Raw genomic sequence first — 53,852 nt, forward strand, 5'->3', positions numbered from 1 at the left:
AAATTGTCATTCCAACCATAAATATTCAAATCAATCATAGCTCTACCTTTTTCGCGATAAAAAATACATAGCCGTAGAATTCTTTATACTTGCGGTACAATTCTTCTTCACGAGGTTGAAGTGCCATGAATTCTTCGGCAGCTTTATTCCCTGCATATTTATCAAGGAATATCTCCCGGGCTGCTTCTTTTCGAGCGAAATAATGCTCTGTCCAGCAATTTTCCGGTAGAATAAAAGTAGCAACGGGAATATATCCCGCTTTCTGTATCCGGGCGACTTGATTGGGGATTGTATCTATTTCGGGATACGCGTCCATCCAGTAATCGTTGATTTCCGCGGGGCGTTCGTCCGTAAACCACGAACTTTCAGAAATGGCAATATACCCGCCTGTTTTCAAATACTTGCGCCACTCGTTCAGTCCCCGTTCAAAACCGATATTATAAATAGCCCCTTCCGACCAGATCAGGTCTAATTCCTCATCCTGAAAAGGAAGATTATCCATCGAACCGACAATACCTTTCATCCTGTCCTGCAAGCCTAGCCGTCCTGCATTACGGTTGAAAATATCGACAAAGCTGGGGAACAAGTCAATGCCCGTAATACTTCCCGGAGCGTGCTGAGCCAATACCATTGTTTGCCCGCCTGTCCCGCAACCGATGTCAGCGATAAGGGATTTGTCGATAAGGTTATCTATAAAACTCAATGCCCGGATTGTCACTTCGGGACTACCGGGTCCCTGACGTTCCATGTTGGAAAAAAACTCGCATATTAAATTAAAATCGAATTCGTGAATTGTTTTATTTTTATCACTCATGATCTATACATATAGGACATACACGTGAAAGTATAACACTTGCTTTCATCGCTGTATGCGGATTAAAAACTAAAAATTATAACAATATAGAAATTACTCCCGGTAAGAATCATCCGAGAGCGAGCGAAGGTACCATCCATACAAGAAATACAAATGGTTTACTACACCAAATCCGATTTAAGTGTTGTTTTTAACATACGGCAAAGATACACAATAATTTATTAGACAGAAAATATATCGCCCAATAAAATAATCATTATAAGAATCAATCGTCAACTTATTTAGCCCTAACTTAGTATAAACTACAAATTTATTATTACCTTTACACCATGAACAGCGTGAGCTTATTCTGATCTTTATCGAAATGTATTTTGTTCGGACACACGACGTCCGATTGGTGTTCATCGTTGAAACAGACCAGTATAGCTTTCTTTTGTTTTAGTAAATAATAGTCCCGGAAGTTTGGTTGACAAACTAAAAAGGACACATGTTAAATATCAACGATGTGTGAAATGAAATCATTTTTTATCGGTAAGTACGAGATCAAATTACCTATTATACAAGGTGGTATGGGTGTCGGTGTATCATTGAACGGACTGGCTTCCGCCGTGGCTAATGAAGGCGGAGTCGGTGTTATCTCGGCAGCGGGATTAGGACTCCTTTACCCTCAATTCAAAGGGAATTATTTGGAAAAATGCATCTTCGGACTCCGGGAAGAACTCCGGAAAGCCCGGGAAAAAACATATGGTGTTATCGGCGTGAATATCATGGTCGCGTTATCGAATTTCTCGGATATGGTGAAAACGGCTATTGCCGAGAAAGCTGACGTGATCTTCGCGGGCGCCGGACTTCCGCTGAACCTGCCCTCTTTCCTCACGAAAGATAGCAAGACGATGCTGGTACCTATCGTATCCTCGTCACGCGCGGCGAAGCTGATCTGCGAGAAATGGTTGACAAACTACAACTATCTCCCCGACGCGCTCGTAGTGGAAGGTCCAAAAGCGGGCGGACACCTAGGGTTCAAGAAGGAACAGATCGAGGACGAGAACTACTCTCTCGAACATTTAATCCCGGAAGTAGTAGAAGTAGCGAAAAGCTACGCCGAACAAAAAAACATCCCGGTAATTGCCGCGGGAGGTATTTCCACGGGTAAAGACATCGCCCGTTTCCTGAAACTCGGTGCCTCGGCTGCACAAATGGGTTCCATCTTCGTGCCGACGGAAGAATGTGATGCTTCTACCGAGTTCAAGGAAGTGTACATCCACTCGGGAGAAAAAGACGTTCGCATCATCCAAAGCCCGGTAGGAATGCCCGGTCGTGCTTTTGACGGGGAATTTATCCAATCGGTTGCCGAGGGTAAAAAGAAGCCGCAATCCTGTCCATTCCATTGCATCAAGACCTGCGATTATACCAAAAGCCCTTATTGTATTATCAAAGCGCTTTACAACGCCGCCATCGGAAACCTCAAGGAAGGTTACGCCTTTGCCGGTCAGAATGCTTATCTGGCGAACAAGATCAGTAGCGTGAAAGAAGTCATAGCGAAACTCAAGGCTGATTTCCTAGCCTTCAGCTAACGTTTCCCGACGAATATACACTTAATTCCCCTCGTACAACTAAAAACCTGAACGAGGGGAATTATTTATTTCGGCAACATCAAGGGAAAACCCGGGGTAATCCCGGGCTTGAAAGAGTGCATTTTCCTGACTTTTTTACCATAGTGATAACTTTTCTCAAAGATAGTAGACCTACCTTTGCAGCCGAAAATAAAAAAACGAATAGATTATGATGCAGGATAGTATTGATTTCGGGACGATGAACATACCCAAGTTATTTCGTAAAATGCTTATTCCTACTTTGTTAGGCATGGTGCTTTCGGCTACCATCACAATCATCGACGGGATATTCGTCGGGCGGGGTGTTGGGAGCGACGCACTGGCGGCGGTAAATATCGTGGCACCGTTCTTCATGCTATCGACGGGGATCGGTCTGATGTTTGGCGTGGGAGCTTCTATCGTGGCTTCCATTCACCTCGCTCACAACAAAATAAAAGTTGCAAGCATAAACGTCACGCAAGCATTCACCGTGTCGTTGAGTCTTACCGTCTTGCTGTGCGCCCTGGTCATGACCTTCAGAACAAACGTGGCTTACCTGCTCGGGAGTTCTGATATGTTGCTTCCTCTCGTGCTGGAATACATGAACTGGATTGTACCTTTCCTTGCCTGCAATATGCTCCTCGGCGTGGGACTATTCATCATTCGCCTCGACGGCTCGCCGACATTCGCCATGTTGTGTAGTGCCATCCCTGCCGCAATAAACCTCGTGCTGGACTACATCTTTGTCTTTCCGTTGGGCTGGGGATTGGCCGGAGCCGCCATGGCCTCCGTGATCTCGGTTGTTGCCGGGAGCATCATGATATTGGTTTACCTGCTCAAGTACAATAAAGTCCTATACCTATACCGCCCGAAATTCTCCTTGAAAAGCATTCGGCTAACCACAAGGAATATCGGGTACATGATAAAATTGGGTTTCTCGGCATTCCTCAATGAGGCAGCCATTGCCTGCATGATGCTCGTCGGCAACTACGTGTTCATCCATTACCTCGGCGAGGACGGCGTGGCTGCTTATAGCGTGGCGTGTTACTGGTTCCCTATCGTGTTTATGGTCAACAACGCCATCGCACAATCCACGCAACCCATCATCAGCTACAACTATGGTGCGGGACAGTGGCTACGGGTGAAACAAGCCTTCCGCCTATCCCTGAAATTTGCCATCACGTGTGGTGCTCTGGCTTGTCTTGTGACTATCGTGCTGTGCCCGGCTGTGGTATCCCTGTTTCTCGGGAGCACGGGAAACGCACGGGAAATCGCCATACAGGGCATCCCCTACTTCGCCCTCGGTTTCTTGTTTTTCGCACTCAATATCGTCTGCATCGGGTACTACCAGAGCCTCGAGAAATTCAAACAAGCGACCTTCTTCACGGTACTCCGGGGAATCGTCCTCATATCCGTGTGTTTCGTGTGCCTCCCGTTCGTTTTGGGCACAAAAGGGATATGGCTTGCCGTACCTTTCGCGGAATTGATTACCTTTGTATGTATAGTATCTTACTATTTACGACAACACTTTAAAGGATGAAGGACATCACTTTTCAGAAAATAATGAGCCGTTTGTCCGCTTCCGAGCAAGAGATCCAAACACTGCTGGAAAACGCAGAGAAGCAATCGTTCACCCACAAGGACATCATTGTACACGAGGGAGAAACGAACAGCAACCTCTATATCATCACTCAAGGTGTATGGCGTGCCTTCACGTTCAAGGACGGTTCGGAAGTCACCCTATGGTTCGCGTCCGAAGGTGAAATAGCTTTCTCCACGTGGGGGTACGCCGCAAATATTCCTTCCCGCCTGAACCTTGAAGTCGTGACGGACAGCGAAGCCTATTGCCTGACAAAAAGTAAACTGGAAGAATTATACAATTCATCCCTGCAATTAGCAAATTTGGGTCGCAAGATACTTGAAAACTTTATGTTGGAAGTCGAAGTATCCTGGTTGGATTCCTATAACCGTACAGCATTCGAACGTTACGTCATACTCCTGCAAAAACAACCGGAAATCATTCAAACCATCCCATTGAAGCACATTGCATCCTACCTGGGGATCACCGCCCAATCCCTTAGCCGGATCAGGGCTCAACTGGCTCGACTAACGTCGATTTAGGGAATCCACTCCACAACCCCCGTCTCCGGGTGTTCTTTTCGCCATGCCATGAAATCCGGGTATGTACGTACACCATCCCGGAGGACTGCCTGGTAATACTCCACGCCCATGATATTCTCGCCATCGGGAGTGGCGTATTTCAATGACAAGATTGTCTCCCGAGTTTCCGGGGTCAAGACCTCCGAGATTCGTTCCGCCATCCGCTCGAAATAACCGTCATAGCAGGAACCGCCCAAAATGTGTATCATATCGATTTGCCACAATTCTCCGTCACGGTCAAGATAATAAGCGTGCCACTCGACACAACACTCATCCGTGTCCAACAAGTCTGCAAACTCGATCCGCTTTATTGCCGGATGCTCTGCCAACCTTGCCATGGCGGCAAAATCATCGGCGAGCACCACCGGGTTGGAATACACGTGAAAATCAATGTCCCGATGTTTCACCAACAACCCCGTTTTCAACGAACCGACCAAACGAGGCTCCACCCCTGCCGACCGCCAAATATCCTCGACTCCCGTGTCTGTTATAATCTCCCACGCCCTATTCTGGTTGCGAAACGCCAATTCTTCAACACGATTTGCACTCATATATTCCATCAACTTTTATCTTTCATCTCCCCTCTCCGCACAATCCTCACACAATCCTTTCAACACGTAATTAATACTCTCCAACGTGAAATGTATGGGTAATTCCACGGTAGGCACGTGTATTTTCCGGAGGCAAAACGTTTTGTGGCAATTGCGGCAATAAAAATGAGCGTGCAGGTCATCAATTGAACAGGTACACTCGTTACTACACACGGAATATTTCAGCGAACCGGAACCATCGTCAATACAATGGATCAAATGATGATCCAAAAAGAGATTGATTGTCCGGAAGATCGTAGACTTATCTACCGTATCCAACTCGTCCTCAAGGTCAAGCAAACTAAATGCCCGAGAGAATCGAAGCATACCTTTCAAGATCAGCAAGCGCATCGCGGTCGGCTTGATACCTCGCCTTTCCAATTTCTCTAAATAATCCGTTTCTTCCATATCCTTTATTTTACCTGTATCCTTATCGCGTTGAGTATCGCCAATAAAGCTACTCCAACATCAGCAAAAACGGCTTCCCACATGGTGGCAACACCCAATGCCCCGAGTAGCAATACAATCAGTTTTACCCCGAATGCCAACACGATATTCTGCCATACCACCCGGCGGGTAGCCCGTCCTATCCCTATCGCCGTTGCGATCTTGCTCGGCTGGTCAGTCTGTATCACTACATCAGCAATCTCTACCGCGGCATCGCTCCCTAGTCCACCCATGGCTATTCCCACGTCCGCCAAGGCAAGCACGGGGGCATCGTTAATTCCGTCTCCCACGAACGCCACCTTCCTGCCCGGTCCCGTCTTCAACTCTTCCAGCCTCGCCACCTTATCCGCCGGGAGCAGATCGCCATACGCTTTGTCAATACCCAAACTTTCCGCTAATTTAGTAACAATTGCTTGTTTATCTCCCGATAGTATCTCAATATTATCAATATTTAAACTTTTCAACGCGGCGACAGCGTTCGCCGCATCCTCTTTCGGGGCATCCGCCAACAGCAGGTATCCCGCGTATATCCCACCCACGGCACAGGCAACCACCGTCTCCGGCACATTCGCCAACCCCACGGGATAAACCACCCCGTTCGTGTCCAGCAAACGGGTATTCCCCACCAGCACTTCCTTACCGCCCACGTCGGCTTTCAACCCGTGACCCGGCAACTCTGTCACACCGGACAAAGAACGGGGCTCAATCCCCGCGGCACGGACATAGCGGACAACCGCCTTCGCCACGGGATGCGTACTATTCTCCTCCACTGCCGCCATGATACCCAACACTTCGTCACGTTCGAATCCTTTGTTGGCGTGCGCCTCCCGCACCTCGAACTCACCCCGCGTGAGAGTACCCGTCTTGTCAAACACCACGGTATTCACCCGTGTAATCGCGTCAAGATAATTCCCACCCTTGAACAGAATCCCATGACGAGATGCCACCCCGATCCCCCCGAAATACCCCAACGGGATACTTACCACCAGGGCGCAAGGACATGAAATCACGAGAAACACAAGGGCACGATACAACCAATCGTTGAAGACAAAACCAAATTCCGGTTGAAGTAACGAATAAACAAAAGGCAACAGCACGATCAATACCGCCAGCCCCGTCACCACGGGCGTGTACACCCGGGCAAAACGGCGAATAAACAATTCTGTCGGAGCCTTCCGTTCCGTGGCATCCTGCACCATTTCCAACACGCGCGCCAGCTCGCTCCGGTTGTAAGGGCGTATCACCCGAACCCGAACCACCCGGTCGACGACAATCGTTCCCGCCAGCACCGTTTCCCCCTCCCGGATATCCCGAGGCAAACTCTCGCCCGTCAATGCCGACGTGTTAAACGCTGCCATACCCTCCAACATCACCCCATCCAACGGCACCCGCTCGCCTGCCTTCACCTCGATCGTTTCACCAACCCGCACATTCGCCGGGATTTCTGTCATCGCACGCCCTTCCCGTATAACCGTGGCAATCTCGGGACGCACGTCCAACAATGCCTTCACGCGGGAACGAGCACGTTCCACCGCCGCATCCTGGAACTTCTCGCCAACAGAATAAAACAACATCACTGCCACCCCTTCCGGGTATTCCCCGATATAAAAAGCCCCGAGAGCCGCCACACTCATCAACATAAACTCGTTAAAATACTCCCGTTGCAATAAGCACTCCACCGCTTCCCGCAACACGGGCACGCCTACAGAAAGAAAAGCCGCCAAGTACCATACCAACCGCACGTATCCATTCCCGAACCACGCTGCATCTCCCCATGCCAAACCGATCCCACCGACCAGCAGGATGAATGACACAATCTCTTTCATGTATTTTTTCATAGTTATTCGTTTTATTTTCGGTAAAGATACTTGGAAAAGGATGCAACTAAATTGCAAAAATAGAACACACGCACTCCCGACACCTTATTATTAGGACCGTTCGCACGCGTGTTCCCCGAGTTGACACTCTGTATCCGATTGAAAACGCTTGCGCGTCAGTGTCCTTCCCTGCTCTCGACGATCTCCGGCATATGTTGTATCGCCCACTCTACCAATGTCTGGATATGAGGCATCAGGCTCTCGCCTGTCGCCGTCAGTTGATACTCCACTCGCGGGGGCACCTCGGCATACACTTTTCTCGACACCAACCCGTCCGCCTCCAACGTCCGCAAAGTCACCGTCAGCATCCGTTGTGAAATATCAGCAATGGCAGCGTGAATATCCCGGAAACGCATCGTTCCGTTCGCTTCCAGTGTTACCAGTACCAGCATTGACCATTTGTCCCCCAGTCGACTCAACACGTCGCGAATGGGGCAATTACCTGTCGCATGAAATTTTATCATTTTTTTTACTTCCATATCCCGTTTAATATCAACATTACTAACATCCGTGTAACTATCTTATCCCGAGGTACGTTCTTGTTTTTACGAAATAGATAACCTACATTTGCTAAACAAAAGTAATAAACTTACTTAAAAGAACTATTGTTTCACATTAAAAAATACGATTATGGCAAAGAAAGTAGTAGTTTTAGCAGTCAACCCGGTAAATGGATTCGGATTATTCCAATATTTGGAAGCATTTTTCGAGAATGGTATCCCTTACAAGGTATTCGCCGTTGCCGACACGAAAGAAATTAAGACGAACTCCGGCATCACCCTGTTTGCCGATGACGTGATCGCTAACCTGAAGGGACACGAGGACGAGTACGACGCACTCGTGTTCGGCTGTGGCGACGCCATGCCCAAGTTCGGTGAGAACGCCGGAAAACCCTACAACCAGGATATGCTTGCCGTGATCAAAACCTTCGACGACAAGGGTAAAATCATCATCGGGCACTGCGCTGCCGCCATGATGTTCGACGCCACGGGTATCATCACCGGCAAAAAAGTGGCAGTCCACCCGCTCGCGAAAGCCGCTATCCAAAAAGGAATCGCTACCGACGAGAAATCTGAGATCGACGGTAATTTCTACACCGCTCAAACTGAAAACACCATCTGCAGCATGATGCCACAAGTTATTGAGGCGCTGAAAGGTAATTGAAAAAACACCTCAACAATCAACTTACCACGCTAAATGTATCGGACAAGCCCGGGTGAAGCCCAAAGATGCTCTCTCCCGGGTTTGCCCTATCTATTTCCTAGGTTGACAGGCGTTTATCCTAACTACTATTCTATCGTTATTCTATTGTTATTCTATTGTCATCCTATTTAAATAGAATAACAATAGGATTTAAATAGTACTATTACCATATTACAATTAGAGCAAAATAGGAGAAAGCTAGGTGTAATCACCGGGAGATACCCGAAAAAGATTTAAAATGAATAAGATTATCGAATCAATTGCGTTTTTCATTTATTAATTCTAATTTCGTTGCGGTAAATTAAAGAAATTTTTCCGTTATGGAATAAGAATAATATAACCACAAAAACAATAAAGATTATGGCAGAATTCAAGTATCAAGAACCATTTCCGATTCAAAAAGACAACACGGAATATCGTTTATTGACAAAGGATTACGTGAAAACCATCGATATCGAGGGACGTAAAATATTAAAAATTGAAAAAGAAGGGCTGGAACTACTTGCCCGGGAAGCATACGCCGATGTATCTTTCTATCTCCGCGCTTCTCATTTACAGAAATTAGCCAATATCCTGAAAGACCCGGAGGCTAGTGACAATGACAAATTTGTCGCCCACACCATGTTGTTAAACCAAGTCGTGTCAGCCAAGGGAGAACTACCAACCTGTCAGGATACAGGTACCGCTATCGCCATTGGTAAAAAAGGCGAGAACGTGTGGACCGGGTTTAATGACGCGGAAGCCATCAGCAAAGGTGTATTTGAAACCTATCGTGACCGCAACCTGCGTTACTCCCAAGTAGTGCCTTATACCATGTTCGACGAAAAAAACAGTGGCACCAACCTTCCGGCACAAATTGACCTGTACGCCACGCAAGGCAATAAATATGAATTTTTGTTTATCACCAAGGGAGGAGGATCTGCCAACAAGACTTTCCTGTATCAACAGACAAAAGCCTTATTGACCGAAGAGTCTTTGACCAAATTTATCAAAGATAAAGTGAAAGACTTGGGAACCTCCGCTTGTCCTCCCTACCACCTTGCCGTGGTGATCGGCGGAACCTCTGCGGAAGCCTGCCTGACAACCGTGAAGAAAGCCTCCGCAGGATACTATGACAACCTTCCTACCGAGGGTAACGAGGGCGGTCAAGCCTTCCGTGACCTGGAATGGGAAGCAAAAATCCAAAAGATCTGCCAGGATATGGGAATTGGGGCACAATTTGGCGGTAAATACTGGGTACACGATGTGCGGGTAATCCGCATGCCGCGCCATGCGGCATCCTGCCCCGTGGGTATCGGCGTAAGTTGCAGTGCCGACCGTAACATCAAGGGCAAGATCACCGAGGACGGTATATTCCTCGAGCAACTAGAGAAAAACCCGGCTCGCTTCTTGCCCGCCGAAAACCCGGCTCTAGCCCCCGCCGTGAATATCGACCTCGACCAACCCATGGAAGAAGTATTGAAGATATTGAGCCAATACCCCGTGAAAACCCGTCTGAACCTGTCTGGAACCCTCATCGTGGCTCGCGACATCGCCCACGCACGCATCAAAGCCATGCTTGACGAGGGAAAACCGATGCCCGAGTATTTCAAGAACCACCCGATCTATTACGCCGGTCCCGCCAAGACCCCGAAAGGCATGGCATCCGGTAGCTTCGGACCCACGACAGCCGGACGTATGGACCCATATGTCGACCTGTTCCAAGATCATGGCGGCTCAATGATTATGGTTGCCAAAGGTAACCGTTCACAAGCTGTCACCGACGCCTGCAAGAAACACGGGGGCTTCTACCTCGGTTCCATCGGGGGACCCGCGGCAATTCTTGCCAAGGAAAGCATCAAGTCAGTTGAAATCGTCGCTTTCGAGGAACTGGGCATGGAAGCCATCCGCAAGATACGGGTAGAAAACTTCCCCGCCTTCATCATCGTGGATGACAAGGGAAATGACTTCTTCGCAGAATGGGCACATTAATGGCAAAGAGTTTATATAAAAATAACGCCAGAGGGATCCCTCTGGCGTTATTTTTAGCTTTTTACTTTCAGCTTTATTCCTCTACCGGTTCGAAGTCTTCTTTACCGACTCCGCAAAGCGGGCAAACCCAATCTTCCGGAATATCTTCAAAAGCGGTTCCGGGTGCAATACCCCCGTCAGGATCACCTACTGCCGGATCATAAATATAACTGCAAACTGTGCAAATGTACTTTTTCATAGTGCTATTGTTTTTAAATTTCAACAAATATAATAATTCTTATCAGACATCACATAAATTTTTTAATCAAATTCAAGTGCTTATACGGGACGTAGCGAAAATGGTTATCTATAAAAGTGGAAGAAATAACAACAGATTTCAAATTACTGAAAAGTTCAAAGCTCGCCTTGCCATGATATTTGCCGATACCGCTCATCCCGACTCCCCCGAAAGGTAAACGGGGATTCGCCACATGAACAATAGTGTCGTTCACGCAAGCCCCCCCCAGAAGTAGTGGTTTTCAACACTTTCTTTGCCATTTTAGATGTCCCGAAGTAATACAACGCCAAAGGTTTCTCACGCGCATTCACGAAAGCGATAGCCTCGTCGAATTCCCGGTAAACAAGGACGGGTAATACGGGTCCGAATATCTCCTCCTGCATCAAAGGACTGTCCGGATCTACTCCCGTCATCACGGTCGGGGCTATATATTTTCCCTCTATATCGACCTCTCCCCCCACGACGACCTGTCCGGAAGAATGCATCAGATGTGCCAACCGTTCCGCCGCCGCCCGGTGTATAATTCTCGTGTAATCCGGGCTATCGGCGGGATTCTCCCCGTAGAAATGCTGAATGGCACGTTTAACCGCATTCACGAAAGCTGTTTCCAGTTCCGCAGGCACAAGAACATAGTCGGGTGCCACACAAGTCTGTCCGGCATTCAGGAACTTTCCCCACGCGATTCGGCGGGCAGCAATCTCGATATTCGCACTTCGGTCGATAATACAAGGGCTTTTACCCCCTAACTCCAACGTCACGGGAGTCAGATGCCGCGAGGCTACCTCCATAACTTCCCGACCGAAGCGAGCCCCTCCCGTGAAAAAGATATAATCAAAACGCTCGCTTAACAAGCGGGTGACCATCTCCCCATCCCCCTCGCACACACACACGTGATCTGAATCAAAAACCGCAGAAACGATCTCCCCGACCACTTTCGCCGTTGCCGGCGCATGGGGTGAAGGCTTCAACACAACACAATTCCCGGCGGAAAGCGCCCCGACTAAAGGTTCCAGGAGCAACTGGAACGGGTAATTCCACGGGGATATGACAAGCACTACCCCATAAGGCTCGTACATCAACCGGCTACGGGACGGCAGAAAAGGCAACGGTGTCGCCACCCGTCGTCCCCTAGCCCAACGCTTCAAATGCTTCACGTGATAATCAATTTCTCCAACCACCACGCCAATCTCCGTCAAGTACGCTTCCCCCTCGGATTTTCTCAAATCTTCCCACAAAGCCCGGTTGATATCCCCCACTCGAGAGAGGATCGATTTCTTCAGTTCTTTCAGTTTTGCCAATCGCCAGGATACATCACGAGTTATCCCTTTCCTGTAAAATTGCCGTAAAGATTCCGTGTACACGGAGGAAGTATCCAATTCATCCATATTTTATTTTGTTACATTTTAGAAAACAAAGATATATTTTATTTCAATAAAAACTTTTCCCCCGGGCATATCGTTATATCCAAACTAAATTAAAACAACCAAACATGAAAATAGGTGCTTTATATGCATTACTATCTATTATCACTTGGGCAATAATCAGTGTTATCACCCGATTTTGCATCATCTACCTGGAAACTAATATTTTAGTTTTCGCCACCTTACAGATATTCTCGGCAGGGGTAGCCCTGTTACTTATCCGGAAACCGGTTACCCGTGACGGCTGGCGTTCTGGGGTAAAATACTCATGGCTTTACACGATACTCCAAATATGCCGCAATTTCTTCCTTGCTGCCATATACCTATCGATCACGAGTACGGAAACCAGTTTGTTGATAAACGGGGAGATCATTGTGACCACGATACTCGCATACATTTTCTTTAAACGTCGTCCTCACCCAAGCAACATTTTCGGGATGCTCGTTATCCTAGTCGGCATTATACTATTCATTCAATCGCTTCCAGAAAACATTCAGTTACGGGTAAGCATACTTATATCCTTGGCGGTAATAGCCAGTTGTACGCGTGCCATCGTGGTTGAAAAAACGACCATTGCCAGTCCAAACACGACCACCCGCCAGAAATGCGGAATCTCAGGATTCACCATGTTTTGGGGAGGAATTATTGTCATGTCCGTACTTACCGTTATTGCCATCGGGGAACATATATTCGCACCCGGGTATATAACCAACCATCCCGAATGGTTTTACCTGCCTCGAATAGAAGACATTCTCCACCCGACCACGATCGTGTCTGCCTGTATTACCGGATTCACGCTGACGGCTCTATCCACTTACCTGTATTACGCTACCCTCAAAACTGCCACGGCGGAAACGTTCATGACCTTTCGGGCATTCCAGCCCATGCTGACTTACGGACTGGAATCTCTAATCGCCATCTACGCAATCAATTTAAAACCGGAGCTGGATACAAGAGATTATATCCTCGGGTGTGTCATTATTTTAGGTTCTTTTCTCATCTTGCTCATGCCACCCCGGCGCACAAGACAACTCGAACCGAAGCAGTACATGACGGACTAAACACTTGAAAAGGATAGATTCAGAGATTTTCGATTTAATGATTTAGTGATTAAGGAATCACAAAATCGGCAATCACGAAATCACAGAATTTATTCAATCTAAAATTGATAAGATTTCTGTTTCCTGAGAGGGATGGTACCAACGGATGTCCGGGTCATTGCGATACCAGGTGAGTTGTTTTTTAGCATATCGGCGGGTATTACGTTTTATCAAGCGGATAGCTTCTTCCCGGTCGAACTTCCCATCGAAATAATCGAACCATTCTTTATACCCGACAGTATTCAATGCATTCAAATGTCGTAACGGGTAGAGCAAACGGGCTTCTTCCTCCATGCCCGCCTCCACCATAAGGTCAACCCGACGATTGATTCGATCGAATAATTCCTCCCGCTCCCGGTTCAACCCGATTTTCACGATATAGAACTCCCGTTCCTTCACGGAACGAGTTAAAAAAGATGAATAAGGCTTCCCCGTCATCAAGCAAACCTCCAAGGCGTGCATGATACGCTTGGCATTTTTCAAATCAACTTGAGTATACCACTCGGGGTCTAATTTCTTTAGCAACAAACGCAAAACCTCTATCCCGTCCCGCTCGAACATTTCCTTTACCGATGCCCTTACGTCATCGTCAATCGTGGGCATCTCGTCAATGCCTTTACACACGGCATCAATATACATCATTGAACCACCAGCCATAATAACGACATCCGTTTCCTCGAAAAGTTCACGAATCTTCGCTAAAGCCTGCTGCTCGAATTCCCAACAATTGAAATAGTCCCGCACCGACACCGTTTGTATAAAAAAATGAGGAACTGCCTCCAATTGCTCTCGCTCTGGCACGGCAGTTCCTATATACATTTCTTTATAAATCTGACGGGAATCGCACGAGATAATAGACGTCCGATAATGCTTCGCCAACTCTATACTCAAGTCGGTCTTTCCTACCCCCGTTGGTCCCAGCAATACCAGCAATGTCTTCATCCATTCTGTGATTTCATGATTCTGTGACTGCCGATTAAAGAAATTAGAATCACCTAATCGCTAAATCGCAAATCACTAAATCTTTTAGAGTCTATCAATATAATCATCCAAGCTCTCGTAACGGTCGTCTCGAAAATACTCGTCGTCGCCACCACGATCCTGACGATCGTCATCATCATAATCGCCATTCCCGAATTCTTCCATGAAGCTATCGTCGTAATCGCTGTCATATTCTTCCTCGGGCTTGTCGAATTCCCAATCGGTGTTATTTTCGTCATACGAGAATTGTTCCGGGATATCTCCCTCACAAGCAATACATACCGGCATCACGTCAGAAGAATCACGAATATATTCCCCGGCATACTCCACCTTGAAATACTTATTGGAAAAGAAATCATACACGTATTCCAACTCGAGACATCCTGGTTTAATAATATCACTGATCTTCGTGTTATCCATAACAAGATTCTCACTCTCCTCGTCATCCACGGTCATATCCATCAAAGCGATCTCTTTCACCCGGTTCCCCATTCGGTCTAACGTGAAGAAAGAAGCCATTTGAGAACTATCGTAATTTAACGTCTCTACAATTTTATCGTGAAATTTTTGGAATGTCTGTTCCCCACCAACTGCAATTTCACACCTAAAATCCGAACTAGTCGGTAAACTGATTTCAAATCTGTAATCCATATGTTATTTAATTTTAACCAAGCATCAATGCAGAGCCGACGCCTAACGCCGTAACACCCAATAGCACGAGAATAACGAAAGCGACCACCGCCAAAGCAACACAAATCCCGATAATCCCGCAAACACGTCCGGCACTTAGATTCTTGTAAGAAATCTCCGTGTATTTATCCGGATTCTCCAAGTAAGCCTTACGAGGTGCCGAAGCCATGGCAACCGCAATAATCCCCAACACCAATCCGACGAAACCGTAACACCAGCAAAATACCAGTGACAATATACCCAATACCAACACCGCTGTGGCGTTCGGGAGGTCTTTTTTTCCTGTTTCAATTATCTCCATCGTTGTCGTTTTAATGGGTTATTAATTTAAGCAAATATGAAATTAAAATTATTATCAAGCAAACAAAACCCGTAATTTTTAATACCACCGGGGATATTTTTTTTATCCCGGTAAAATGCCCCGCTGCAAGGGCTATAAACACGATCAAGGGTATCAATGCCGGATAGGTTTTCACGGAATCAGTGATCTCACCTCTAAACAACATAAAAATAGCAGTCTGAAACCCGCATCCCGGGCATTCGATACCCAAAGCATTCTTCACCAAGCAAGGCAACTGATGTGCTTCCAGCCAATCGACAACAGTCAACTCCATACTCCGGAAGACCAATACATTAAATATCGTGCACGACGGTTTCCAGAATATCCATAGCCTCCTTGATCAGGTTGATATTCGCCTGCGATCCCATGTGACCGATACGGAATACCTTTCCTGCCAATTTGCCATAGTTTCCGCCAACGACCATACCTTGCACCCTCAACTCGGAATCCAAACGTTCCCAAGTCATATGCTCCGGCACGTAAACAGCTGTCACGGTGGGAGAACATACCGCATCTTCAGCGGGATACAGCTTCAAGCCCATTTCCTTGATTCGCTCCCGGCAATAGGCGGCAACTTTTTCATGGCGGGCAACACAACTATCCAACCCTTCCTCGAAGATCAACTCGCAAGCCTTACGCAATTGCGCAGTTCCCTGCCAGTAAGGAGTGTAAGGGAAACATCCCGTTTCCGGGGCAGTCAGGAAAGGCAACAAAGCCTCGTACCCGGCATAGTTCACGTCTTTCACGATCTCCCATGCCCTATCGCTCACCGACAGGAATGACATATTCGCCGGAGCGGACAAGCATTTCTGCGAGCCACCCAATGCCAAATCCACGTGGCAAGCATCTATATTAATAGGAGTACCCCCCAAACCGGACACGATGTCCACGCATAACAGGGGAACCCCGTGTTTCTCTTTCAAATCACCGATCTCCTGCACCGGGTTCATTGTCCCACTGGGAGTTTCATTCTGTACCATCGTAATCATTTTCGGCTTAAAGTCCACGATGGCTTTCTCGATAGCCTCGAAATCATGAAAAGTTTGGTCATACCCGAAGTCCAGGGTCAGAGCCTCACACCCGATCGCTTTTGCCATATCCCCGAACCCTTCGCCGAATAATCCCGTGGAAAGCACCAGCACCCGATCGCCCGGTTTCAACGTGCTTTTCAAGGCTGTCCATAGAACCAGCATCCCCTCGCCCGTTTGAATCACAACCCGGTTGCGGGTTTTCATCATCTTTTGTAACAAAGCTTCCGTTTCCCGATACAAAGCCGCGTATTCCGGCTCAAAATCCGCAGACCCAAAGTTCTGGGCTGCAACTTTCAAAATCTCCTGCGGGACAGCAACAGGTCCCGGAACTAACGGTATTAGATACTTTTCCATTCTTAATTACAAGTTTATCATGTTTTTGTACTCTTTTTTCATGGTTCGGTAAACGACAAAACCAAAGCACTAGTTCGCAAAACTACAAATAAGAATTGTTAAAAACACTACCCGTGAATAAAAAAATTAACAATCGCCGAATTTATAAAATTTACCCCGAAAAATCCAAACCTATTTCGATGACAATTCGTCATAATAACAAACAGCGAGAAAATAGGTACATTTTTTGCTAAAAAACACAGAAGAGTACGAACAAAACTCGTTTGGATTAAATATTAAAATGTATATTTGTACTTTAAATTAGAAATTAGTATTAGAGAATGAGTGGAGCAGAAAAATTAGTTGAACAAGTAGTAGAAACATTAAACAATAATAAAGGTGTCGACATCGTAAAGATTGATTTGAGGAGAATAGAGAACTGTTTCTGTAGTTTTTTCGTAATATGTCACGGTACTTCCAACACACACGTGGCGAGTTTGGCTGACTACGTTTATGATGAAGTGAACGAGAACACGGGAGAAAAGCCATTGCACATGGAGGGAGAACAACAAGCACAATGGGTGGTACTCGACTATGGTAACGTGGTCGTACATATATTCCAGAAAGAACAAAGAGATTATTATCAACTCGAAGATTTTTGGGTCGACGCAAAAATAACCAGAATAGAAGAAAATTAATACACGGATATGGCAGAAAATAACAAACACGATAACTTCGATTTTCCTCCGGTGGGGAGGAAAAACAATAAAATGCAGAAATTTGGCGGCTACTGGACTTATATTATTATTGCCGCCATCCTTATAGGCTACCAATTCTTTAGTATGCCGACAAACCCCGAGCGTATCTCGTGGCAAGAATTCAAAAACGAAATTCTAGCCAAGGGAGAAGTGAAAGATATTGTCATCATCCGAAACGGTGGGAAAGCAAACATTTTCCTGAAACCGGAAAAGATTGAAACTCATGACAAGTTAGTAGCCAAAGGGTTTAACAAAAAAAGTACGGGTCCGCAGTATTATGTACCGTTCGGCACCCTTGAACAATTCGAGAAAAACTTGGAAGACGCCCAAAAAGAATACCCGGAAGCGGCAGACATACACATCGACTACGGGGATGAATACAACTGGTGGGCAGACGTCATTTCCATACTTTTACCTCTAGCCCTATTCATCGGGATCTGGGTATTCTTCATGCGACGGATGAGTAAAAACGCCGGAGGGGGTGCCGGAGGGGGTATCTTCAACGTGGGGAAATCCAAAGCCAAATTGTTTGATAAAGAATCAAACATCAAGATCACGTTTAAAGACGTGGCAGGATTAGCCGAGGCGAAACAAGAGGTAGAAGAAATCGTATCGTTCTTGAAGTCACCCGATAAATACACCAAACTAGGAGGTAAAATCCCGAAAGGAGCTTTGCTGGTGGGACCTCCGGGAACAGGTAAAACCCTGATGGCAAAAGCAATGGCTGGAGAAGCTAATGTTCCGTTCTTCTCCATGTCGGGTTCGGACTTCGTCGAGATGTTCGTCGGCGTGGGAGCTTCCCGCGTACGCGACCTCTTCAAACAAGCGAAAGAAAAAGCACCTTGTATCATATTTATAGACGAGATCGATGCCATCGGTCGTGCCCGGGGTAGAAACCCGAATATGGGCGCCAACGACGAACGCGAGAACACGTTGAATCAACTACTTACCGAGATGGACGGGTTTGAAACCAACTCGGGAGTGATTATATTGGCAGCCACCAACCGGGCGGACATCCTGGACAGTGCCTTGCTTCGAGCCGGACGTTTCGACCGACAGATATATGTAGACCTCCCCGAACTGAAAGACCGGGAAGAAATCTTCAAGGTACACTTGAAACCGTTGAAACTTGCCAGCGACATTGATTACGGCTTCTTGGCAAAACAAACCCCCGGATTCTCGGGTGCGGACATTGCCAACGTGGCCAACGAGGCTGCCTTGATTGCCGCACGAAAGAACAAATCTGCAGTAGAGAAACAAGACTTCCTTGATGCGATCGACCGCATCGTGGGAGGACTCGAGAACCGGAGTAAAGTAATCAAACCGAGCGAGAAGAAAGCCATCGCCTACCACGAGGCAGGGCACGCCACCGTGTCTTGGCTGTTGCAACACGCACACCCGCTGCTGAAAGTAACCATCGTACCGAGAGGAAAAGCCCTCGGGGCTGCCTGGTACTTACCACAAGAACGCCAGATTACCACGAAAGACCAGTTGCTGGATCAGATGTGCTCCGTGTTGGGCGGACGTGCCGCAGAAGAGATCGTGTTCGGGGAAATATCCACGGGTGCCCAGAACGACTTGGAACGCGCCACGAAGCAAGCCTATGCCATGGTTTCCATCTACGGCATGAGTGATAAAATAGGAATGTTAAGCTATTACGATTCCAGTGGGCAAAGCGATTATAGCTTCACGAAACCTTACTCGGAAAAAACGGCGGAAGTCATCGACCAGGAAGTGAAAGACATGGTTTCAGCCGCATACGAACGGGCTAAACAATTATTGAGTGAACACAAAGACCAGCATCGCCAGGTTGCCGAACTCTTGATAGAGAGAGAAGTGATCTTCAGCGACGACCTGGAGAGAATACTCGGGGAACGTCCTTGGACAGAAGACGGGGATACCATTCAACCCGAAGAATTATAAAGGCAAAGGGACTTTCCCGATAGGATAGAACAGTATAAACTAAAAAACGAAAGTTATGGACAATTGGGTATCTGTTTTCTCGACAACCGAAGTATTCGTTGCAGAACGAATCAAGGAAGTGCTGACCGACTCGGGGATTCCCGCTGTAATTCTGAACCAGAGAGATTCTTCTTACATGACTTTTGGCGATATCAACGTCATGGTTAACAAGGAAGACAAGGAAAAAGCCGAGCAAGTTATAAAAGCATACAATGATCGTGAGTAATTTTCTTAAAAGGGCAATCAGCGGACTGTTGTTTGTCATAGTACTAACAGGGTGTATTTTCATACACCCCATTTGTTTTTACGTACTGTTCTTTATCATCAACATTCTTGGTATTCTTGAATTCGGTCGTATGGCACGGCACATGAATATCCATATCAACCTCTTTTTCTGTATCGTGTGCGGGAGCGTGTTATTCACCGTAGGATTCCTGCACAACTACATTAACTACAAGGATGGTTACCTCTATTTCTTTATACTGACATTTATCATGGCGATCTGCGAACTCTACCGCAAAAAAGGAAACGGCTTTCAAAACATTGCCTTTTCCTATTACGCCTTATTATATATCAGCTTGCCTTTCACGCTACTGATTTACTTGCCTTACATGACCTCGGGCAAATGGATGCCGGAAATTATTTTTTTCCCGTTCCTGCTCGTGTGGGTGAATGACACATTCGCCTATCTATCAGGTTCCCTGTTGGGCAAACACAAGCTTTTCCCCCGGATCTCTCCGAAGAAATCATGGGAAGGAGCTATCGGCGGCGGGCTGATGACCGTCATTGTCGGGTTGTGCGTGGCACCGTATATCGAGGGCTACCGCATCGTCGACACGGCTATCATCTCCGGCATAGTAGTCGTTTTTGCCATCTACGGCGATTTGCTGGAATCCCTGTTCAAGCGTAGTATTGAGATCAAGGATTCGGGTAATCTCCTCCCCGGACACGGGGGAATACTCGATAGATTTGATGCAGTTATTTTTACAATTCCCGCAATTTTTGTTTATATGGAATTCATGTATTAACTTTGCCCGCTGTTCTAATAACGTAACGAAAAGAATATGAAAATACATAAAGCAGGTCATATACTGTTATTTAAAGCATTTGTACTCATTGCCTTCATCAACGTGCTAGTCTACGTTTTCTCGCCCAGCGCCATCATTTTCAGGGCAGTACTTATCGTCAGCGGTGTATGTTACCTTCTCATGGTAAACTTTTTCCGGTTCCCGAACAGGCATATTATCGTGAAAGACGATACCATCCTCGCTCCTGCCGACGGGAAAATCGTGGTTATCGAGGAAACATTCGAACCGGAATACTTGAAAAAACAATGTATACAGGTATCCATTTTCATGAATATCTTCAACGTGCATATCAACTGGTTCCCGATCAACGGGATCATCAAATACTTCAAATACCACCAGGGAAGATACATGGCTGCCTATCTGCCTAAATCTTCTACGGAAAATGAAAGAACCACAATCGCCATAGAAGCCCGTGACGGACGTGACATTGTCATGCGCCAAATTGCCGGGGCTATGGCAAAACGCATCGTATCATACGCTCCCGTGGGCGGGGAAGCACGTCAAAACGAACACGCCGGATTCATTAAATTCGGCTCCCGGGTTGACCTCTACTTGCCGCTAGGGACTAAAATAGACGTGAAATTGGGACAAAAGGTCACTGGTTCACAAACTCTTATCGGAACATTTCAAGAACCCGAGTCCAAGTGATGCATTCACCGGCTCGTAAATAATCATTACTATGTCTGTTCAAAAGAAAGTAAAAAGAGTAACTACCCACGTGTTGTCAGAAATGAAACTCAAGGGAGAAAAAATAAGTATGCTTACAGCTTATGACTATTCCATGGCGAAAATCATCGATAATGCCGGGATAGATGTTATACTCGTGGGTGACTCTGCCTCCAACGTGATGGCGGGGCACGAAACCACCCTACCGATCACTCTCGACCAAATGATATATCACGGGGCATCCGTGGTTCGCGGTGTCGAACGCGCACTGGTAGTCGTGGATCTCCCCTTTGGTAGTTACCAGGGAAACAGTAAAGAAGCTCTTTGCTCAGCTATCCGCATCATGAAAGAAACAAGCGCCGATGCCGTAAAACTAGAGGGAGGAAAAGAAATCCTCGAATCCATTTCACGTATCCTCTCCGCCGGTATTCCGGTCATGGGACACCTCGGGCTTACCCCGCAAAGTATCCATAAATTCGGGACTTACGTCGTGCGGGCACAAGAAGAAGAAGAAGCTAAAAAATTGATAGAAGACGCCCACTTATTGGAAGAAACAGGCTGTTTCGGTATAGTGCTGGAAAAGATTCCGGCAAAACTAGCAGCCCAGGTTGCCCAAGAAGTAAGTATCCCGATCATCGGTATCGGTGCCGGGGGCGGCGTGGACGGTCAGGTACTCGTGATTCACGATATGCTGGGAATCAACCAAGAGTTTTCTCCCCGCTTCCTTCGCCGTTATCACAACCTCTATGCCGAAATGACGGGAGCTGTCAGCAATTACATCAACGACGTGAAGAGCCGCAACTTCCCGAACGAGAGAGAACAATATTAAATCATTAAATAAATATGAGGGATTTGGAGATTTTATACGAGGACAATCACATTATAGCCGTGAACAAGAAGGTTTCGGACATTGTGCAGGAAGACAAGACGGGAGATGAACCTTTGAGTGAAAGGGTGAAAGCGTATATCAAGGAGAAATACAACAAACCCGGCGACGTGTACCTGGGTATACCCCACCGCGTGGATCGCCCGGTAAGTGGTGTCGTGTTATTCGCCAAAACCAGTAAGGCATTGGTTCGTCTGAACAAAATGTTCCAGGAACACGACCAGGAGATCACCAAAATCTATTGGGCAATCGTGGGGAACCTCCCGGAACAAGACCATGCCCGGTTGACGCACTATCTCACGCGTGACCCCGAGAAAAACAAATCCTACGCTTACAACAAACCCAAGGGCGGGGCTAAAGAAGCCATCCTCGAATATACCTTATTGGGAGCCGGACAACGTTATTACCTGTTGGAAGTAAAACTCTGCACGGGACGCCATCACCAGATCCGTTGTCAATTGGCAAAGATCGGATGCCCCATTAAAGGCGACTTGAAATACGGTTCCCCCCGTTCCAACGAGGGTGGCGGCATCAGCCTTCACGCCCGTTCCATCACGTTCAAGCACCCGGTGAGAGAAGAAACTATTACGGTCACCGCTCCCCCACCGCTGAAAGATCCGTTGTGGCATTTCTTCTACGAGAATCTGAAATAACACGAAAAACGTACAAGCATAACGTTGCTTGTACGTTTTTTTAATAGAACCATTAGGGTTATTTACTATCTTTCAACGCTTTGTTCAACTTCATCAACAAAGATTGATAATGAACCTTCGTGTCACCCGTTGCCCCGGCAACTTGAGATGACAGCAAACGTTGTGCTTTCAGTGCCATGTCTTGCAAATAAACCTTCGAATTGTCGATCTCGCCCGTGTTGACACGCCGCACGAAACCGTAACCATACCCGAACTCGTTCAATGCCATTTGCTGTGCCACGTAACCGATGCCCTTCTCTTCTTCCAGCTGACGGAATTTATCCAGGTATTTATGGATAAAACCAGTTTCATCCAACCCGTAAGCCGCAATCTCATCCACGGAAGGCATGTAAGCCACATCCGTCAACATCCGCAAAGCGCCACCGCCGGCTTCTTTCAAGGAACTACTGGAAACATCCACGATAAATTGTTGAAGCATCTTGTCCGTGTCCGTCAATTTCCGTCCCTTGATCGTGCTATCGAAAGCACCGTTGTACAAATCTGTCAAATACTCCTTCACCGTGTAAGGATTAGCAGCCAGGTGAGAAGACAAAAGGATATTCCCCGTCAGGCGCTCCAATTGATCCAACACCCGTTTTTGCAACACGGGAGTCATATCGACAGCCAAGCTGAAATTCGTCGTCAACTCTTTATCATTCAACCAATCGGAAGACTTAAACTCTTTCAGAATCCATGCCAGCGATGCCTTTTGCACGTCCTTCGGGACAGACACATGGCGTTGTCCCTGTGTACCATCCTTCACTTCCGTCAAGTAAATACCACCGATATTATACATCACATTCATAATGTAACGATAATACTGATTAGCGATTTGCTTGTACAACTGTTCCCGATGCGTGAAATCCGTATCATCGGCAACCCAATCATTCAGGTTCGCAAGAATATACTTCAAATTCTTGATACCATAGGCACCTGCCTTCATCGGGTCGTCGCCCAAGTCTTCCTCTATGGCACTCGGGTCATAGCGGGAATAGATTTGTTGCCTGCCGTAACGATAACGGGGATCACCCGCTTTCTCGTCCACCCAACTCTCCAAAGTTGCCTGCTCGTCCCATTCGTTTTTCGCATCCAACAAAGGTTGGTAGCTCCATTTCACGAGGAAATGATCGTAAATCCCCAAGTCGGGAGGCGTCAGCCGTACCCCTTTGTCACCCGGTTGTGCCACGTAATTGAAACGCGCATAATCCATGATACAAGGAGTCGTCCCGTAAGTATTCGTGAAAGAAGCGGAACGCAAGGAATCCACCGAATAAGAAGCCGAGGCCGACATATTATGCATAAAGCCGAGGCAGTGCCCGATCTCGTGAGCCACCACGTAAGCGATGGATTCCTTCACGATGTCGTCCGGCATCTTCTTTGCCCGCACCGAGGGATCGATTTGTGCCGTCTGCACGAAACGCCAGTTATTAATCAAGCGGATCACGTCGTTGTAAACCAACACGGAAGCGTTGATAATCTCGCCGGTCGTCGGGTCAACCCAAGACGGACCCATGGCGTTTGCCGTGGACGACGGCAGATAACGGATACAAGAATACTTCAGGTTATCCGGGTCAAATTCCGGGTCATCCGTCGGGAAATCACGTACCTGCACGGCATTCTTGAAGCCGATCTTCTCAAAAGCGGCATTCCAACGTAAAGTACCCTCCTTGATCGGTTGTTTCCACAATTCCGGGAAAGCGTCATCGATATAGAACACGATCGGTTTCACAGGCTCCACCAGTTCGCCTCGCTTGTAAGCGGCAACATCTTTCGGTTCCATACGCCAGCGATTCGCTAGCGTGTAATTCTGCACACCATCTTTCTCCGTGGAAATATGCTGCTTGCTCGTCACGAATATACCCACGCGGGAATCCGAGATACGGGGACGCATCTTCTCCTCCGGCAGCAACAACAGTGAACGGGTCACCGTAGCCGTCAACGGCATGTTATCCAAAAACGAGAACGACATGAATCGCAGTGATACCTTGTATGACAACATGGATTTCACGGTCAGGTTATCGTCAAATGCCTTGATTGCCCCCAAAGCAGCACCCTCCTTGTTGAAAGTGGACACCACTTGTATCAACCCCATGATAGAAGTCGGCAAGAAAGCAAACTCTTTCATGTCGGTCGTGAATATCGGAGTTACGTCAATCACGACAGCCGTACTGTCCGGATTATAAGCCGCAATCTTGTAAGAATAAAGGACTGCATCCATGAAATTCTTATCAATAGCCTTCTGTAAAGAAGGCTCATTCGGGTTTGAGGTCACGTAAGCATTCACCTCGTTGAGATATATCGTACTGTCTATCTTCGTGAACCGGATATGCAGCGGGTCATTCTGTTTGTAACCCACGTCACAAAAATCATTGCTCGAAGTCGACGTCAACGTGGAAGCCAACAACATCTCCCGTCCCAAGTACTTCACCGGGATCTCGAAATACAACTTCCCGTCCACCTTGTGAAGCGTGATAAAATTACTCTTCACGGTTTCACACGACTTCTTCTGGAACAATTTGTCATAAGCACTTTTCTTCACGGGCGCTTTGATCTCCGTCTGTTTACCCTTCTTCTTACGATCAGCAGCCCCAGCTTCCCGTGTAAAAGGAAAAAACACGAACACTGCCAACAATACTAACATCCATTTTTTCATACTTTTCATTTTTATAGTAAGACATTGAAATTAATTGTAAGAGTAGAACTACCTCTCTCCCCTGCATAAAGAAGAGAGGTTAATTCTCATTTCTTCATCTTTAAACTTTCACCCCTATTCTGCTTTTGTAAAACGGAATACCATGGGGTAAAGCTCTCTCATCGGATATTGTGGTGGATCTCCCCATCCCGGATTCATCTGATCTCTATAAGTTCCTGTCAAGAAATCCGTAGGCTCGTAGTCTATCACCCTGAATTCAAGTACTTTTCCCTTGCTTAACAAACGCACCAGGATAATTGCCTTTCTTTCGGTTACACTCGTCGCCGAATAATTCACGTTCGCTTTACCTAGTTCCAAGGTTACGACATCACGTTTTATTCCCATAGCATCTTGATCCCATAATTGTTCGGGCGCCTCCCCGATATAAGTCACCTCACAATTACGCAAATACTTCGCTAAATCACCCTGTACACCATCCACATTCAAAGTTTTCGCAGCCCCCTCGGAGAAGACAATCCTATCTATTGACAAATTATTTATCGGAAGATGGTCACAATCATTCGGGTGTCCCCATACCATTCCCTTGACAAAATCCACGCTAGTCAATACTGGAGATGTCCAAGTTCCTACAAATTCTTTAAACGGAGTCGGTCCGTTCACGTTAATCACCACGAATCCATTCGTTCCTGCCTCAAAAAGCCCACCTTCTACCAAGCGTAGTACAACCCTGTCCTTGCCCTCTTCCTTTTTCAAAAAACGCACGGTGATGTCAGCTGTCGCTTTCATAATTCCCATTACTAATTCTCGTTCTCCTCCAACAATCTCGTAATGCTCACCCTCGACAGCCGTAGACTCCGGATCTATTTCAAAAGGAACTCGAAGCACAGAACGCTTGTACATATAATCCTCTCCCCGAACCAACATCTTCGCGGAAATCACTATTTCCCCTTTCAAATCTATGGAGGTCTGTGTGAAAGATCCTGTAAAAACATCCTTAATTTCTACTGGAATCATCGCCCACCGATTATTCCACAAACGGAATCCTTGCACTTCCTGCAAACTCAAACGAATCTCTCGTTCACTAACCACATTATTTTTCGGATAAATATAAATGGTATCCATCGTCTCCCCTGGTTGAAGGGTAAACTCCCGAATTGGTAAAGTGTAATCTTCATCAAGCACGGCAGTCCCATCAACAGTAAAAGGCACCCTTATAGTTTCAGTCACGGGTTCTGACACGCTCAACTCTACAGCCAATGAATCTGCCGCTCTCAAAATATAAATGGGACGTCCGAAACTCAATCTCGGTTCTTTATCATCATCGTCAGAGCAAGCCCACGCAAGACTTAAACTCACAAATAACGAGAATATAAATAAAATCTTTCGCATAATTCTATTCTTTATTCATTCAACTTCTTTAATTTCCAATTGCTTCTTTGTAAGCATCTATTCTCGCTTGTACTATATCCCGCTCCGCATTCGTCAAACGGGATTGTGCGGGCAAAATAAAAGTTGTCCGAATATCATCTATTCGAGGTGGCATATCATCCACGTCATCGCACCCTCCAAAAAGCAAAGCAATTAATCCTATTCCTATAATATATTTCAATATTTTCATTTTTAGCATTTTTAATATTAAACATCCAATTAAAGTTCCTCGTATCCGGGATTCTGTATCAACCCGGGATTTAATGCCATATCGGTTCTCGGAATCGGGAAAACATACATAAACTTAGGAGTTTCAAATTTAACTCCATTATATCCCCACCACATCACAGGACTACCGTTACGTTTCAATTCGTACCAGCGGTCAAATTCAAGATACAATTCCTTACGCCGTTCATTTAATATAGCAGATATCAAGGGAGTCAAAGTCTTACCATGGGCATCAACCTTAACTAAGGCACTGGCATCGATGCCAGGCAAGTTATGTTCCGTGTAAGGGGCATAATCACTGATACGATTTGCCCGCAAGTGATTCAGATATTGCAAAGCATTCCTAGTATCATCCATTTGAGCATAGCTTTCCGCCATAATCAAACACATCTCGGCACCACGCAAGGTTGTTTTCACCATCTTGGTATTTAAAAACTCTGCATCAAAAAAGAATGTGTAACGAATATCTTTCTCTTTCTCAGTAAACAATTTTACCAAGTCAAGTGATACAGGACGATATTTCGATCTTCGCATTTCCCGGTAAACATACCCGGAGGCTTGAGCGATACCGCTACGCAGCAACTCGTTTCCCATCTGTTTCACTTCGCTTTGTATCATCTCCTTGTAAGCCTCACCACGAAGCAAAGGATAAACTTCCAACACTTCTTTTGCCGTGCTTGCCGCTAACTCCCAATTTTGAGTCCAATGATACACTCTTGCCAGATAAGCCTTAGCCACCTCCACGTGGAAACGATATTGTTTATCCGTTTGATTCAATTTTATAGCTTCCTGTAAATCTTCAATAATAAGATCCGCCGTCGCCTTTAAAGTCGCCCTTTCAGGAGTTCCTTCCATATCAAACTTCTCGACTAACGGTACACCTAATTGTTCGTTAGCCCTATCCTTATTATATGGTTCACAAAAATCACGCATTAGGTTATAGTAACAAACTCCCCGGAGTGTATAAGCTGTTGCTAACAATTTTTTCCCGAACTCGGTATCCCTCTCTTTCAACTCATGTAACACTATATTACAATCCTTTATAACATCATAAAGAGAAGTATATTTACCGGAAAGACTGTTTATCTGCTCCCGGATAGAAATAGGATCTAGATCAATTATAGTTATCAAATTACCGTCAAGATTATCCGTGCAACACTCGAAAGCCAATGCATTCGAAGGAGCCCCGAAGAAAGCGTATTCACTTGCCTTGTCTATATCATTCAAGTGCCCATGTAATAACGCAGAGAACTCTTCTGCCGTTTTTGGAATTACTTCCCCTTTATTTTTCACGTCCAGATAACTCGTGCAAGAACTATGTCCCAACAAGAGTAATATCGTTATATATAAACCAAATCTTCTCATACTTTTTCTAATTTTAATATTTCTCTATACACGATCTTAAAATCCGACATTCAATCCAAATGTCAGTGAACGCGTCAGTGGGTAAGTTGTTCCCGGTGTTTCCGGGTCTATCCCAGAATAATTCGTGAAAGTGATAAAATTATTTAATGTCAACGAAAAACCTAATGATGTCAATTTTAGCAATTTCAATACATGATCGGGCAAATCGTAATACAAGGAAATATTCGTTATTCGTAAGAAAGACACGTTTTCCAAGTACGAACCATTCGTAATATCCACTTTATGCACGTTATACTCATCCAACAACAAAGGTTCACCTAAATAATCCACGAGTCTCGGGTATTTCACACCGGTATTTCTCTCTTTTGTCCATCGGTTAGTCACGTCTTTCGCTACATTCAAGTGATTGCGGTATAAATCACTATACACGGTCTGTGGTTTTTCCCCAGTTCCCAAGGATGTTACAGTCGTGTAACTCGCCGGAGAATGAACCAGATTCAATATTTTAGCTCCAGATGATACAACTCCTCCCACGTTTAACCTTAATTTACGATAAGAGAAATCGACATTAAAACCACCGGAAACCGGAGCCACAGACGTCCCAAGATAAAACCGGTAATTATCAATATTCTGTAAATCAGATCCCTTATAAATTTGAGCATCCGGTCTTAACTCGTAAGTGTACACGCCATCCCGGGGATCAATACCCATATCTCGTCCTCCAAAGACAGCCTCCTGCGGGAATCCTTCGTATCTACCGTATTGAATAATTCGCTTTCGGCTATACTTTGATAAAATATTCTGATTCCATGCAATATTTCCGGTAACCGTTAATTTAAAATCTTTGCCATTCAACGCCTGTACTCGTAATGTACCCTCGACGCCTTTATTTTTAATCTCTGAAACGTTATATGGTTGTCCCGTGAATCCGGTCGTGGCAAGTACATCCGTGATCGAAACAATATCGGAACTCTTCCGGTAATATCCTTCTACCGAACCGCTCACTTGGTCATTAAACAGACCGAAATCCAACGCAATTTTCATATCCTTCGTCTTTTCCCAACGCAGATTCGGGTTGGGAGCCGAATTCATATTACCAGTTCGTAAACCGTTCCAGTAAGTGGTCGAGTAATTCAAAACCAATTCTTTATTAACCGACTTCACGATATTACCCGTGTATCCCATCGCCATACGCAAGGATAGCCGGTTAACAACCGGTTTCGCAAATTGCATAAAGTTTTCTTCATCCAAATGCCACCCTAAACCAAGAGACCAAGTCGGGTTGAATTGCTCATCACTACCAAAATTATTGGAACCGTCCGTTCGGAATGTCAAACTCAACAAATAACGTTCCAGATAATTATAATCCAACGCGGCATAGAATGAGGCAAACCTATTTTCAGAAGTAGTTTCTCCTGCATTCCTGTCCATCAAGTCGGCATATTTTGCCACATCCTCCGCGCTTGCTTCCGGGCGAATTGGCATAGCGGAATTTCCCGTTACTTCATCATACCCGAAGCGTTTGAAATAAGTACGTTGGTTTTTGTCCCCGCGCAATTCCGCACCACCAAGCACTGATAGGTAATGATCGAAAGCAAATGTATTCTGATATTCTAATTGCCCCCGCACGTTATAACTCGAACCATTAGCCGAAGTCTGTGTTATGTTCCCGTAAGGTAACCAATCCCGGTTGTCAATATCAAAATAGAGTCTATCCAAGAACGCTCCGTAAGTATCACGTCCCTTGATATCTTCTACTTTATTCATGTAATATGAATAAGAGGCTAACCCTGAAAACTTTAATTGATGCCATATCTTATAGTCCAAGTTCATTTGCACTCTTACATTTGAATTATCCGCCATACTTGAAGTTTCCTTCAATTCTCGCATGACATTAAACCCGTTCACCGGCATCACGGCATCAATCTTATTTCCGTCATTTATGCCAGCTAAGTTGAAATAAGTGAAATCAGGACGATAACTTCCATCTTCATTGTACAATGTCTCATAAGGATTAGCGAAATACGCATACTCAAAAGGATTAATTGACAAAGAATAGCTCTTTGACTTTTGTTTTGACAAATCAATCCCGAACATCATATTCAAGCGTTCTACTGGCTTCATATTGATCTTCGCATTCATATTATATCGCTCGTAATCTGTTTCTTTTACCAATCCGTTCTGATCTGTAACCCCCAGGGACACATAATAAGTATTTTTATCTGATCCACCAGAAAATGAAAGATTATGATTCATGGAGAATGAATTACGAAACAATACATCAAACCAGTCTGTTGTTTGTTTTCCCAAGTTCTTGACATAAGCATCCTGTTCTGATTCACTTAATGCCACGAACCCCTCGTCTGACCATAATTTATTATCTTTCCCAAGTTTCTCTGCCCGAAGCATACCCACGATACCCACTACCGGAAAATGATCTGATATACCTTTTGCCTTATTATTTTCAAATATTCCTGCGGAAAACTCGTTCCACAACTCCTGCTCCCATGTTAATTTTTCCTTTGAATTCATTAGCTCTGGATCACGTTGAGGTTTCAATCCTACGGTAAAAGTCGCATGATAATTCACCTTCATCTTTCCGGCTTTTCCTTTCTTTGTGGTCACAACAACAACTCCTCCTGCCGCCCTTGATCCATAAATAGCAGCGGCTGAAGCATCTTTCAAGATCGTCACGCTTTCAATATCGCTCGGATTAATCCCCGCTATCCCGGTCGTGAAAATCTCATTCAGATTATTGGAATTAATCTGTCCACTACGAATTTTAGGAATATCTTGTTGTAATGGCACCCCATCAACCACCCATAAAGGTTCTGCACTCCCATCGATCGTGTTCGTTCCGCGTATTCTGATCTTAGCGGCTTCACCCGGACGACCGGAAACCGCCACGACGCTCACTCCAGCGATCTGTCCTTGCAACAGCATATCCACCGTGGGAATTGCCTTGTTCACGAACACTTCTTCGTTCACCGTACCATAGGATCCCGTCGAACGCCGTTTCGTCGTCTGCCCGTAACCCGTGATCACCACCTCCTCCAACTGGTCTATCTTATCCTTCAACAGCACCTTAATCTCTTTCTTCACGTCTGTTACCTTCACCTCCCGGGTTTCCATACCCACGAAAGAAACCAATAGCATGATTTCCTCCTGTTCCGGGATGGTCATCTCGAATTTACCCTCGATATTCGAGACTACTCCCATAGAAGTTCCTTTCAATAAAATCGTGGCTCCTGCGATAGGTACCGAATCAGTGGTCATCACGATTCCTTTCAGGGTTACTTTCTTCACCTCGTCTTGGGCGGGGCGATCGGCACGGACGATGACCACGTGGTCTTCGATCTCGTAGGAGAAGCCGGTGCCTTTCAGGCATTTGTCCAATACTTCCTTGATTGAGGCGTCCTTCACGTCCAGCGATTTCACGCGGATGTTTTGCAAATCATCTAAATTGTAGACGAAAGTGTATTGGCTTTTCCCGCGGATCTCCGCAAAAATGTCCGTCAAACTCTTGTTGTCCGCTTTCAGGGTCAATTTCACGTCTTGCGAGTAGCCGGCGGAGAACGCAAGGTTCTGTATCAGCATACAAAGGCACAAGAACTTGACCGACAACAACCTCCTCCACAGCTTTTCTCTCTTGAAATAGCCTAGCGTGTCATTTTTTTTCATACTTTTGTTTTTAGGTTTCACATTTAATCCAATGATGAACTTAGCAGGCGGGCAATGGTGCGAACATTGCCTGCTTACATTTTTACAAATTCACTCGACTTACTTGTATTCTATTTTTACTTTCAAATTTTCAACAAAAATAACATCTCTCTGGGTTCTTTTTTGTCATTATTTCTAGGGATATTATTCCCCACGAATCGCTTCTTTTAGTTACCCGGTTCCCGGTATTCCTCCACCCGCACTTCTCTTCCCTGTATCAAGAACCTGACTTTGTGGGTTTTCTCTATCTTCATTAATAGATCCCGGATATGCTCGTAACGTTTCATCTCGACCGAAAATCGCGATTTCTTCAACTCCTCATTACCAAAGGTCACGTTCACGTCATACCATTGGGACAATCGCTCCATAATTGTCGCCAGGTCTGCTCCCTCGAAATAGAATATCCCGTCTTTCCACAGGGTGTAATGCTTCACGTCCACCATCCTCGTCACGATCTTCCCATTTTCAGGGAGTACTTCCGCCTGCACGTTAGGAAGCATCAGCACGGATTCATCCCTGTACGTCAGACATACCCGTCCCTCCACCAGCGTAGCCACCATCCGTCCACGGTAAGTCGTCACGTTGAAACTCGTACCCAGCACCCTCAGATCGGCGCCGTTCGCGAGCACGTGGAAAGGGGCTGTCGCATCCTTCATCACCTCAAAATACCCTTCTCCCTCCAGCTTTACCTCGCGCCGGTTTCCCTTGAAGCGCAAGGGGAAATGCAACTTGGATTCCGAGTTTAACCACACCCGCGTACCGTCCGGCAATTCCAGGAAGAATTCCCCCCCGCGGGGCACCACCAACGTGTTATATTTTTCCGCTGTCGAGGAATCCGCCTGCTGCCGGTACACCACCTTCTCCCCGGCTGCCGACACCACGCTTCCCCCCGTGTCCACTTGAAGCCCCTTCTCGTCCCACAACTCCACCGATTGCCCGTTAGCCAGTATCAGCAAGGCTTTTCCCCCGCCGGGAACGATCTCCGTGTCCTCCGTCCGGGACAACCTGCCCTCCCCGTCCCCGGAGAACCACAGCCATCCCGCCACACACAAGGGCAACACCAGCATCGCCGCGTACCTCGCCACGGTGCGCCATACCAAACGCCGCCCGTAATGCTTCCGCTCAAACCGCTGCCACTCGCCTTTCACCATCTCCTTCCCAGCACGCTCTTCCCGTGACAGGATATACGCCCTCGCCTCGCGATACTCCTCCTCGTACCGGGGCGACTCCTGCCGCCACCGTTCCAGCAAAGCACGTTCCCCCTCGTCGAGAGTCCCGGCGATTTCCCCGGCTATCCAGCGGGCCACGTCAAAACGTTTTTTCAACAAATCAGTCATTCCTTCCGGTTTATGGTTTTATATAGAAGACGATCGAGAGAAAAAAGTGGGTGAGTGGGAGATAATTATTTTTCCATCAAAACGAGAAGAATCATCAAAATATCTTTGGAAAGCAACTTCCGTAATGCCACGTAAGCACTCTTTTTCAATGACTTCACCGTGTTGACGGAAATATGCAACGCCTCGGCAACTTCCGAGTTATTATTCCCTTTCAGGTTCAAGAGGATGATAGAGCGGGATTGTGCGGGCAACTTGTCAATTGCCTCGTACAGGATGCGGAACGTTTCCTGCCGGGTGACTTCTTTCAGGAAATCACCATCCTCCGCATCTTCTTCATCCAGATGAGCCTTGTAGCGTTCCCTGATCCGCTGGTGCTTGCAATGGTCGAGGTAAATATTGCGGGCAACCGTGTACACGAAAGCCTTCGCATTCTCCACCGTCTCGAATTCCTCCCGGTGCTCGAATACCCGCGTGAAAGCCTCCTGCGCAAAATCACGAGCCAGCTCGCTCTCCCCGGTGTACCGCCGCAACAAGGTGTACACGGGAAGAAAGAAACTCTCGAAGAAAGCCTTAAACTCTTTATGCGATACTATTGCCATAACAAAATCAATTGCACTTTTGCAAATTTACACATTTCTATTGAAGTTTAAAGTTTAGAGTTTAAAATTTAAAGTTACTCTAAACTTCCCGATAATTTTCTATTTTTGTCTTCACGAAACAATTTACACGACCATGAGCAATAAAAACGACAAGAAAGGACGAGTGAACGTGGTGTACTCCACGAACCCGGATTTCCGGTATGAGTATGACGGGGAGGATGAAGTGGAAACCCTCACCCCGGAGAAACAGAACCTGCGAGTGACGCTCGACACCAAGCAGCGCAAGGGAAAAACGGTGACCCTTGTGCAAGGTTTCGTGGGAACGGAAGACGACCTGAAGGAACTTTCCAAGTTGCTGAAAAACAAATGCGGCGTGGGCGGGTCGGTCAAGGACGGGGAAATCATCATGCAAGGCGAACTGAAAGAAAAGATTCTAGCCATCCTCCGAGACAATAAATACAGGGCGAGATAATGCCGTTTCGATATGTATTCGGGCACAAGGCGGGTTCGTTCACGGGAGCCGTGAAGGACAAAAAGGGATTGTTCGAGGTAGCCTACAACGGGACAATCTTCTTAGACGAGATCGGGGAAATGGCTTACGAGTTGCAGGCGAAACTGCTATGCGTACTCGAAACTGGGGAATATATCAAGATTGGCGACACGCGTCCCGCAAAAGTGAACACGCGCATCATCTCCGCCACCAACCGGGATTTAAAGAAAGAAGTGGAAGCGGGACATTTCCGGGAAGACTTGTACTGCCGCCGCTACGGGAGCGCAAAGACGACATCGAGATTCTAGCACGGGTATTCGTGCAACATTTCTCCTGCCAACTAGGAAAAACCGTGGAAGGCATGACGCCCGAGTTCCTCGATTCCCTCAAGACTGCCAGGTGACTCCCCCGGGTTCGAGCTTGCCGCTGTTGAAAAACGCCACATCGCACGTGTACTCCAACACACCCGCAGTAACAAAACAGAAGCATCGCACCTCTTGAAAATCGGGCTAACCACGCTGTATCGAAAGATCGAGGAATATAGACTGTAAAAAGAATTTATTAATTTTAGATTAGCAAGATTTTAAATCAATCAATTGTTCCAGACAAAGCAACCGGGGAAGTACTCGCCAACGTCGACAGGATTCTTGAACAGAGCGTAAACGGCAGAGCCACTACCAGTCATGGCAACATAGAGAGCCCCGAGGGAGCGGAGTTTATCTTTGACCTCCCCGATTTCCGGCACACGAGGAATGACGGATGCTTCAAAGTCATTCGCAACCACGCCTTCCCACGCGGACACGGGCAATTTGCCGATCTCCCGCAAGTCGAATGCGGCGGGACGGGGCTCGATACCCCGGTAGGCTTCCGGCGTGGAAACTCCCCGGTCAGGCTTGACGAGTACCATCGAGTATGCCGATAATGACAAATCGACGGGTTCCATCAGTTCCCCTTTCCCAAAAGCGAAAACAGGTCGGTTCTGTACGAAAAAAGCGCAATCGCTACCCAGTTGTGCGGCATACGCCATCAGTTGCCCCTCGCTCAACCCGAGCGAAAACAATCGATTTAATCCCACCAGCATAAAAGCAGCATCAGCAGAGCCTCCCCCCAATCCAGCACCGTAAGGAATCACCTTGTGCAAGTGCACGTCCACGGCAGGCAAGTCATGCTCCTCCGCCAGCAAGTGGTACGCCCGCGTAACCAGATTCTTCTCCGGGGCACAATCGATGGCTATCCCCGTCGCAGCGAAAGAACAATGCCCCCGGCTACCGCCAACGGCATGAATCTCAAGAATGTCGTGCAAATCTATCGGGTAAAACACAGTTTCCAGGTTGTGAAAACCGTCCGGTCGCTTTTCCGTGACGAAAAGCCCTATATTGATTTTGGCGTTAGGGAACAGTACCATGGGAAAATTAAAAGTTAAAAATAAAAAACTACAAACTCACTTCGGCAAATGTAGCATTTTTCAGTACATTTGCCAAAATAAGCTATTATATAAAATTCCGTGCCATGTTAGAATCATTGCAATCACTAGACCAGACTATTTTCCTCGCGTTAAACGCCCTGCACACGCCTTACCTCGATTCGTTCATGTATATATTTACCGGCAAACTGGTATGGATACCCTTGTACGCCTCGATCCTGTTCGTGCTGTGGCGTAATTTCAACCCGCGGATGGCGATTTTTACCGCGGTGATATTCGGTCTGCTTATCGTGATTGCCGACCAGACGTGCAGCTCGATACTGCGCCCGATATTCGAACGCCCCCGCCCCTCCCGCAACCCGGAGATCGCGGACATCGTGCATCTCGTGAACGACCGCCGGGGAGGCAAATTCGGCTTCCCCTCTTGCCACGCCGCCAACACTTTCGCGTTGGCTTGCTTCATGATGCTGTTGTTCAAGAACAGGGCCGTCACGACATTCTTCATGCTTTGGGCTATCGTCACCTGCTACACCCGCATCTACGTGGGAGTACATTACCCCGGCGACCTGCTATTCGGTACGGTGGTAGGGTTCGCGGCAGGATTCGCCACTTACGGCATTTACCGCCTCTGCCTCCGGGTGAACGGCATAGCCTCCGCCTTGGACTACCGGAAAGACAGGGCTCTCGTGAAACGCCCGCTCGGCATAAAATACACGTCGGTCATCATCTACACGGGAGTGCTCACGATCGCTTGCTTCGCGGTCTATTGTATCTGGTGGAAAGCGTATTAATTTTGATTCAATTATCCTTTTTCTTTCCTTTAAACATCACCTTCGGCTCAATCACGAAGGGAATAATGACTAGAGTAGCGTTTAATTCCAGTTCCATGTCTTTCATTTTTCCAGAATGGGAATAAGAAAACTTCTGTCCACCGTAATCTATTTCCCCGTCGCCCGACAAGTTATACATCCCGTCGAGCTGCGTCACGCCACACGACACGGGTTTTAACTCAATTCCCTTGACGGGCATTTGAAACCCCACGAGTTCGATAGACACTTTGCCCGCCTCGCCAGCCTTAATCGCCACGGTACAAGGCATAGGCCCGCCCGGTACAAGGGAATTACCCTCGGCATCTTTCGCCATAGACTTGATTTTCTCGGGAATATCCAGCGTTGCTTCGCCCTCGTAGACCCCAAGCAAAGCGATCATATCACAGACGACCTCTCCTTTCTTCCCGGGATAGAAAATAACAGCAATCAAAGCCACAAAAGCCAACACACCCACGAAAATGATTATTTTCTTCTTCATCATCTTACTTTTTGTTTTCACACAACTTTTCAGCCAATTTCACGGACTCCAAAGCATTCAAAATTCCTCCCGATGCACATAAATCCTCGAAATACACCTTCTCCTTGCCCAACACGCAAATTCCTGCCGGGCGGGAAACCTCCACCCCTCGCCTAGAAGTCACGCCATCCAGCAAAACCCCTTTCAACTCCTTCACGGTCAACCCCGGGAAATAATTCCAGATCAACGCCGCGACCCCGGCAACCACGGGAGCTGCCATGCTCGTTCCGGTAAAATCCTTATACCCGTTGCCCGTTATCGTCGAATAGATAATACCTCCTTGGGCAAACAAGTCGACCTCATCTTTCCCGAAATTAGAACTCATCACGGGCATCCCATCTGCGTAAGAATTACCCACGTTAATCAAATTCTTCACGGCCTTTCCCTTACTCGAATAGCGGGTCGGGTAATCATAAGCATGATCCGTGCAGCGACCGTTATTCCCGGCAGCATGAACAACCAACACCCCCCTCTTCTCCGCAAACCGAAGAGCCGCATCCAACCATTCCCTGTGCATCGAAACAGAACGTCCCAAACTGATATTAATAATATTAGCCCCGTTCTCCACCGCGTACCTGATCGCCGAAGCGACATCCTTGTCGTACTCATCGCCTCCATCCGCGCACACGCGCAAACTCATCAACCGCACATCAGCCACCCCGTCCACGCCCACGCCATTGTCCCGCGTGGCACCAATAATCCCCGCCACGTGAGAACCGTGATCGTGAGGGGTCATCGTGGCGTTACCGTAAAAGCGGTCCTTGACATCATTCAAGTCATCCCCCACGTTTTTCCTTCCATCAGCCTCATAAGCCCGGAGTTTCGCACTATAACGTCCCTCGAAAGTTTTCAACAGCGTATGCCGCAAATTCAACATCTGTTCCCAATTATTCCGCGGGGAATATTTCCATCGGTCAAGATAATATTCAAACGCCCTCTTCTCCAGCCTGCATTCCAACTTCTCACCCAAAGCGACAAAATGCTCCTTTTCCAACTCCACCCCGGGATACATCTCCTTCAACCGCCGATCGAACCCATCCATCAGCTCTGAATAAGTCTTCACGTTCATATAAATATTATACGCGTCAGCCAATTCAGACACCTTGGGCAATTCATTCACGTAATAATGATAAAGACTCTTCTCCCGCTTTGACAAGCGACTCGTGTCCACCCCGTCGAAACGCTCCCTCAGGTACATATAATACCGGTCCGCTTCCGCCGATATCGTCTTCACCGAACCGCCGTCAGGGGTCCCCAAAAAATTCCATCCATGCACGTCATCCACGTACCCGTTCCCGTCATCATCCACTCCGTTGCCCGGGATCTCCCCCTCGTTCACCCACAAGCTTTCCCGCAAATCCTCGTGCGTGATATCCATTCCCCCGTCTATCACGGCCACCACAACACGTCGTTTCGGCTCACGCCCTTTCAAATACTCGTAAGCATCATACACGGCTGCCCCGTACACCCCATCTTTTTCGAAAGACCTTAAATGCCAATCACGAGGCAAATTTTTCTTCGACCAAGCCTTTTCCTGCCCTTGCACCATCCCGCACAAACACGTGCAACAAATCAACATTACATACCAATTCTTCATACAAACACTTTTTTATTCGTTATACTAATTATCCATACTTCACTATCCCCATCTGAAAACATAACGAACAAACAGCAAAAACAGGGTACATCCAAAATCTTTAAATATTATATCAATTTATCACATCGGCACACTTCTTGCATAGTAACCCGAAAAACCGATCTATCGTAGAAGATATTTGAACAGTAGAAAATAACATAAAATGAAAAAATTGGTACCTAGCAAAATGATAAAGACTTTATGTCTGGGGATTATCTTGGGAACAAGTATTAACAGCATAGCCCAAACAACCCCTCCGACCACGGAAAAACTGATCCCTTACGGGGATTTCAACAGTTGGATGGTGCGAATCATCGATGAATCTTTTGTCATCGGGGGAAACACGAAAGTCCTCTATGAGGTAGCTCCGGTAGATACCATCCGGGGAGACGTCCCTTACAACAGTTCGCCCATGTCGCCCTGGCGAACCTCCAACGTGATGGCAAAAGTCAGCGGTGTCACGAAATGCAGCATCTCCGTGTTCCCCGAGAAAAGGGACGACGGACAATGTGTCCGGTTGGAAACACTCATGGAAAAATGCAAAGTACTGGGAATCGTCAATATCACAGTGCTCGTGCCGGGCACTATCTACCTCGGCGAGATGCTGGAACCAATCAAAGACACGAAAAACCCGCAAAGCAAACTGAACGCCGGAATCCCTTTCACGGAAACCCCGAAAGCCATCGTTCTCGACTATAAAATGTTTACCCCGGCAACCGACCACCGGATCAAAGCCACGGGATTCAGTAAAATAGTAGACGTCCCGGGACGGGACTCCGCCGAGATATACGTTATCCTGCAAAAACGCTGGGAAGACGAGAACGGCAATGTCTTTGCCAAACGTGTCGGTACCGTGGTAGAACGCATATCGGAAACCAATCCCGACTGGGTGAACAACCACAGGTTGAATATCCTGTACGGCGATGCCTCCGGACAACCGGGCTACAAACCCTTCATGCAACTGATTCCCAAAGACCAATCCCTCTACTGCATCAACAGCAAAGGAAAATCCGTACCCATCGAGGAAGTAGGCTGGGGAAATGCTGACGATAAACCAACCCACCTCGTGTTCCGCGTTTCTTCCAGCTACGGCGAGGCTTACATCGGCACCGTCGGCAATAAATTCTGGGTAGACAACGTGCGACTGGCATATTAATCCCTACCCGTCCCCTATCTCTTCTCTACCCGTTCCCTACCTCAAGAAGGTATCACAAACGTATCATGAACGTAACACCATCGCAAATCTACGTTTATGATGCGTTCATGATACGTTCATAATACCTTTATGAGGTAGCGTATCTATAGCCCAAAGAGCAGGAAAAGAATAATTAGCTGTTTCTATAACTTACCCGCCAAGCGAATAACAAAAATAATATCCCCGTCAAAATAAAAGGAATGCTCAACATCTGTCCAAAATCTAGTAACATTCGTTCCTCGAAAGGGACTTGCCGTTCTTTCAAAAATTCCAACAAAAAACGGGCACTAAATACAGTCACCAGCATCCAGCCCCACAATACACCCGGGTAACGTTGCAGTCCTATCCGGCGATAAAGTAACATATTCACCCCGAAAATAGCCAGATACGCTATCGCCTCGTACAGCTGTGCCGGATGCCGGGGCAAGGTGTCCACCCTTTCGAAGACGAAAGCCCACGGCACATTTGCCCCGACACCCACGATCTCCGAGTTGACGAGATTCCCCAGCCGGATAAAACAAGCCGCCAGAGGCAGTACCAGCGCCACGGCATCAAGCGTCCGGATAACCTTCTCTCCCGTGATCCGGGAATAAATCACCAACGCCACGATCCACCCGACCGCCCCACCATGACTCGCCATCCCCTGGTAACCCGAAAACCCGTATCCGCCCCCGGGCAGCTCCCGAATAGGCAAAAAAATCTCCAACGGGTGTCCCCCATAGTAAGCGTAATCGTATATCAAGCAATGTCCCAGGCGTGCCCCGATAAACAACCCCACTAAACTCAACATCACCAACACCTGCAGATGTTCCCACGGCATCCCGTTCCGCTCGTATATCCACTTCAATATCCACACGGACAACACTGTCCCCGCGATAAACAGCAGGCTGTAATACATGATCGGTATCCCCAATACCGTGAAAGCTATCGGCTCGACATTCCAACGGATAAACATCATCGTTCAAAATTTAATCCGAGCCAAAGATAGCATTAATCCACTAATTCATTAAACCGAAAGACAAAGAACTCCCCGATAAAAAACTTCCCATACCTTCTGATTATTCCGGGAATTTGACTATCTTTGCCCAATTTTTAATCAATTCGTATAAAAATAAATTCTATGGCAATCTATTTGGACGACGTATCAAGAACTTTCGGCGAATATCTGCTTATTCCCGGTTTAACCACGAAACAATGTATTCCAAACAACGTTTCATTGAAGACACCCTTGGTGAAGTATAAAAAAGGCGAAAAGTCAGCTATCGAACTGAACATACCCTTTGTTTCCGCCATTATGCAGTCGGTTTCCGACTCGGGATTAGCAATCGCTCTTGCCCGCAACGGTGGATTGTCATTCATTTTCGGTTCACAACCTATCGAGTCACAAGCCGAGATGGTTCGCAAGGTGAAGAAATTCAAAGCCGGATTTGTTACCAGCGACTCGAACATCACCCCGGAAGCCACGCTGGCAGACGTATTGGCGCTCGTGAAAAGAACGGGACACACCACGATGGGAGTAACCCATGACGGGACCCCGAACGGCAAATTATTAGGTTTGGTTACCAGCCGTGATTACCGCGGGGAGAAAGACCCGAAAGACCGGAAGGTGAAAGAATTCATGACCCCGTTCTCCAAACTGACCGTGGGAGAAGTCGGGATGACACTTAGCGAGGCGAACCAGATCATTTGGGATCACAAGTTAAATACATTGCCTATTATAGATAAAGATCAAAATCTTGTTTATTTCGTGTTCCGCAAGGACTACGACAGCCACAAGGACAACCCGAACGAGTTGTTGAACATGACGGACAAGAAATTGCTTGTCGGTGCAGGTATCAATTCCCGGGATTACAAAGAGCGGGTTCCCGCCCTCGTGGAAGCAGGCGTCGATGTTTTGTGTATCGACTCATCCGACGGTTTCTCTGAATGGCAAAAAGAAACCTTACAATGGATCAAAGAAGAATATAACGGGAAGGTTCTCGTGGGAGCCGGAAACGTGGTAGATCAAGCCGGATTCCGTTATCTGGTGGAAGCTGGAGCAGACTTCATTAAAGTAGGTATAGGCGGAGGTTCCATCTGTATCACCCGTGAACAGAAAGGTATCGGACGCGGACAGGCAACTGCCGTTATCGATGTGGCAAAAGCCCGTGATAAATATTTCGAGGACACCGGCATTTACGTGCCCATTTGCAGTGACGGCGGTTTGGTACACGACTATCATATGGTATTGGCTCTCGCCATGGGTGCCGACTTCCTGATGATGGGACGTTACTTTGCCCGCTTCGACGAATCGCCCACCAAGAAATTGATGGTAGGCAATAATTACGTGAAAGAATACTGGGGAGAAGGCTCCAACCGCGCTCACAACTGGCAACGTTATGACATGGGGGGCAGCGAATCCTTAAAATTCGAAGAAGGCGTGGACAGCTATGTACCTTATGCCGGGAAATTGAAAGACAACTTGGACGTAACGATCGGCAAAATCAGATCAACCATGTGCAGTTGCGGGGCAACCACTATCCCGGAGTTACAGAAAAACGCCAAGATCACGCTGGTTTCATCCACCAGTATCGTGGAAGGTGGCGCTCATGACGTTATCTTGAAAGATCACAATAGATAAGAATGAGAGGTGTGTTTTGACACACCTCCTGGTCCATAAAGTCCATAAAGTCGAACCTTCGGTTCTGAAAGTTTATAAAGTCAAGTATAGAACAAATTATTGATTATCAATACAATTATCTATAAATTTGTAATATTTCGACCTTATGGTTTTACGGACTTTACGGACTCTTTATTCCCGCAGTTTACGACGTTCTATGAGTTCGGGCAAATGGCGTTTGATAAATTGTCCCAGCGAGCAGTCGTTCAGCCCGAAACGGCGGGCAATGGATTTCAAGGATTCCGAGGTTGTTTCATACAGGTGTATGGCTTCCTTGTATTTTTCCATGCTTTTGGGCGATACCATTTTGCCGTTTTCCGTTGTTTTCATTCCCAAACGGGCGTGCAGTTCCGGTTCATGTTCTTTCAAGTATTGTCTGAAGCATTCGGGATTCAAGCCGAATTCGGTGGCGACTTTTGCCGTGGTGAGTCCACCCTCTTTCAACCGGGCAATGGCATCAGCGTATTTGGCTGCGGTGGCAGGGTTATATCTCCGCACGGATGACCAGTCCACGGGCTTGCCCTCCTCGTAAGGGATGCCTTTCCGCTCGCAGACCAAGTCCTTGTGCCAGGTTTGCAAGTATTCGTAGAAGCCTTTTACCGATACCCCGGTCTGTTTGGCTATTTTTCGGGCGGACAGTGGCGTGGTGCGGTATAGATGCAGGGCTTCCGCGTATTTCCCGATGATTCCCGGGGTTGGAGCATGAAGCGTCCCGCGCCCCGTTATCTCGCCTTTGCATCGCTGTTTTACCGCCTGTTCGCGTATTTTGATGCGATTTTCAACCAATTCCTTGTGGTAGAATATCAGGTGTTGTTTCAAGCCGGAATAGGAGACACCGCAACGCCCGGCGGCCTCCTGAGCCGTGATATAACGGTCGGCACGCAAGAGTTCCACCGCCTCGGCATACTGTTCCTTGCACCACGGGCGCGTGCCGCGAGGAAGGCCGTCGTCCAACCCCAACCGCTGCCGTGCCCGCTCCCGGAATTCCAGTATTTCGGGATAATGCGTACGCAACTGCCTGGAGAGGTTCGTACTGTCCAACCCAAACTCACGGGCAATTTGCGATATGTTGTACTCTATATAGTCCATACTGCCACATGCCACGATAGCCTCCTTGTATTTGGCATGGGTTTCGGGCCGCTGCCCCCGCCTCTGGTTCATCTTGATAGCGGCGGCTTCCTCCCGGCCGCACGTGATGCCGTTGCGTTCCAGCATCAGGTGGCGGTGGTAGGTGCCGATATAGCGGGAAAAACCGCTGACGGAAATTCCGCGCTGACGGCAAATCTCAGCGATGGAGAGGTCTGTGGCGGTATATAGCTCAAAAGCCGGGCGGTATTTGGCTTCCGTCTCCGGCTTGCAGCCTCTTTGCCGGTTGCATTTGTTCATGGCTTTACATCTTCTACGCACCGGATAAAGCAGGCGGAACCGTTAGTACCTTGCAACGGTTCTTTTTCTCCCGGACTAAAATCGAGGGTAAAATAGTTAACATCAAGATAGCATAGCCCGTCAGTTAACTTTTCACACCAGTAAACCGCACCCGGCCTCATATACACGCTCTCGAACATCGGCCTGTACGCGAGTGTCGACCATGCATCATTATACGTTGAATACCTCTTGCTTCGCCACGCGTATTGCAGCGCACCCGGAAGACTAATTCCTGAGCCATACCACGACTTTTCTGTTCTACGTCTGCCATAACCGGAGGCACCTATCGGAAAGAACAGATTATTTCCATTGACTTTATTGTACACGAAGCATCCGCGCATTCCGCATCTTTTATCTCCATCTCTATAATAGCCGTACACCTCATCAACATTTTCCAATGTTTCTGTTGCACCATCGCCATAGAGCACCCCGTAGCCAAATTCCCTGTTTGCACCATCACGCAAATTTTTATAATCAGCTACAGTTGCCACACGAACCTTGACTTTAGATCCGGTCGGATTGTTTCCTGTTGCCACTACTATATTCTTATCTGAAAAACCTGGAGCGTTATCAGCGGTGTTTGCAGTAATATTGCTCCATGATTTAGCCTCACCGCCGGCCAAAAGAAGTGTATTCGAGCCTACCGGTTTCTGAAAGCCGTAAGTTTTATTGTTTTCGGCAAGAATGGCATCCTCCAAGTTCCCGTATTTGAAAAGCGATCCCTCCTCCAATGGTGAAAGGGTTTCTGCTGAGGAACTGTACAAGTTGAACGAATGCCATTTTATATTTTGGTCATTCAGCGATAATGGTGCATAACCCTGACGGACAAATATACGGTGATGGCACGTGTAATTGTTGTATTCAACCAAGACAATCGCACAGCGTACCGTTTCACTATCTGCACACGTCCCGTTGAAGTCGATATGGAAATCCATCGGAGAGTCGATAGTCCCGTGCACGTATCCATCATCGCCACTGGCTTCCCTGAGTTTGATCATATCATCACCGACTTCGACCCTTGCCCGCCAAGGACCTTTAGAGTCGTATGTCTCAAATTTATCAGCACTTTCTTGAGGGAGAATCTTCATTACCACATGGAAACTCTCAGTATTATTCCAGCTCCGCCACACGCCTTTGGGATTTACGCACCGACGTACCTGAATAATTGAAATGGTATCTATCAAGTTATTGCCATCCTTGTCCTGAAGTATCTGCCCGGTAGTTTTATCCAACATTCTCATCTGTAACTTCGCTTCGCGAGGATATGCCACGTAAACATTATTCCCTGTATAGCCACTTGTTGGAATCATCTGCTTTGGGCGCGTATAGAACGGCATTTTCAGATGTAAACCGCCGCCTTCCGCCTGTTCGACGGAATAGGAGCCATGATCTCCGACTGTCAAATCCTCAAACGTCCGTTTTTCGTTTTCAGGCTTATTTTGCCATTCTGTTTTATTCCAATCCTTATCGCTATACTTCTTATCATCTCCGATAATTTTTCGGCTATCATACGCGAGTGACAGGAAACCATGCCATACAGCCGTACGCTGAGGTGTTGGATAGACTTTTGACGTGTCGGCATATTGGTAATCGTCACCTGCTTCCAAAGTGGGCCACCAGTGGTTTTCGATGATACACACTTCCAGTTTTACATTCTCCAGATTGCTGCCTTTGAGTTTAATGGGAATCGTGGCTGACTGATTGTACAGGTAGGAAATGTAGTACGGGTTCGGTACAATAAGTTCCTTGTCTTCTCTGTATTCTATGTGCCAGTCGACATCGTTGGCATAGCGATTGAATTTAAGCGTCAATTTATAGTGACAGTTGCGTCTGGCATTGTAGTCTTTATAAACGTCCTGCCCGAGCATGAAACGGTAGATAATCTTACCCTCGCCGGGACGGTCGCTCAAGCGCGCATCGTAATACGCCTCCACCTCTATGTAAGTTCCGAACTCGACACCATCCTTCGAACAATAAGTTTTATCCTCGGGCAGACCGGGTGCATCAAGCTCTCCATTGCCATCATGATCCTGTCGTTTGTCCTTAATTCCGGGTTTCGATTTTTCGTTACCCTGCAAATTCTCATAGAAATAAAGGGCCGGAGTGTTTTCCGTATGATAATCGGCTATCTCGGGCGACTCGGGATCAGGCTGGCCAGACGGCATAAGACCGTATATGGGCTTGCCTCGCGAAACAAACGGCCACGATTCAAAAGCCTCGTTATCGGGATCGTCGGGGATGCCGTTGTAGTAATAGATTTCTCCGTCTTCATGAAGTTCTTCCGCAAGATTCTTGCCGTTCGTTTTCTCGAATGTTGCCGATGTATAGCCGGGCGTATTTTCGCTCCCCAGGTAGCATGTCTTAGGTATATGCTTTATCTTTACCGATTTGAAATGTATCCGGATGCCGTCATTCAATTGGGAGGCGTCGAATGCCACCGTCACTTTGGAAGCCGCACGGCGTAGCCACGCGTGGAGTTTTACGCTTTTTTCATTTACCACGAGCGACTCGTCCTTCGCGGATAGAGCCGATTCGGATTTTTTGGTAAAAAAGCCTATCATCTGGCCATTGTTAGCCACGTTTTCGGTGTCCCATAGCAAAGAAATATTTTTGAGATCGTCTACCGTTTGTATGGCTTCGGAATAGGCTTCATTTTCAAGTAAGTCAGGTATGTTTGCCACGGCATACATGTAGTACTTGCCGAAGGCGATTTCCTGCGGTAGCTTGAAAGTAGCACGTTTGGTGCTTACTTCCGCCAAAAAACCGTTTTCCGCATCCGTATCCGTACGATAGGGATCGGACTCTGTGTATTCTTTTATTTCCCATTTTTCTATTAGCTTTTTGTCGGAATTATACAACAACACATATAGGCTGTTTATATCCTTTAGGGCATTCCCTGCAGACCGGGTCAGGGTCAGTGCCGAGGACATAGGTTTGAAGTCCAGCGTGGCAAATATGCTTGCATTGCCTTTGCCTATGGTTTCGTCCTTTATAAAATCATCTTGACAACCGATAGCTGCAAAGGTCATCAAAGAAACAATCATATATTGTACAAACCTCTTTTTCATATATTTTTTGTCTATTGTTCTTTAACATCCAATCCGAATATCGGATCAAGGGATACCGAGCTGTATGGAATCACATCCACCACGATTTCATTACTATTATACATGGTTATGTTCACCACGACATGGGTGTTGCGGAAAAGCGCCTTCAAGTTGGGCAGTTTGCAGACGAAAGGTTCCGTCCTTCCGTCTATATTAATGGTCAAGGTGTACTCCTGCTCGCCATCTGCTGCTCCCGCCTTAGGGTTCATGCTCTCGGGCAGGTAGAAAACGGGAGCCTTCTCTGCTACACCCGGTTTTGAATTATCGGGGTAGTCAATGTCAACTGTCGGCTCGCCCACGGTAATCGCCGCATGGGTATAGGTATTTGCCTTATTCGCCTGCGCCGGCAGCTCGTAGTCCTTCAGCCAGCCGGCAGCTTCCGTGGTGGCGTAATCGTCATCCTCGGACGAGGCTTCAGAAACCTCCTTCAGCCAGTCTATCCAAGTTTTCCCCTTGAAAAGTTGCCGGTTCTGCTCGCTATCCTTGACATGCGCCATCAGGAAGTTCTTGTCGGCATAGCTCGCAATGGTAAAATTCTTCATGGTTACTTCCTCGCCACGCCAGTTCATAAAGTTCACCGTGAACTTTGTGGCGACGCGCACCACATAGAACGTCCCATCGAAATTCCCTTTCGCGGGGAACTCTATCTCGTACATGGAGGACATCGGGATGGGTTTCTTGTCCGTGTAGCCCGGAGCAAAGTAGAGACCGTTCACCGCGGCTTCAAAACCGGACGTACCATCTGTATATCCTTTAAAGAAATCGGTCAGCGATTGGGGGTCACCCGTCACGCCTTCTACCTTGGATACGCTCTCTTCATTAGCGAAGAGGAATATCTTCTTCTTTTCGTCGGGCGTCACCTTTAGCAAGATGTATTTTTGTTCTCGCGCACCCTCCAGCGAAAAGTGGCGGTTATGCTCCACCGTTCCATCGGCATGCAGGACGACAATGCGCACGCTATGCATTTTCTCGTTGTCGGGCAATGTTGCCCCTCCCGCCCTCGATTGCACGATCGGCTCGATGTTCAAATACAGGGCAGCTTCCGCAACATTGTCCGGCAAGGATTCTTCCTGACTGCAGCACGCCACCATAAAAGGCAGTGCGAATGCCGCCAGGCAGACTACAATGCTATGTATAATGTTCGGTTTCATCAGTTAAATCCTTCTTTCTATTCAATCAATATCCACGTTACTCAACACGACACGCCATGATAGAATTTGAATAACGCTGCTTACCCAATTGTGATCCTCGTCGAGAAAGAGGGTCATCACGCACTCGTCCAGACGGTCGAGGAACTCCCGCTCGTCCATCGGGTAGCGGTATTCTTTCTCGTAGTACTCTTTTCCCATCAACGCATAGTCTATCACCGGGATCCGGGCCACCGTCTTGCCCTCCGTGGTGGTGATCGTGAGCACCATTTTCTCGCAGTGTGTCTCTATCAGACGGCCCACGGTGAAGTCGGCAACGAGTCCTTTCACGTTGCTGACGGCACGGGCATCGTCCTTGTCGATACCAGCCTCTACATTCTGTATATCCCAGGGGCGATAGTTGATATTCTCGTCGGCCATCAGCTCGTTGTCGTGTGCCATCAGACCGTTCTCGTCATCGATACGAAAGATGAAGTCAGCCTCGTTTACATCCTCTCCCGAGAGGTGTTGCAGGATGACACGGACGTGGTTGGTGTTCTTCGTCAGGGGCATGGTGTACTCGTAATTGCCGCCATCCTCGTTCACCGGCAGCGACACGTCCAGCGTGCCGTGGAAGAGCCGGTACAAATGGTTCTCGCTGTACGCACCGGACCCGTCACGCTTGCGGTTCAACGCGCATTGCAACTGCTCCATCCGGGTCTCGCCGACACGGGCTTCGGGCACGGAGAAGGACTCTTCACGCTCGCCGTCGTTCCGGAGGCCACACCAGGCAAGCAGCCGGTAGTCGCCGGCGGGCAGGTCGAGCGACATCGAGTAGTTCTCCGCCGTGGTCGAATCGATCTGTTCGTCCTGCTGCCATACCAGCACGCCCGAAGGGTCGAAGGCATACAGGTGAACCGATGAGACCTCGTTGGCGAAAGCATCCGCCCACTTCAGGTTCATGTCGTAACGGAATTTGAGCCGGTAATACACCGAACAATCGCCTTCTTCCTCGTAGAACCAACTGTCGCAGGACGACATTGCCAACAGGCAGACAGACACCACGCCGACCTTGGCTGCCACATTCCTTATCAATGCCCGTATATTCATATCGTTTACTCTTTCTTGAATGTATCGTTTATACTTGTGTTACTTGTTCTATATATGGTGCGCAGAATTCCTGCGTCCGAATTTTCTCGTCAAGTGGGATGCCGTCTCGTGTCAGGCCTCCGGTGCCTCACCTCCCTCGTGTACCGGTGGGCGGGTACTGTTTTGGTTATCTGTTCAATTTTATTGGTGTGGGAGACGGGAACCGCCTCCCACACGTTATATGTATCAGGAACACTTTTGAGCGTTCGGGGGCATATTACCACTCCAATTCGTAATCGTTTTTCACAACACGCCAAGAGAGAATATTGATTCGAGCCGCGATGAAGTGGTCGTTGTTTTCAGGCTTCTCGGGATAAATAGTCTTAGTAGGATCGTAAACAGGAGTACCGAGACCGGCAATCTTTGTGATATTTGTCGCGTAGATATGGTTGCGGACTACACCTATCAGATTCTTCTTGTCCGGATCATTCAGATTCTGAATATGCTCGATTTCGTAGTAGTAGTAAGTCATACCGTCAACCCAAAGCAAAGGACGGTCGATTATATACTCCGTTTCATTTTCATCCTCTGTCTTTTTGTTCTTAAGCGTACCGTTAATAACGGAAGCCTCAATAGTTGGTGCATCCTTTGCATTAGAGGCGTGCCACGTCTTTCCTTCTGCGGTAGAAGTTAACTGAGCGTACACGTAACAGTTGTTATTACTTTCCTCTTTATTTTCTTGGTCGGCCATTTTAATCTCAATATCATCGGTTCCAATCTCTGTGTATGTAGTTTCATCATTTTCTGTTACACTATAATAGTATGTGTAACCATAACCACGCATCATATCCAAGATGCTCTTTTTCAGATTAGGATAACCATCTGTTTTTGTATCAACAAAATGGGCGCCCCCGTGTCTTGCTATCGTTACCGCACTTCCGTCTGACGTACAAATGGTACCTTTAAGAATAACCTTGGTGTTCTCCTGTGCACCACCCGTTGTAGCATTTATATCGTTTTTCTGTGCATTTTCATTGGTGTACAATGAAGTTCCCAAATCAGTATTGATATCGTTGTATGTATGCCATTGATTTGTTGCACTCATTGAATTGATGGCCCAAAAGCTACGATGATCATTGTACCACCAAGTACCTGACCATCCGGGATTGATTTTCTTGACTAATCTTCCGTTGTTTGTATTAGCTGTAAGTCCCCATTTGTCGAGCTTCAGGTAAACATTTTTCTGAGTCCCGTCCGTACCCTTGACCAAAATAGGATTACCCTCTTTATCTTTTACTTCCAGTAAACCGTTATTGAAACCTATACTATTGTCCAAAGTAACCTTGACCTTTGCCACGCTACGCTCCACGTAGATGGTGACAGGGTCAGCAATAGCATCATCCGCAGTCTTCTTCATTTTACTTTCCGGAATGGAAACTGAGCTGATGTCCGTACTACCATTCGAATATACGGCATTGAACATCACGAAATAGCCCTCTGAAGTCAGACCGTTTTCACCAGTAGTTGCGTAGTCCTGAGTAATCTCTTTCAAGTTCGTAAGGGATAGTGAACTATTACCCAAACCGGTCACGCCATCGGGGTTTATCACAGCCGCTATGCACTGGGGAAGTCCGTCGCCAGCCTTGGTGTTGATGACAATTTTAGCGGTAAGTATCTTCTCTACATCACCGGTGCCGCCAGTACCCTGCTGTTCTTTGGGCTCCCAGTCAAAGTAGTTTACATAACTTCCACCGTTATTCTTGACATTAGAAATGCCACCAAGTCCATCGAAGAAATAGAAACGGACTTTGGAAACTTTGTTTTCGGCTGCACTTCCGTCTTCGTAGTCTCCTCCCGTCGCACGGGATCCTGTCGCATCGGAGGATACCAAGTTTACGGCCAGATAGCTGGTCGTCGCCTCACCGTTATCGCCGTCACCGTCGTTCGGGGCGACCTCCTCCTGTGAGCATCCTAGCATGAACAAAGATGCCAGTACGGACATAAATAAGGAATTCTTTTTCATGTTGATAGATTTAAATAATTTATTAATTTAATGTTATTTCTGTCTTTTATTCAATTCATCCAGCGTGCGTGCCGCCTTTTCCAGCCCCATCTCTTTCGCCTCGTTCAGGTAGCGGCGTGCAACCTCGTAATCGCCCTCCCGCACGGCAAGTGCCCCCCGGGCGTAAACCGCTTCCGGCGAGTTGCCCGCCTTGGCGAGATACCGGCGTGCCGTGGTGAAATCATCCCGCCGAATGGCGGCGTTGGCGGCATTCAGGTTGGCAATCTCATCGTTGGGGAACATACGTACGGCTGTTTCAAAGACACCGGTGAACTCCTCCGTGCCGGGTTCATACTTTCCGGCAACGAGGTAGAACTCGTTGAGGCTTAGCTTCTGCGGCCGTTCTGCCATGATGCGCTTGATCTCCTCCACCTCGCTGAACGTGCGGATATTGTAGTTTATACGGTAATCCGTGTGACGCAAGGCGGGATAGAAATTCTGCAACACGAAGCGGTACTCTTCCGGGTAGGTACGCTTGATTTTCGCTTCCTTGGCATCCGGTTCCATATCACTGTCTATCAAGGCGAGAATCTCCGCGCGGTGGTTGATGTTCGATTGCTCCACGTGGCGGCGCAAGCCCGCCCAGTCTTCCGGCTCGTGGTCGGTTTGGATAAGGCTATCCGCAAAGTGGTACAGCTGCCCGATGTGTTTCTTAAGCGCGGCGGTACGCCCGATGGCGAGTTCCGTGTTGTGCTTGTAGGGACTTTCCGGCGAGGCGAAACCCTTCAGCCACACGGAAGTGATGGTGACATCCTTGTCACCGCGCACGGAGTCGATGGTCGCCTGGATCTTACCCAGTTCGACCGCGTTGCAACGGTAATCGGGATAAATCACCGTTTGATCCACGGGAAAGTCGATGTATGCCGAACCGGACAGCGAGCGGCTTTTCATGATTTCCGCCCGGGGTTGCACGAATATCAATTCCGGGAAGAACGCCTCGTGGTGGTGACCCACGGTGCCGTCGTATTCCGCCACGATCTCGTGGCAGCAACCCCAGTCGCTGCGGTGGAACTTGAGCGTGGCACCGTCCATCCAGCCTTGGTACTCGGTGAGGCACTCGTACGCCACGTTGCCCGGTTTTTCCGACGCACGATAGACCGTTTCGTTTTCACCCGAGATGCTGCCTATGCCGTTTCGTACATAATAGTAATATCGCCTGTGCCCGTAAATCCCCACCGAGGGCAGGTCGAGCGAATCCGTCCCGTTGACCAGGCGCGGCGTGAGCAGCACGGCACGGTTGGCATCCACGTCCAGTTTGTTCAGGTCCAGATCCATCTTCACGGCAAGGTATCTCCCTTCACGGTTCACATGGAAACGCTCGATGGTGACACCGGGCAGGATCTCTCCCGTGTTTTGTGCCACGGTTTCCGACACGTTCGCCATGCCCAACAGGGCCGCCAGTATAAATATCGTCCTTTTCATGTTCGTTGTGCTTTAAAACAGGTAAACTAAGTTGATGGCCGCCTTGGTGGGTCCCACGTAATGGTGCGGCCGGTTGCTCTCCACCTTTTTCCCGCAACCGGAACACCGGTATTTGCTGTAGCGGGTGTAGGAGTAGCCGAAACCGATTTCCGCCTCGAGGTTCCAGTGGCGGCCCAGTATCCACGCATAACCGTACGCGATGCCGGCTCCCGCGAACCAGCCTTGATAACGGGTGTCTTTCAACTTCCGCACGTCGGTGCCCAGGAATTTGACTCTCCCGTCGATCCCGCCGATGTTGTATTGTCCGCCATGCACGTGCGCTCCAAAAAAGTGCGCACCGAAACGGTCGCACAGCCAATAGCGGATTTCAGGTTGCGCGACCCAGTGCTTCCATCTCCTGTCGTGCGACAGGTTCCAGGTATTGAGTTGCCCGGAAACATTCAACGTCCACTTGGGTGCCAGTCCCACTTCAATACCCAGATTCGGGCTAAAGACCGCATCGGAGAGCAGGTTGGTTTTTACCGCCACGTTTTGCCCCCGGACAGCTTGCGACGCACCGACAACGACGATTGCCAGAAGTAAAATGATTCGTTTCATTATTCTTTCTTCTTATTCCTGTAATTTTCTCTCTTTTTGTTACTTCTCTCCGTAAGAGATGTAT

50 protein-coding genes and 1 pseudogene (1 of these 51 only partly in view) are annotated in these 53,852 nt (G+C 47.4%); 19 read left to right on the forward strand and 32 right to left on the reverse strand.

The features are described 5' to 3' along the window. A protein-coding gene (rsgA, locus tag A3CY_RS0105085; protein WP_018336823.1) for a ribosome small subunit-dependent GTPase A crosses the window boundary here: on the reverse strand, positions 1–38 show its 5' portion. 1,018 nt of this gene lie to the left of the window's left edge; 38 of the gene's 1,056 nt are visible here — the first part of the coding sequence; it begins with the start codon at positions 36–38; the stop codon falls past the left edge of the window. Then, the gene (locus A3CY_RS0105090) at positions 35–814 is read right to left on the reverse strand and encodes a class I SAM-dependent methyltransferase (protein ID WP_018336824.1); all 780 of its coding nucleotides are present in this window, start codon (positions 812–814) and stop codon (positions 35–37) included. Before A3CY_RS0105090 ends, rsgA begins: the two co-directional genes overlap by 4 nt. A gap of 512 nt (positions 815–1,326) precedes the next feature. Between A3CY_RS0105090 and A3CY_RS0105095 the strand changes: the two genes are divergently transcribed. The 3 genes from A3CY_RS0105095 (at position 1,327) to A3CY_RS0105105 (ending at position 4,527) form a co-directional block, all read left to right on the forward strand. Further along, a complete protein-coding gene (locus tag A3CY_RS0105095) occupies positions 1,327–2,388 on the forward strand; it encodes an NAD(P)H-dependent flavin oxidoreductase (protein WP_018336825.1) in 1,062 nt (353 codons plus the stop codon). Between the two features lie 208 nt (positions 2,389–2,596). Then, positions 2,597–3,946 (forward strand): MATE family efflux transporter, encoded by a 1,350-nt coding sequence (locus A3CY_RS0105100; protein ID WP_018336826.1) that lies wholly within the window; start codon positions 2,597–2,599, stop codon positions 3,944–3,946. Continuing rightward, complete coding sequence (locus A3CY_RS0105105; RefSeq protein ID WP_018336827.1) at positions 3,943–4,527, forward strand: Crp/Fnr family transcriptional regulator; 585 nt, start codon at positions 3,943–3,945, stop codon at positions 4,525–4,527. Before A3CY_RS0105100 ends, A3CY_RS0105105 begins: the two co-directional genes overlap by 4 nt. Here the strand turns inward: A3CY_RS0105105 and A3CY_RS0105110 are convergent. The 4 genes from A3CY_RS0105110 to A3CY_RS0105125 form a co-directional block, all read right to left on the reverse strand. Further along, positions 4,524–5,126, reverse strand: coding sequence for a hypothetical protein (locus tag A3CY_RS0105110; RefSeq protein ID WP_018336828.1), 603 nt, complete (start codon positions 5,124–5,126; stop codon positions 4,524–4,526). The two genes, A3CY_RS0105105 and A3CY_RS0105110, sit on opposite strands and share 4 nt — an antisense overlap. Positions 5,127–5,132: 6 nt before the next feature. Then, positions 5,133–5,564, reverse strand: a complete 432-nt coding sequence (locus tag A3CY_RS0105115; protein ID WP_018336829.1) for a Fur family transcriptional regulator — start codon at positions 5,562–5,564, stop codon at positions 5,133–5,135. Positions 5,565–5,569: 5 nt separating this feature from the next. Further along, positions 5,570–7,441, reverse strand: a complete 1,872-nt coding sequence (locus A3CY_RS0105120; protein WP_018336830.1) for a heavy metal translocating P-type ATPase — start codon at positions 7,439–7,441, stop codon at positions 5,570–5,572. A 155-nt stretch (positions 7,442–7,596) separates the two neighbouring features. After that, a complete protein-coding gene (locus A3CY_RS0105125; protein ID WP_026207327.1) occupies positions 7,597–7,944 on the reverse strand; it encodes a winged helix-turn-helix transcriptional regulator in 348 nt (115 codons plus the stop codon). Positions 7,945–8,110: 166 nt separating this feature from the next. Here A3CY_RS0105125 and A3CY_RS0105130 point away from each other — a divergent pair, with 166 nt between their 5' ends. Further along, positions 8,111–8,644, forward strand: a complete 534-nt coding sequence (locus A3CY_RS0105130) for a DJ-1/PfpI family protein (protein WP_018336832.1) — start codon at positions 8,111–8,113, stop codon at positions 8,642–8,644. Positions 8,645–9,043: 399 nt separating this feature from the next. Then, positions 9,044–10,654, forward strand: a complete 1,611-nt coding sequence (locus A3CY_RS0105135) for a fumarate hydratase (protein ID WP_018336833.1) — start codon at positions 9,044–9,046, stop codon at positions 10,652–10,654. A gap of 73 nt (positions 10,655–10,727) precedes the next feature. Here A3CY_RS0105135 and rd read toward each other — a convergent pair whose 3' ends face one another. From rd to A3CY_RS20275, 3 genes are read right to left on the reverse strand one after another with little or no spacing between them, the layout of a single operon-like run. After that, on the reverse strand, positions 10,728–10,892 hold the full coding sequence (gene rd, locus A3CY_RS22420; protein WP_065219960.1) for a rubredoxin: 165 nt from the start codon (positions 10,890–10,892) through the stop codon (positions 10,728–10,730). 49 nt (positions 10,893–10,941) lie between these two features. Next, a complete protein-coding gene (locus A3CY_RS23255) occupies positions 10,942–11,145 on the reverse strand; it encodes a hypothetical protein (RefSeq protein ID WP_316928919.1) in 204 nt (67 codons plus the stop codon). Beyond that, entirely contained in the window at positions 11,048–12,316 is a 1,269-nt protein-coding gene (locus A3CY_RS20275; protein ID WP_240388124.1) for an aldehyde dehydrogenase family protein, read from the reverse strand. Before A3CY_RS20275 ends, A3CY_RS23255 begins: the two co-directional genes overlap by 98 nt. A 104-nt stretch (positions 12,317–12,420) precedes the next feature. On the opposite strand from A3CY_RS20275, the gene A3CY_RS0105150 reads away from it, so the two are divergent. Beyond that, the gene (locus A3CY_RS0105150) at positions 12,421–13,413 is read left to right on the forward strand and encodes an EamA family transporter (protein ID WP_018336835.1); all 993 of its coding nucleotides are present in this window, start codon (positions 12,421–12,423) and stop codon (positions 13,411–13,413) included. Between the two features lie 93 nt (positions 13,414–13,506). Here the strand turns inward: A3CY_RS0105150 and miaA are convergent, their stop codons facing one another. The 5 genes from miaA to A3CY_RS0105175 all read right to left on the reverse strand — a co-directional run bounded on the left by miaA (position 13,507) and on the right by A3CY_RS0105175 (position 16,848). Continuing rightward, positions 13,507–14,394 (reverse strand): tRNA (adenosine(37)-N6)-dimethylallyltransferase MiaA, encoded by an 888-nt coding sequence (miaA, locus tag A3CY_RS0105155; RefSeq protein ID WP_018336836.1) that lies wholly within the window; start codon positions 14,392–14,394, stop codon positions 13,507–13,509. 84 nt (positions 14,395–14,478) lie between these two features. Next, positions 14,479–15,084, reverse strand: a complete 606-nt coding sequence (locus A3CY_RS0105160; protein ID WP_018336837.1) for an IS1096 element passenger TnpR family protein — start codon at positions 15,082–15,084, stop codon at positions 14,479–14,481. 13 nt (positions 15,085–15,097) lie between these two features. Then, entirely contained in the window at positions 15,098–15,424 is a 327-nt protein-coding gene (locus A3CY_RS0105165; protein ID WP_018336838.1) for a CCC motif membrane protein, read from the reverse strand. A gap of 10 nt (positions 15,425–15,434) precedes the next feature. Then, entirely contained in the window at positions 15,435–15,737 is a 303-nt protein-coding gene (locus A3CY_RS0105170; protein WP_040371467.1) for a DUF2752 domain-containing protein, read from the reverse strand. 19 nt (positions 15,738–15,756) lie between these two features. Continuing rightward, entirely contained in the window at positions 15,757–16,848 is a 1,092-nt protein-coding gene (locus A3CY_RS0105175) for a pyridoxal-phosphate-dependent aminotransferase family protein (protein WP_018336840.1), read from the reverse strand. 320 nt (positions 16,849–17,168) lie between these two features. Between A3CY_RS0105175 and rsfS the strand changes: the two genes are divergently transcribed. Genes rsfS through A3CY_RS0105210 form a run of 7 tightly spaced genes read left to right on the forward strand, consistent with a single transcriptional unit; the run spans position 17,169 to position 22,840 of the window. Continuing rightward, positions 17,169–17,525: a ribosome silencing factor gene (gene rsfS / locus A3CY_RS0105180; protein ID WP_018336841.1), complete on the forward strand. Its 357-nt coding sequence runs from the start codon at positions 17,169–17,171 to the stop codon at positions 17,523–17,525. Positions 17,526–17,534: 9 nt separating this feature from the next. Next, entirely contained in the window at positions 17,535–19,508 is a 1,974-nt protein-coding gene (ftsH, locus tag A3CY_RS0105185) for an ATP-dependent zinc metalloprotease FtsH (protein WP_018336842.1), read from the forward strand. Positions 19,509–19,563: 55 nt separating this feature from the next. Continuing rightward, positions 19,564–19,773: a putative signal transducing protein gene (locus A3CY_RS0105190; RefSeq protein ID WP_018336843.1), complete on the forward strand. Its 210-nt coding sequence runs from the start codon at positions 19,564–19,566 to the stop codon at positions 19,771–19,773. After that, positions 19,760–20,575, forward strand: coding sequence for a phosphatidate cytidylyltransferase (locus tag A3CY_RS0105195; RefSeq protein ID WP_018336844.1), 816 nt, complete (start codon positions 19,760–19,762; stop codon positions 20,573–20,575). Before A3CY_RS0105190 ends, A3CY_RS0105195 begins: the two co-directional genes overlap by 14 nt. A gap of 36 nt (positions 20,576–20,611) precedes the next feature. After that, on the forward strand, positions 20,612–21,283 hold the full coding sequence (locus A3CY_RS0105200; protein WP_018336845.1) for a phosphatidylserine decarboxylase family protein: 672 nt from the start codon (positions 20,612–20,614) through the stop codon (positions 21,281–21,283). Positions 21,284–21,314: 31 nt separating this feature from the next. Beyond that, positions 21,315–22,130 carry a 3-methyl-2-oxobutanoate hydroxymethyltransferase gene (gene panB, locus A3CY_RS0105205; protein WP_026207329.1) on the forward strand — a complete coding sequence of 272 codons (816 nt, stop codon included), beginning with the start codon at positions 21,315–21,317 and terminating at the stop codon, positions 22,128–22,130. A 23-nt stretch (positions 22,131–22,153) separates the two neighbouring features. After that, the gene (locus A3CY_RS0105210; protein ID WP_026207330.1) at positions 22,154–22,840 is read left to right on the forward strand and encodes an RluA family pseudouridine synthase; all 687 of its coding nucleotides are present in this window, start codon (positions 22,154–22,156) and stop codon (positions 22,838–22,840) included. A 58-nt stretch (positions 22,841–22,898) separates the two neighbouring features. On the opposite strand, the gene A3CY_RS0105215 is transcribed toward A3CY_RS0105210, so the two are convergent. From A3CY_RS0105215 to A3CY_RS20285, 7 genes are all read right to left on the reverse strand, one after another. Beyond that, a complete protein-coding gene (locus tag A3CY_RS0105215) occupies positions 22,899–25,532 on the reverse strand; it encodes a zinc-dependent metalloprotease (protein ID WP_018336848.1) in 2,634 nt (877 codons plus the stop codon). A 114-nt stretch (positions 25,533–25,646) separates the two neighbouring features. After that, on the reverse strand, positions 25,647–26,921 hold the full coding sequence (locus A3CY_RS0105220) for a hypothetical protein (RefSeq protein WP_018336849.1): 1,275 nt from the start codon (positions 26,919–26,921) through the stop codon (positions 25,647–25,649). A gap of 28 nt (positions 26,922–26,949) precedes the next feature. Beyond that, positions 26,950–27,150 carry a hypothetical protein gene (locus tag A3CY_RS0105225; protein ID WP_018336850.1) on the reverse strand — a complete coding sequence of 67 codons (201 nt, stop codon included), beginning with the start codon at positions 27,148–27,150 and terminating at the stop codon, positions 26,950–26,952. 29 nt (positions 27,151–27,179) lie between these two features. Further along, entirely contained in the window at positions 27,180–28,553 is a 1,374-nt protein-coding gene (locus tag A3CY_RS0105230; RefSeq protein WP_018336851.1) for a RagB/SusD family nutrient uptake outer membrane protein, read from the reverse strand. A gap of 36 nt (positions 28,554–28,589) precedes the next feature. After that, positions 28,590–32,234, reverse strand: coding sequence for a SusC/RagA family TonB-linked outer membrane protein (locus A3CY_RS0105235; RefSeq protein ID WP_018336852.1), 3,645 nt, complete (start codon positions 32,232–32,234; stop codon positions 28,590–28,592). 206 nt (positions 32,235–32,440) lie between these two features. Then, positions 32,441–33,610: a FecR domain-containing protein gene (locus tag A3CY_RS20280; RefSeq protein ID WP_018336853.1), complete on the reverse strand. Its 1,170-nt coding sequence runs from the start codon at positions 33,608–33,610 to the stop codon at positions 32,441–32,443. Positions 33,611–33,675: 65 nt separating this feature from the next. Further along, positions 33,676–34,209 (reverse strand): RNA polymerase sigma factor, encoded by a 534-nt coding sequence (locus A3CY_RS20285; RefSeq protein ID WP_018336854.1) that lies wholly within the window; start codon positions 34,207–34,209, stop codon positions 33,676–33,678. Between the two features lie 133 nt (positions 34,210–34,342). On the opposite strand from A3CY_RS20285, the gene A3CY_RS0105250 reads away from it, so the two are divergent. Both A3CY_RS0105250 and A3CY_RS22660 read left to right on the forward strand, forming a co-directional pair. After that, entirely contained in the window at positions 34,343–34,681 is a 339-nt protein-coding gene (locus A3CY_RS0105250) for a translation initiation factor (protein WP_018336855.1), read from the forward strand. A 14-nt stretch (positions 34,682–34,695) separates the two neighbouring features. Continuing rightward, positions 34,696–35,250: pseudogene (locus A3CY_RS22660) on the forward strand (sigma 54-interacting transcriptional regulator); the annotation flags it as partial. A gap of 41 nt (positions 35,251–35,291) precedes the next feature. On the opposite strand, the gene ispE reads toward A3CY_RS22660, so the two are convergent. After that, positions 35,292–36,104 carry a 4-(cytidine 5'-diphospho)-2-C-methyl-D-erythritol kinase gene (gene ispE, locus A3CY_RS0105260; protein ID WP_018336856.1) on the reverse strand — a complete coding sequence of 271 codons (813 nt, stop codon included), beginning with the start codon at positions 36,102–36,104 and terminating at the stop codon, positions 35,292–35,294. Between the two features lie 104 nt (positions 36,105–36,208). On the opposite strand from ispE, the gene A3CY_RS0105265 reads away from it, so the two are divergent. Next, the gene (locus A3CY_RS0105265) at positions 36,209–36,913 is read left to right on the forward strand and encodes a phosphatase PAP2 family protein (RefSeq protein WP_018336857.1); all 705 of its coding nucleotides are present in this window, start codon (positions 36,209–36,211) and stop codon (positions 36,911–36,913) included. Positions 36,914–36,920: 7 nt separating this feature from the next. Here the strand turns inward: A3CY_RS0105265 and A3CY_RS0105270 are convergent, their stop codons facing one another. Both A3CY_RS0105270 and A3CY_RS20295 read right to left on the reverse strand, forming a co-directional pair. After that, positions 36,921–37,430 carry a hypothetical protein gene (locus A3CY_RS0105270; RefSeq protein WP_155828185.1) on the reverse strand — a complete coding sequence of 170 codons (510 nt, stop codon included), beginning with the start codon at positions 37,428–37,430 and terminating at the stop codon, positions 36,921–36,923. 4 nt (positions 37,431–37,434) lie between these two features. Further along, positions 37,435–39,066, reverse strand: coding sequence for a S8 family serine peptidase (locus A3CY_RS20295; protein WP_018336859.1), 1,632 nt, complete (start codon positions 39,064–39,066; stop codon positions 37,435–37,437). A gap of 202 nt (positions 39,067–39,268) precedes the next feature. Between A3CY_RS20295 and A3CY_RS0105280 the strand changes: the two genes are divergently transcribed. Beyond that, entirely contained in the window at positions 39,269–40,261 is a 993-nt protein-coding gene (locus tag A3CY_RS0105280) for a PCMD domain-containing protein (protein WP_240388125.1), read from the forward strand. A gap of 172 nt (positions 40,262–40,433) precedes the next feature. Here A3CY_RS0105280 and lgt read toward each other — a convergent pair whose 3' ends face one another. Continuing rightward, positions 40,434–41,258 (reverse strand): prolipoprotein diacylglyceryl transferase, encoded by an 825-nt coding sequence (gene lgt, locus A3CY_RS0105285; RefSeq protein ID WP_018336861.1) that lies wholly within the window; start codon positions 41,256–41,258, stop codon positions 40,434–40,436. 162 nt (positions 41,259–41,420) lie between these two features. Between lgt and A3CY_RS0105290 the strand changes: the two genes are divergently transcribed. Continuing rightward, a complete protein-coding gene (locus A3CY_RS0105290; protein WP_018336862.1) occupies positions 41,421–42,920 on the forward strand; it encodes an IMP dehydrogenase in 1,500 nt (499 codons plus the stop codon). A gap of 171 nt (positions 42,921–43,091) precedes the next feature. Here A3CY_RS0105290 and A3CY_RS23260 read toward each other — a convergent pair whose 3' ends face one another. The 6 genes from A3CY_RS23260 to A3CY_RS0105320 form a co-directional block, all read right to left on the reverse strand. Then, positions 43,092–44,345 (reverse strand): hypothetical protein, encoded by a 1,254-nt coding sequence (locus tag A3CY_RS23260; protein WP_018336863.1) that lies wholly within the window; start codon positions 44,343–44,345, stop codon positions 43,092–43,094. After that, on the reverse strand, positions 44,342–47,452 hold the full coding sequence (locus A3CY_RS0105300; RefSeq protein WP_026207332.1) for a DUF4906 domain-containing protein: 3,111 nt from the start codon (positions 47,450–47,452) through the stop codon (positions 44,342–44,344). The genes A3CY_RS23260 and A3CY_RS0105300 overlap by 4 nt, the downstream gene beginning before the upstream one ends. Positions 47,453–47,463: 11 nt before the next feature. Continuing rightward, positions 47,464–48,642 (reverse strand): hypothetical protein, encoded by a 1,179-nt coding sequence (locus A3CY_RS0105305; protein ID WP_018336865.1) that lies wholly within the window; start codon positions 48,640–48,642, stop codon positions 47,464–47,466. A 21-nt stretch (positions 48,643–48,663) separates the two neighbouring features. Next, entirely contained in the window at positions 48,664–49,728 is a 1,065-nt protein-coding gene (locus A3CY_RS0105310; RefSeq protein WP_018336866.1) for a FimB/Mfa2 family fimbrial subunit, read from the reverse strand. 256 nt (positions 49,729–49,984) lie between these two features. Continuing rightward, positions 49,985–51,730 (reverse strand): Mfa1 family fimbria major subunit, encoded by a 1,746-nt coding sequence (locus tag A3CY_RS0105315; protein WP_026207333.1) that lies wholly within the window; start codon positions 51,728–51,730, stop codon positions 49,985–49,987. A 33-nt stretch (positions 51,731–51,763) separates the two neighbouring features. Beyond that, positions 51,764–53,092 carry a DUF3868 domain-containing protein gene (locus tag A3CY_RS0105320; RefSeq protein WP_394330656.1) on the reverse strand — a complete coding sequence of 443 codons (1,329 nt, stop codon included), beginning with the start codon at positions 53,090–53,092 and terminating at the stop codon, positions 51,764–51,766. Between A3CY_RS0105320 and A3CY_RS23475 the strand changes: the two genes are divergently transcribed. Next, complete coding sequence (locus A3CY_RS23475) at positions 52,989–53,207, forward strand: hypothetical protein (protein ID WP_394330657.1); 219 nt, start codon at positions 52,989–52,991, stop codon at positions 53,205–53,207. The genes A3CY_RS0105320 and A3CY_RS23475 overlap by 104 nt on opposite strands. Here the strand turns inward: A3CY_RS23475 and A3CY_RS0105325 are convergent. After that, positions 53,204–53,788: a DUF3575 domain-containing protein gene (locus tag A3CY_RS0105325; RefSeq protein ID WP_018336869.1), complete on the reverse strand. Its 585-nt coding sequence runs from the start codon at positions 53,786–53,788 to the stop codon at positions 53,204–53,206. The two genes, A3CY_RS23475 and A3CY_RS0105325, sit on opposite strands and share 4 nt — an antisense overlap. Positions 53,789–53,852 lie beyond the last annotated feature (64 nt).

Source organism: Butyricimonas synergistica DSM 23225 (assembly GCF_000379665.1).
GTDB lineage: Bacteria > Bacteroidota > Bacteroidia > Bacteroidales > Marinifilaceae > Butyricimonas > Butyricimonas synergistica.

What these genes read in the sequence shown, in the direction of transcription:
- A3CY_RS0105215 (WP_018336848.1), bottom strand. Translation starts at nt 25,532, where the DNA reads ATGAAAAAATGGATGTTAGTATTGTTGGCAGTGTTCGTGTTTTTTCCT.
- rd (WP_065219960.1), bottom strand. Translation starts at nt 10,892, where the DNA reads ATGAAAAAGTACATTTGCACAGTTTGCAGTTATATTTATGATCCGGCA.
- A3CY_RS0105220 (WP_018336849.1), bottom strand. Translation starts at nt 26,921, where the DNA reads ATGCGAAAGATTTTATTTATATTCTCGTTATTTGTGAGTTTAAGTCTT.
- A3CY_RS0105305 (WP_018336865.1), bottom strand. Translation starts at nt 48,642, where the DNA reads ATGAAACCGAACATTATACATAGCATTGTAGTCTGCCTGGCGGCATTC.
- A3CY_RS20280 (WP_018336853.1), bottom strand. Translation starts at nt 33,610, where the DNA reads ATGACTGATTTGTTGAAAAAACGTTTTGACGTGGCCCGCTGGATAGCC.
- A3CY_RS0105165 (WP_018336838.1), bottom strand. Translation starts at nt 15,424, where the DNA reads ATGGAGATAATTGAAACAGGAAAAAAAGACCTCCCGAACGCCACAGCG.
- A3CY_RS0105100 (WP_018336826.1), top strand. Translation starts at nt 2,597, where the DNA reads ATGATGCAGGATAGTATTGATTTCGGGACGATGAACATACCCAAGTTA.
- lgt (WP_018336861.1), bottom strand. Translation starts at nt 41,258, where the DNA reads ATGATGTTTATCCGTTGGAATGTCGAGCCGATAGCTTTCACGGTATTG.
- A3CY_RS0105135 (WP_018336833.1), top strand. Translation starts at nt 9,044, where the DNA reads ATGGCAGAATTCAAGTATCAAGAACCATTTCCGATTCAAAAAGACAAC.
- A3CY_RS0105230 (WP_018336851.1), bottom strand. Translation starts at nt 28,553, where the DNA reads ATGAGAAGATTTGGTTTATATATAACGATATTACTCTTGTTGGGACAT.
- A3CY_RS20275 (WP_240388124.1), bottom strand. Translation starts at nt 12,316, where the DNA reads ATGGATGAATTGGATACTTCCTCCGTGTACACGGAATCTTTACGGCAA.
- A3CY_RS0105235 (WP_018336852.1), bottom strand. Translation starts at nt 32,234, where the DNA reads ATGAAAAAAAATGACACGCTAGGCTATTTCAAGAGAGAAAAGCTGTGG.
- rsfS (WP_018336841.1), top strand. Translation starts at nt 17,169, where the DNA reads ATGAGTGGAGCAGAAAAATTAGTTGAACAAGTAGTAGAAACATTAAAC.
- A3CY_RS0105195 (WP_018336844.1), top strand. Translation starts at nt 19,760, where the DNA reads ATGATCGTGAGTAATTTTCTTAAAAGGGCAATCAGCGGACTGTTGTTT.
- A3CY_RS0105250 (WP_018336855.1), top strand. Translation starts at nt 34,343, where the DNA reads ATGAGCAATAAAAACGACAAGAAAGGACGAGTGAACGTGGTGTACTCC.
- A3CY_RS0105115 (WP_018336829.1), bottom strand. Translation starts at nt 5,564, where the DNA reads ATGGAAGAAACGGATTATTTAGAGAAATTGGAAAGGCGAGGTATCAAG.
- A3CY_RS0105325 (WP_018336869.1), bottom strand. Translation starts at nt 53,788, where the DNA reads ATGAAACGAATCATTTTACTTCTGGCAATCGTCGTTGTCGGTGCGTCG.
- A3CY_RS0105090 (WP_018336824.1), bottom strand. Translation starts at nt 814, where the DNA reads ATGAGTGATAAAAATAAAACAATTCACGAATTCGATTTTAATTTAATA.
- A3CY_RS0105310 (WP_018336866.1), bottom strand. Translation starts at nt 49,728, where the DNA reads ATGAATATACGGGCATTGATAAGGAATGTGGCAGCCAAGGTCGGCGTG.
- ispE (WP_018336856.1), bottom strand. Translation starts at nt 36,104, where the DNA reads ATGGTACTGTTCCCTAACGCCAAAATCAATATAGGGCTTTTCGTCACG.
- A3CY_RS0105290 (WP_018336862.1), top strand. Translation starts at nt 41,421, where the DNA reads ATGGCAATCTATTTGGACGACGTATCAAGAACTTTCGGCGAATATCTG.
- A3CY_RS23260 (WP_018336863.1), bottom strand. Translation starts at nt 44,345, where the DNA reads ATGAACAAATGCAACCGGCAAAGAGGCTGCAAGCCGGAGACGGAAGCC.
- A3CY_RS0105125 (WP_026207327.1), bottom strand. Translation starts at nt 7,944, where the DNA reads ATGATAAAATTTCATGCGACAGGTAATTGCCCCATTCGCGACGTGTTG.
- A3CY_RS20295 (WP_018336859.1), bottom strand. Translation starts at nt 39,066, where the DNA reads ATGAAGAATTGGTATGTAATGTTGATTTGTTGCACGTGTTTGTGCGGG.
- A3CY_RS0105105 (WP_018336827.1), top strand. Translation starts at nt 3,943, where the DNA reads ATGAAGGACATCACTTTTCAGAAAATAATGAGCCGTTTGTCCGCTTCC.
- A3CY_RS0105175 (WP_018336840.1), bottom strand. Translation starts at nt 16,848, where the DNA reads ATGGAAAAGTATCTAATACCGTTAGTTCCGGGACCTGTTGCTGTCCCG.
- A3CY_RS0105150 (WP_018336835.1), top strand. Translation starts at nt 12,421, where the DNA reads ATGAAAATAGGTGCTTTATATGCATTACTATCTATTATCACTTGGGCA.
- A3CY_RS0105120 (WP_018336830.1), bottom strand. Translation starts at nt 7,441, where the DNA reads ATGAAAAAATACATGAAAGAGATTGTGTCATTCATCCTGCTGGTCGGT.
- miaA (WP_018336836.1), bottom strand. Translation starts at nt 14,394, where the DNA reads ATGAAGACATTGCTGGTATTGCTGGGACCAACGGGGGTAGGAAAGACC.
- A3CY_RS0105270 (WP_155828185.1), bottom strand. Translation starts at nt 37,430, where the DNA reads ATGAAGAAGAAAATAATCATTTTCGTGGGTGTGTTGGCTTTTGTGGCT.
- A3CY_RS0105265 (WP_018336857.1), top strand. Translation starts at nt 36,209, where the DNA reads ATGTTAGAATCATTGCAATCACTAGACCAGACTATTTTCCTCGCGTTA.
- A3CY_RS0105130 (WP_018336832.1), top strand. Translation starts at nt 8,111, where the DNA reads ATGGCAAAGAAAGTAGTAGTTTTAGCAGTCAACCCGGTAAATGGATTC.
- A3CY_RS0105095 (WP_018336825.1), top strand. Translation starts at nt 1,327, where the DNA reads ATGAAATCATTTTTTATCGGTAAGTACGAGATCAAATTACCTATTATA.
- A3CY_RS0105300 (WP_026207332.1), bottom strand. Translation starts at nt 47,452, where the DNA reads ATGAAAAAGAGGTTTGTACAATATATGATTGTTTCTTTGATGACCTTT.
- panB (WP_026207329.1), top strand. Translation starts at nt 21,315, where the DNA reads ATGTCTGTTCAAAAGAAAGTAAAAAGAGTAACTACCCACGTGTTGTCA.
- A3CY_RS0105315 (WP_026207333.1), bottom strand. Translation starts at nt 51,730, where the DNA reads ATGAAAAAGAATTCCTTATTTATGTCCGTACTGGCATCTTTGTTCATG.
- A3CY_RS0105110 (WP_018336828.1), bottom strand. Translation starts at nt 5,126, where the DNA reads ATGGAATATATGAGTGCAAATCGTGTTGAAGAATTGGCGTTTCGCAAC.
- A3CY_RS0105280 (WP_240388125.1), top strand. Translation starts at nt 39,269, where the DNA reads ATGAAAAAATTGGTACCTAGCAAAATGATAAAGACTTTATGTCTGGGG.
- A3CY_RS0105170 (WP_040371467.1), bottom strand. Translation starts at nt 15,737, where the DNA reads ATGGAGTTGACTGTTGTCGATTGGCTGGAAGCACATCAGTTGCCTTGC.
- ftsH (WP_018336842.1), top strand. Translation starts at nt 17,535, where the DNA reads ATGGCAGAAAATAACAAACACGATAACTTCGATTTTCCTCCGGTGGGG.
- A3CY_RS20285 (WP_018336854.1), bottom strand. Translation starts at nt 34,209, where the DNA reads ATGGCAATAGTATCGCATAAAGAGTTTAAGGCTTTCTTCGAGAGTTTC.
- A3CY_RS0105200 (WP_018336845.1), top strand. Translation starts at nt 20,612, where the DNA reads ATGAAAATACATAAAGCAGGTCATATACTGTTATTTAAAGCATTTGTA.
- A3CY_RS0105190 (WP_018336843.1), top strand. Translation starts at nt 19,564, where the DNA reads ATGGACAATTGGGTATCTGTTTTCTCGACAACCGAAGTATTCGTTGCA.
- A3CY_RS0105160 (WP_018336837.1), bottom strand. Translation starts at nt 15,084, where the DNA reads ATGGATTACAGATTTGAAATCAGTTTACCGACTAGTTCGGATTTTAGG.
- A3CY_RS0105225 (WP_018336850.1), bottom strand. Translation starts at nt 27,150, where the DNA reads ATGAAAATATTGAAATATATTATAGGAATAGGATTAATTGCTTTGCTT.